Source organism: Paenibacillus favisporus (genome assembly GCF_040545415.1).
In the GTDB taxonomy this organism is placed as follows: domain Bacteria; phylum Bacillota; class Bacilli; order Paenibacillales; family Paenibacillaceae; genus Paenibacillus_AQ; species Paenibacillus_AQ favisporus.
In genome coordinates this window covers 1-54,788 of sequence record NZ_JBEPLV010000008.1, presented here as the reverse complement: position 1 = coordinate 54,788, position 54,788 = coordinate 1, and the positions used below count along the sequence as shown (strand labels likewise).

At 54.1% G+C, this 54,788-nt stretch carries 58 protein-coding genes, 16 tRNA genes, 1 rRNA gene and 1 pseudogene (1 of these 76 running past the window's edge); 25 read left to right on the top strand and 51 right to left on the bottom strand.

All coding sequences use genetic code 11. The features are described from left to right. The 8 genes from ABID47_RS28820 to ABID47_RS28785 all read right to left on the bottom strand — a co-directional run. On the bottom strand, positions 1–1,182 hold the 5' portion of the coding sequence (locus tag ABID47_RS28820; RefSeq protein ID WP_354502067.1) for a hypothetical protein. 453 nt of this gene lie to the left of the window's left edge; only the first 1,182 of its 1,635 coding nucleotides appear in the window; it begins with the start codon at positions 1,180–1,182; its stop codon lies off the left edge, out of view. Between the two features lie 15 nt (positions 1,183–1,197). Then, positions 1,198–1,332: a hypothetical protein gene (locus ABID47_RS28815; RefSeq protein WP_263880942.1), complete on the bottom strand. Its 135-nt coding sequence runs from the start codon at positions 1,330–1,332 to the stop codon at positions 1,198–1,200. A gap of 23 nt (positions 1,333–1,355) precedes the next feature. Next, positions 1,356–1,790: a phage tail assembly chaperone gene (locus tag ABID47_RS28810; protein ID WP_076175084.1), complete on the bottom strand. Its 435-nt coding sequence runs from the start codon at positions 1,788–1,790 to the stop codon at positions 1,356–1,358. A gap of 360 nt (positions 1,791–2,150) precedes the next feature. Beyond that, positions 2,151–2,558 (bottom strand): phage tail tube protein, encoded by a 408-nt coding sequence (locus ABID47_RS28805; protein ID WP_076175086.1) that lies wholly within the window; start codon positions 2,556–2,558, stop codon positions 2,151–2,153. 75 nt (positions 2,559–2,633) lie between these two features. Next, positions 2,634–4,094, bottom strand: coding sequence for a phage tail sheath family protein (locus ABID47_RS28800; RefSeq protein WP_354502062.1), 1,461 nt, complete (start codon positions 4,092–4,094; stop codon positions 2,634–2,636). Positions 4,095–4,097: 3 nt separating this feature from the next. Then, positions 4,098–4,307, bottom strand: a complete 210-nt coding sequence (locus ABID47_RS28795; RefSeq protein ID WP_354502059.1) for a hypothetical protein — start codon at positions 4,305–4,307, stop codon at positions 4,098–4,100. A gap of 11 nt (positions 4,308–4,318) precedes the next feature. After that, a complete protein-coding gene (locus tag ABID47_RS28790; RefSeq protein WP_354502056.1) occupies positions 4,319–5,158 on the bottom strand; it encodes a hypothetical protein in 840 nt (279 codons plus the stop codon). 439 nt (positions 5,159–5,597) lie between these two features. Then, positions 5,598–6,074 (bottom strand): ArpU family phage packaging/lysis transcriptional regulator, encoded by a 477-nt coding sequence (locus ABID47_RS28785; RefSeq protein WP_116231834.1) that lies wholly within the window; start codon positions 6,072–6,074, stop codon positions 5,598–5,600. 262 nt (positions 6,075–6,336) lie between these two features. Here ABID47_RS28785 and ABID47_RS28780 point away from each other — a divergent pair, with 262 nt between their 5' ends. The 3 genes from ABID47_RS28780 (at position 6,337) to ABID47_RS28770 (ending at position 9,183) form a co-directional block, all read left to right on the top strand. After that, complete coding sequence (locus ABID47_RS28780) at positions 6,337–6,795, top strand: helix-turn-helix domain-containing protein (protein ID WP_076175099.1); 459 nt, start codon at positions 6,337–6,339, stop codon at positions 6,793–6,795. Between the two features lie 39 nt (positions 6,796–6,834). Next, positions 6,835–7,248, top strand: coding sequence for an ImmA/IrrE family metallo-endopeptidase (locus ABID47_RS28775; RefSeq protein WP_089549896.1), 414 nt, complete (start codon positions 6,835–6,837; stop codon positions 7,246–7,248). A 102-nt stretch (positions 7,249–7,350) separates the two neighbouring features. Next, positions 7,351–9,183, top strand: coding sequence for a 5'-nucleotidase C-terminal domain-containing protein (locus ABID47_RS28770; RefSeq protein ID WP_354502051.1), 1,833 nt, complete (start codon positions 7,351–7,353; stop codon positions 9,181–9,183). 154 nt (positions 9,184–9,337) lie between these two features. Here ABID47_RS28770 and ABID47_RS28765 read toward each other — a convergent pair whose 3' ends face one another. Both ABID47_RS28765 and ABID47_RS28760 read right to left on the bottom strand, forming a co-directional pair. After that, positions 9,338–10,489, bottom strand: a complete 1,152-nt coding sequence (locus ABID47_RS28765; protein ID WP_089549894.1) for a transglutaminase domain-containing protein — start codon at positions 10,487–10,489, stop codon at positions 9,338–9,340. A 39-nt stretch (positions 10,490–10,528) separates the two neighbouring features. Then, positions 10,529–10,984 (bottom strand): hypothetical protein, encoded by a 456-nt coding sequence (locus tag ABID47_RS28760; RefSeq protein ID WP_076175110.1) that lies wholly within the window; start codon positions 10,982–10,984, stop codon positions 10,529–10,531. Between the two features lie 365 nt (positions 10,985–11,349). Between ABID47_RS28760 and ABID47_RS28755 the strand changes: the two genes are divergently transcribed. The 3 genes from ABID47_RS28755 to ABID47_RS28745 all read left to right on the top strand — a co-directional run bounded on the left by ABID47_RS28755 (position 11,350) and on the right by ABID47_RS28745 (position 13,319). Continuing rightward, the gene (locus ABID47_RS28755) at positions 11,350–12,507 is read left to right on the top strand and encodes an MFS transporter (protein ID WP_145026218.1); all 1,158 of its coding nucleotides are present in this window, start codon (positions 11,350–11,352) and stop codon (positions 12,505–12,507) included. Between the two features lie 107 nt (positions 12,508–12,614). After that, the gene (locus ABID47_RS28750) at positions 12,615–12,785 is read left to right on the top strand and encodes a hypothetical protein (RefSeq protein WP_163882325.1); all 171 of its coding nucleotides are present in this window, start codon (positions 12,615–12,617) and stop codon (positions 12,783–12,785) included. 174 nt (positions 12,786–12,959) lie between these two features. Then, on the top strand, positions 12,960–13,319 hold the full coding sequence (locus ABID47_RS28745; protein ID WP_076175114.1) for a toprim domain-containing protein: 360 nt from the start codon (positions 12,960–12,962) through the stop codon (positions 13,317–13,319). 179 nt (positions 13,320–13,498) lie between these two features. Here the strand turns inward: ABID47_RS28745 and ABID47_RS28740 are convergent, their stop codons facing one another. Next, complete coding sequence (locus ABID47_RS28740; protein WP_076175116.1) at positions 13,499–14,110, bottom strand: SCO family protein; 612 nt, start codon at positions 14,108–14,110, stop codon at positions 13,499–13,501. A gap of 227 nt (positions 14,111–14,337) precedes the next feature. Next, a complete protein-coding gene (gene cyoE, locus ABID47_RS28735; RefSeq protein WP_116231830.1) occupies positions 14,338–15,273 on the bottom strand; it encodes a heme o synthase in 936 nt (311 codons plus the stop codon). Positions 15,274–15,553: 280 nt separating this feature from the next. Between cyoE and ABID47_RS28730 the strand changes: the two genes are divergently transcribed. Beyond that, on the top strand, positions 15,554–16,537 hold the full coding sequence (locus ABID47_RS28730) for a metal-dependent hydrolase (RefSeq protein WP_354502044.1): 984 nt from the start codon (positions 15,554–15,556) through the stop codon (positions 16,535–16,537). Positions 16,538–16,768: 231 nt separating this feature from the next. Here ABID47_RS28730 and ABID47_RS28725 read toward each other — a convergent pair whose 3' ends face one another. Continuing rightward, positions 16,769–16,984 carry an alpha/beta-type small acid-soluble spore protein gene (locus ABID47_RS28725; RefSeq protein ID WP_076175122.1) on the bottom strand — a complete coding sequence of 72 codons (216 nt, stop codon included), beginning with the start codon at positions 16,982–16,984 and terminating at the stop codon, positions 16,769–16,771. Positions 16,985–17,103: 119 nt separating this feature from the next. Here ABID47_RS28725 and ABID47_RS28720 point away from each other — a divergent pair, with 119 nt between their 5' ends. Further along, complete coding sequence (locus tag ABID47_RS28720; RefSeq protein WP_116231828.1) at positions 17,104–17,289, top strand: hypothetical protein; 186 nt, start codon at positions 17,104–17,106, stop codon at positions 17,287–17,289. Positions 17,290–17,318: 29 nt separating this feature from the next. Here the strand turns inward: ABID47_RS28720 and trpS are convergent, their stop codons facing one another. Further along, positions 17,319–18,308: a tryptophan--tRNA ligase gene (gene trpS / locus ABID47_RS28715; RefSeq protein WP_145946614.1), complete on the bottom strand. Its 990-nt coding sequence runs from the start codon at positions 18,306–18,308 to the stop codon at positions 17,319–17,321. Positions 18,309–18,762: 454 nt separating this feature from the next. On the opposite strand from trpS, the gene ABID47_RS28710 reads away from it, so the two are divergent. After that, complete coding sequence (locus tag ABID47_RS28710) at positions 18,763–19,743, top strand: aldose 1-epimerase (RefSeq protein WP_116231826.1); 981 nt, start codon at positions 18,763–18,765, stop codon at positions 19,741–19,743. 199 nt (positions 19,744–19,942) lie between these two features. Further along, positions 19,943–20,182, top strand: a complete 240-nt coding sequence (locus ABID47_RS28705) for an alpha/beta-type small acid-soluble spore protein (protein WP_076175232.1) — start codon at positions 19,943–19,945, stop codon at positions 20,180–20,182. Positions 20,183–20,454: 272 nt separating this feature from the next. On the opposite strand, the gene ABID47_RS28700 is transcribed toward ABID47_RS28705, so the two are convergent. The 3 genes from ABID47_RS28700 to ABID47_RS28690 form a co-directional block, all read right to left on the bottom strand. After that, positions 20,455–20,862: an O-methyltransferase gene (locus ABID47_RS28700; protein WP_076175130.1), complete on the bottom strand. Its 408-nt coding sequence runs from the start codon at positions 20,860–20,862 to the stop codon at positions 20,455–20,457. 365 nt (positions 20,863–21,227) lie between these two features. After that, on the bottom strand, positions 21,228–22,166 hold the full coding sequence (locus ABID47_RS28695; protein ID WP_354502039.1) for an anti-sigma factor: 939 nt from the start codon (positions 22,164–22,166) through the stop codon (positions 21,228–21,230). Beyond that, positions 22,132–22,752, bottom strand: a complete 621-nt coding sequence (locus ABID47_RS28690) for an RNA polymerase sigma factor (RefSeq protein ID WP_076175134.1) — start codon at positions 22,750–22,752, stop codon at positions 22,132–22,134. The genes ABID47_RS28695 and ABID47_RS28690 overlap by 35 nt, the downstream gene beginning before the upstream one ends. A 258-nt stretch (positions 22,753–23,010) precedes the next feature. Here ABID47_RS28690 and ABID47_RS28685 point away from each other — a divergent pair, with 258 nt between their 5' ends. The 3 genes and pseudogenes from ABID47_RS28685 (at position 23,011) to ABID47_RS28675 (ending at position 26,238) form a co-directional block, all read left to right on the top strand. Further along, on the top strand, positions 23,011–24,174 hold the full coding sequence (locus tag ABID47_RS28685) for a COG1470 family protein (RefSeq protein WP_354502036.1): 1,164 nt from the start codon (positions 23,011–23,013) through the stop codon (positions 24,172–24,174). Between the two features lie 59 nt (positions 24,175–24,233). Then, positions 24,234–25,187, top strand: a pseudogene (locus ABID47_RS28680) (ABC transporter ATP-binding protein); the annotation flags it as partial. Next, complete coding sequence (locus ABID47_RS28675) at positions 25,153–26,238, top strand: ABC transporter permease (RefSeq protein ID WP_435530682.1); 1,086 nt, start codon at positions 25,153–25,155, stop codon at positions 26,236–26,238. The pseudogene ABID47_RS28680 and the gene ABID47_RS28675, both read left to right, overlap by 35 nt. 241 nt (positions 26,239–26,479) lie before the next feature. Here ABID47_RS28675 and ABID47_RS28670 read toward each other — a convergent pair whose 3' ends face one another. Beyond that, a complete protein-coding gene (locus ABID47_RS28670) occupies positions 26,480–28,279 on the bottom strand; it encodes a M3 family oligoendopeptidase (RefSeq protein ID WP_354502031.1) in 1,800 nt (599 codons plus the stop codon). Between the two features lie 136 nt (positions 28,280–28,415). Between ABID47_RS28670 and ABID47_RS28665 the strand changes: the two genes are divergently transcribed. After that, the gene (locus tag ABID47_RS28665; RefSeq protein ID WP_354502028.1) at positions 28,416–28,586 is read left to right on the top strand and encodes a YycC family protein; all 171 of its coding nucleotides are present in this window, start codon (positions 28,416–28,418) and stop codon (positions 28,584–28,586) included. Continuing rightward, a complete protein-coding gene (locus tag ABID47_RS28660) occupies positions 28,583–28,813 on the top strand; it encodes a hypothetical protein (protein WP_076175144.1) in 231 nt (76 codons plus the stop codon). Before ABID47_RS28665 ends, ABID47_RS28660 begins: the two co-directional genes overlap by 4 nt. An 82-nt stretch (positions 28,814–28,895) precedes the next feature. Here the strand turns inward: ABID47_RS28660 and ABID47_RS28655 are convergent, their stop codons facing one another. Further along, positions 28,896–29,597 carry a DUF2225 domain-containing protein gene (locus ABID47_RS28655; protein ID WP_212970519.1) on the bottom strand — a complete coding sequence of 234 codons (702 nt, stop codon included), beginning with the start codon at positions 29,595–29,597 and terminating at the stop codon, positions 28,896–28,898. A 567-nt stretch (positions 29,598–30,164) separates the two neighbouring features. On the opposite strand from ABID47_RS28655, the gene ylbJ reads away from it, so the two are divergent. Continuing rightward, positions 30,165–31,397: a sporulation integral membrane protein YlbJ gene (gene ylbJ / locus ABID47_RS28650; RefSeq protein WP_076175148.1), complete on the top strand. Its 1,233-nt coding sequence runs from the start codon at positions 30,165–30,167 to the stop codon at positions 31,395–31,397. Positions 31,398–31,480: 83 nt separating this feature from the next. Then, positions 31,481–32,284 (top strand): NAD kinase, encoded by an 804-nt coding sequence (locus ABID47_RS28645; protein ID WP_076175238.1) that lies wholly within the window; start codon positions 31,481–31,483, stop codon positions 32,282–32,284. 163 nt (positions 32,285–32,447) lie between these two features. Here ABID47_RS28645 and ABID47_RS28640 read toward each other — a convergent pair whose 3' ends face one another. Together ABID47_RS28640 and lipA are read right to left on the bottom strand one after the other, a co-directional pair. Continuing rightward, positions 32,448–32,759 (bottom strand): YutD family protein, encoded by a 312-nt coding sequence (locus tag ABID47_RS28640; protein ID WP_076175150.1) that lies wholly within the window; start codon positions 32,757–32,759, stop codon positions 32,448–32,450. A gap of 45 nt (positions 32,760–32,804) precedes the next feature. Continuing rightward, positions 32,805–33,686 (bottom strand): lipoyl synthase, encoded by an 882-nt coding sequence (gene lipA / locus ABID47_RS28635; protein ID WP_234489770.1) that lies wholly within the window; start codon positions 33,684–33,686, stop codon positions 32,805–32,807. A 187-nt stretch (positions 33,687–33,873) separates the two neighbouring features. Between lipA and ABID47_RS28630 the strand changes: the two genes are divergently transcribed. Continuing rightward, positions 33,874–34,965 carry a M23 family metallopeptidase gene (locus tag ABID47_RS28630; protein WP_354502021.1) on the top strand — a complete coding sequence of 364 codons (1,092 nt, stop codon included), beginning with the start codon at positions 33,874–33,876 and terminating at the stop codon, positions 34,963–34,965. A gap of 48 nt (positions 34,966–35,013) precedes the next feature. Here the strand turns inward: ABID47_RS28630 and yunB are convergent, their stop codons facing one another. Continuing rightward, positions 35,014–35,853, bottom strand: a complete 840-nt coding sequence (yunB, locus tag ABID47_RS28625; RefSeq protein WP_354502018.1) for a sporulation protein YunB — start codon at positions 35,851–35,853, stop codon at positions 35,014–35,016. A 246-nt stretch (positions 35,854–36,099) separates the two neighbouring features. On the opposite strand from yunB, the gene ABID47_RS28620 reads away from it, so the two are divergent. The 5 genes from ABID47_RS28620 (at position 36,100) to ABID47_RS28600 (ending at position 40,481) form a co-directional block, all read left to right on the top strand. Continuing rightward, on the top strand, positions 36,100–36,795 hold the full coding sequence (locus ABID47_RS28620; RefSeq protein WP_354502015.1) for a sigma-70 family RNA polymerase sigma factor: 696 nt from the start codon (positions 36,100–36,102) through the stop codon (positions 36,793–36,795). 30 nt (positions 36,796–36,825) lie between these two features. Next, positions 36,826–37,419 carry an ATP-dependent Clp endopeptidase proteolytic subunit ClpP gene (clpP, locus tag ABID47_RS28615; protein ID WP_258875268.1) on the top strand — a complete coding sequence of 198 codons (594 nt, stop codon included), beginning with the start codon at positions 36,826–36,828 and terminating at the stop codon, positions 37,417–37,419. 327 nt (positions 37,420–37,746) lie between these two features. Beyond that, entirely contained in the window at positions 37,747–38,421 is a 675-nt protein-coding gene (locus tag ABID47_RS28610) for a GntR family transcriptional regulator (RefSeq protein WP_076175161.1), read from the top strand. 121 nt (positions 38,422–38,542) lie between these two features. Next, positions 38,543–39,643: a mannonate dehydratase gene (gene uxuA / locus ABID47_RS28605; protein WP_116231810.1), complete on the top strand. Its 1,101-nt coding sequence runs from the start codon at positions 38,543–38,545 to the stop codon at positions 39,641–39,643. After that, positions 39,627–40,481, top strand: a complete 855-nt coding sequence (locus ABID47_RS28600) for an SDR family oxidoreductase (protein ID WP_089549876.1) — start codon at positions 39,627–39,629, stop codon at positions 40,479–40,481. The genes uxuA and ABID47_RS28600 overlap by 17 nt, the downstream gene beginning before the upstream one ends. A 78-nt stretch (positions 40,482–40,559) precedes the next feature. On the opposite strand, the gene ABID47_RS28595 is transcribed toward ABID47_RS28600, so the two are convergent. Both ABID47_RS28595 and ABID47_RS28590 read right to left on the bottom strand, forming a co-directional pair. After that, entirely contained in the window at positions 40,560–41,354 is a 795-nt protein-coding gene (locus ABID47_RS28595) for a TrmH family RNA methyltransferase (RefSeq protein WP_354502009.1), read from the bottom strand. A gap of 80 nt (positions 41,355–41,434) precedes the next feature. Beyond that, positions 41,435–42,097, bottom strand: coding sequence for a potassium channel family protein (locus ABID47_RS28590; RefSeq protein ID WP_212970511.1), 663 nt, complete (start codon positions 42,095–42,097; stop codon positions 41,435–41,437). A 219-nt stretch (positions 42,098–42,316) separates the two neighbouring features. On the opposite strand from ABID47_RS28590, the gene ABID47_RS28585 reads away from it, so the two are divergent. Beyond that, positions 42,317–42,550, top strand: coding sequence for a small acid-soluble spore protein SspI (locus ABID47_RS28585; RefSeq protein ID WP_076175171.1), 234 nt, complete (start codon positions 42,317–42,319; stop codon positions 42,548–42,550). 93 nt (positions 42,551–42,643) lie between these two features. On the opposite strand, the gene ABID47_RS28580 is transcribed toward ABID47_RS28585, so the two are convergent. The 3 genes from ABID47_RS28580 to ABID47_RS28570 form a co-directional block, all read right to left on the bottom strand. Continuing rightward, a complete protein-coding gene (locus ABID47_RS28580) occupies positions 42,644–44,227 on the bottom strand; it encodes a peptide chain release factor 3 (RefSeq protein WP_354502004.1) in 1,584 nt (527 codons plus the stop codon). Positions 44,228–44,374: 147 nt separating this feature from the next. Next, positions 44,375–45,925 carry a glucose-6-phosphate dehydrogenase gene (gene zwf / locus ABID47_RS28575; protein WP_354502001.1) on the bottom strand — a complete coding sequence of 517 codons (1,551 nt, stop codon included), beginning with the start codon at positions 45,923–45,925 and terminating at the stop codon, positions 44,375–44,377. 168 nt (positions 45,926–46,093) lie between these two features. Further along, on the bottom strand, positions 46,094–46,858 hold the full coding sequence (locus ABID47_RS28570; RefSeq protein ID WP_354501998.1) for a YwmB family TATA-box binding protein: 765 nt from the start codon (positions 46,856–46,858) through the stop codon (positions 46,094–46,096). Between the two features lie 175 nt (positions 46,859–47,033). Here ABID47_RS28570 and ABID47_RS28565 point away from each other — a divergent pair, with 175 nt between their 5' ends. After that, the gene (locus tag ABID47_RS28565) at positions 47,034–47,366 is read left to right on the top strand and encodes a hypothetical protein (protein WP_354501995.1); all 333 of its coding nucleotides are present in this window, start codon (positions 47,034–47,036) and stop codon (positions 47,364–47,366) included. 107 nt (positions 47,367–47,473) lie between these two features. On the opposite strand, the gene ABID47_RS28560 is transcribed toward ABID47_RS28565, so the two are convergent. The 24 genes from ABID47_RS28560 to ABID47_RS28445 all read right to left on the bottom strand — a co-directional run. Next, the gene (locus ABID47_RS28560; RefSeq protein ID WP_076175243.1) at positions 47,474–48,121 is read right to left on the bottom strand and encodes a response regulator transcription factor; all 648 of its coding nucleotides are present in this window, start codon (positions 48,119–48,121) and stop codon (positions 47,474–47,476) included. Next, the gene (locus ABID47_RS28555; protein WP_354501992.1) at positions 48,102–49,184 is read right to left on the bottom strand and encodes a sensor histidine kinase; all 1,083 of its coding nucleotides are present in this window, start codon (positions 49,182–49,184) and stop codon (positions 48,102–48,104) included. Before ABID47_RS28555 ends, ABID47_RS28560 begins: the two co-directional genes overlap by 20 nt. Positions 49,185–49,199: 15 nt before the next feature. Beyond that, positions 49,200–49,847, bottom strand: a complete 648-nt coding sequence (gene liaF, locus ABID47_RS28550) for a cell wall-active antibiotics response protein LiaF (protein ID WP_076175183.1) — start codon at positions 49,845–49,847, stop codon at positions 49,200–49,202. A 173-nt stretch (positions 49,848–50,020) separates the two neighbouring features. Then, positions 50,021–50,725 carry a PspA/IM30 family protein gene (locus ABID47_RS28545; RefSeq protein ID WP_354501988.1) on the bottom strand — a complete coding sequence of 235 codons (705 nt, stop codon included), beginning with the start codon at positions 50,723–50,725 and terminating at the stop codon, positions 50,021–50,023. Positions 50,726–50,728: 3 nt separating this feature from the next. Further along, positions 50,729–51,217, bottom strand: coding sequence for a PspC domain-containing protein (locus tag ABID47_RS28540; protein WP_145026286.1), 489 nt, complete (start codon positions 51,215–51,217; stop codon positions 50,729–50,731). A 4-nt stretch (positions 51,218–51,221) separates the two neighbouring features. Continuing rightward, positions 51,222–51,896 carry a PspA/IM30 family protein gene (locus tag ABID47_RS28535; protein WP_116231802.1) on the bottom strand — a complete coding sequence of 225 codons (675 nt, stop codon included), beginning with the start codon at positions 51,894–51,896 and terminating at the stop codon, positions 51,222–51,224. Positions 51,897–51,974: 78 nt separating this feature from the next. Next, complete coding sequence (locus tag ABID47_RS28530; RefSeq protein ID WP_076175192.1) at positions 51,975–52,280, bottom strand: LiaF transmembrane domain-containing protein; 306 nt, start codon at positions 52,278–52,280, stop codon at positions 51,975–51,977. A gap of 736 nt (positions 52,281–53,016) precedes the next feature. After that, positions 53,017–53,096, bottom strand: a tRNA-Leu gene (locus ABID47_RS28525). An 18-nt stretch (positions 53,097–53,114) separates the two neighbouring features. Next, positions 53,115–53,191, bottom strand: a tRNA-Arg gene (locus tag ABID47_RS28520). A gap of 12 nt (positions 53,192–53,203) precedes the next feature. Beyond that, a tRNA-Cys gene (locus ABID47_RS28515) sits at positions 53,204–53,277 on the bottom strand. A gap of 9 nt (positions 53,278–53,286) precedes the next feature. Beyond that, positions 53,287–53,361: transfer RNA gene (locus tag ABID47_RS28510), tRNA-Gly, on the bottom strand. Between the two features lie 6 nt (positions 53,362–53,367). Further along, positions 53,368–53,442, bottom strand: a tRNA-Gln gene (locus ABID47_RS28505). Positions 53,443–53,464: 22 nt separating this feature from the next. Beyond that, positions 53,465–53,540, bottom strand: a tRNA-His gene (locus tag ABID47_RS28500). A gap of 31 nt (positions 53,541–53,571) precedes the next feature. Then, positions 53,572–53,645 (bottom strand) — tRNA-Trp (locus ABID47_RS28495). A 10-nt stretch (positions 53,646–53,655) separates the two neighbouring features. Beyond that, positions 53,656–53,741 (bottom strand) — tRNA-Tyr (locus ABID47_RS28490). Positions 53,742–53,744: 3 nt separating this feature from the next. After that, positions 53,745–53,820: transfer RNA gene (locus tag ABID47_RS28485), tRNA-Thr, on the bottom strand. 23 nt (positions 53,821–53,843) lie between these two features. Further along, a tRNA-Phe gene (locus ABID47_RS28480) sits at positions 53,844–53,919 on the bottom strand. 58 nt (positions 53,920–53,977) lie between these two features. After that, positions 53,978–54,054 (bottom strand) — tRNA-Asp (locus tag ABID47_RS28475). 37 nt (positions 54,055–54,091) lie between these two features. Next, a tRNA-Met gene (locus ABID47_RS28470) sits at positions 54,092–54,165 on the bottom strand. Positions 54,166–54,199: 34 nt separating this feature from the next. After that, positions 54,200–54,275, bottom strand: a tRNA-Val gene (locus ABID47_RS28465). Between the two features lie 93 nt (positions 54,276–54,368). Beyond that, positions 54,369–54,443 (bottom strand) — tRNA-Glu (locus ABID47_RS28460). A 9-nt stretch (positions 54,444–54,452) separates the two neighbouring features. Then, positions 54,453–54,544: transfer RNA gene (locus ABID47_RS28455), tRNA-Ser, on the bottom strand. Positions 54,545–54,548: 4 nt separating this feature from the next. Further along, positions 54,549–54,624: transfer RNA gene (locus ABID47_RS28450), tRNA-Asn, on the bottom strand. 67 nt (positions 54,625–54,691) lie between these two features. After that, positions 54,692–54,788: ribosomal RNA gene (locus ABID47_RS28445) — 23S ribosomal RNA — on the bottom strand; the annotation flags it as partial.

The following is a 54,788-nucleotide window of genomic DNA, read 5'->3' as shown; positions in this document are numbered from 1 at the left end:
CCCCATCGACTGAGCAGGTTCCTTCGATTTCGGCGCCGCCGCAGGTGCAGGAGCGGTCATCACAGCCGGTTTGTCGGAAAAGTCTTTGGGAGCCTTGACCTTTTTGGAAAACCAGCCGGGAAACATGTTTTTAAAACCGTTCTCGATCTTCTCCTTATTGTCTGAGACCCATCCTCCGACTTTCTCGCCTATAAAGCTGCCGGCTGCCCCTCCCAAAGTCGAACCGATTAAAGTACCACCAATGGGAATAATGGACCCGATAGCACCTCCCACGGTCGCTCCGATTCCGCCGCCGACCGCAGAGCCGACCGCCTCTGCCCGTTCCTTCCCTGGCTTGGCCGTTGCAATGGAGAAAGCATCGGCAGCATAACCGAGTGGACCCAACAGCTTTTTGCCAGGACCTGAGGCGACTGCATCAATGATGGCTTTCTTTTTACCGCCGAGGAGCTTTCCGATCCCCTGGACACCGCCTATCAGGTCTTCTCCAGCAGAACCAAACGTGCCGATAAGGTCTCCAAAAGCCGTCATCTTACCAAGAAACTTGCCGCCCTTCCCCCTGAATCGGCCCGATTTGGGCTTGGGATCAGCCGCCTCCGTTTCCTTAGGAAGTGCCGGACTGTTTTGGCCAGCTGTTTCGGCAGTTTTGGCCTCATCTTTTTTGTCAGGATTCTTTAACTTTTTAAATTTCTCGGGAAGCTCGCCCACGCTCTTGGTTCCATTACCAAGAGACTTCACCGCGCCAAACCCGTCTTTGATCGTATCCCATATCGACTTTGGCTCTTCCTTCTTTTTTTCACCACTGGTACCAGTATTGATGGATTCCATGATGCCAGTTAATTTAAGAACTGCGGTCGAATTCGCTTGGATGATCTGGATCATCTGGGAAGCCCCTTCGCTCGAACCCCCACCAGCCTTCGGCCCCTGTGCCACCACATTCACATGAGCCGTCGCCCGGATAACCTGCGATTTCACTCGGTTGATTTTTTCCAGCAGGCTGTCCAGCCCTTTCGAGGCACTGTCCTTCAGCGCAATTTCGGGAACCATACGGGTTCTCCCGATCTTCAGCACCCGCCCCTGAATCCGTTCAAAATACCGCTCCATCGCCCGCAGCTCCCGGTTTGCCTTGATCACGTTTTTCGGATCAATGACGAGATTCAGACGGTAATTTAACGTTTCTGCCATGAATTCTTCACCTCCTTAACCTTGATTCATGGCTGCCATCTGTTCGATTTCTTCCTGGGAAAAAGCGAGCAGCAGCAGCCGCTCCCCGCGCGGGAGCCGCCAAAACTCTCCGGGACGAAGGTGATGCCGGGCCCACAGGTGGTACAGCATCGTCGTCATTCCCCCGGAGTCGATCAGTTTTTTAGGTCAGCGATCTCGACCCCGAAACCGGACAGCTCCAGCACCTTGTCGCCGACGGCGTCCAGCTCCCCGGCCAGCAGCATGCGGCGCACCGCCTGCTCCCCGCCCGACAGCTTCAATCGGCTCGTGATCCGGGGATCGCCCCAGCCGTTCAGCGTGAGCCCCTTCACTTCCAGCTTGCCGGTAGCTTCGGAGATAAGCAGCGCGTTGAACGTTTCGGTATCGACCTTTTCGTCCACCGCCCCCTTCACCGTCCGGCGGACCGTACACCGCTCACGGATGCTGTCCACCTTGCTCGAGGTCAGGCCGTGCAGCACGATCTGCATATCCAGGCGCTTGATGCGCACAGTCTCCTCCGGCAGCTTCTCTGCCGCCTCAAACAGGCTGTCCAAAATTTGTTCCTCGCTCCAGTTATCCTGCAAGCTCATGCGTCTTCCTCTCCTTCATTTGCTGAATGGTTTATGTCCCTAAAGGGATGATGTTGAGAGTTTTACTCCTTGAAAAAAGGACTTACTCAGCCCTTTTGCGTATCCAATTAGGCCGTACGATAGGTGCGCAGGTTCTGGTTCACGAAAAGAACACCCACAAGCGCAAAAGTGCGGCTATTTACCGGGAAATCACACCTAAGGGCACTAGTAAAAGCAAAAGTGCAGCTTCATTTCCAGCCAACCCGCCATTTCGCGAATTCCACCAGAAGTCAGTGCACTTTTGCTTCTATCTTCTTCTAAAATGGTGATCGACTGGATGAAGTACACTTTTGCAGTTTGGCAGCTATTTCTCCGAACTCCTTAGTCCGCCGTGATCGGGTCCAGCAGCTCGTACCCTTCAAAGGTAAACGTCGTTTCCTCCTGCACTTCCTCGCCGGCGGTCCAGTTAGCCAGTTGGATTTTGTCCGGCATGCAGCGGATCAGGCGGACGCGCTCGTGCCCGTAGGACTCGGGATCGTCCAGCTTGGAGATGATTTCAAACTTCGTGAAGCCGCGGTTGATCATATCCGAGGTCACTTTGTAGCCGCTCATCGTGCCGGTTCCTTTTTTGCTGCCGCTTTTGTGAACCGTCCAGTCGCTGCCTACCAGCTTGAGCTCGCGCTTTTCGATTTCAACGCTGGCTTCCAGCTTGTTAATGTGCGTCTGCCATACACCGTCGATATACGCCTGGCCGTACGTGCCGAGAATGACTTTTGAAGCATCCAACATAGGGGTTCCTCCTCAGAGTTATTCATAGTTTTTTTCATAGCTTGCATGGGTTAAAAAGAGACAAAGGCTCTTTCATCACTGCACGTAAAATGTGCCGAACAGCTGCTCCATCACGTCCGTCAGCTTCACGTTCCACTGCAGGAACACCTGATCCGGCTCCGGCTGCTTCACCGCAGAATCACCGTAGTAGGCCGGATCGAGGATGACGTCATAGCCATCCGGCTCAATGACGCTGCTCAGCGACAGCTGGCCGAGGTACTCTTTGACCGCGCCGATCAGGGCGAGGCGCCCTTCTTCCGTGTTGTTCACGCGGCCGATGTACGTCTGCTCCGCCGCCCGCTGCAGATCCGCATTGATTGCGTCCATGACGCGGATGGAGCGGATCTTCTTCCAGGCGCTGCTCTGGCCCTCGGCCGGCGTCGCCAGCGTGTTAATGCCGCGCAGTGCCTTCACCTGGCGGCCGTCAAAGAAGAGCAGGAACACGCCGCTCTTCACGGCCTGCTCCTGCTCGGAGCGCGTCCAGCGCCGGGTGACGTCCTCGAACGGCGTGACCGCGTACGTCGCGGACTGGTTCAGGCGCTGGCCCGCGATCAGGCCAGCCACATAGGCGGCCGTCTGCGCGGAGCTGTAGTCCGTCCCCGACAGACGGACACCGGTGCCCACGTTGACGATGCCCTCGTGGTTCAAGGCCAGGGAGCGGGCCGCCGCCAGATCGGCCGCATCCTTCGACACATCATCGGCGGCGCTGCCTCCGAAGACGGCCATGACGCCGCGGCCTTCGCCGCGCAGCCGCTTGATCCAGGCGGCAAAGCTCTGCAGCAGTGCCATGTCGGCGGCATAGTCGAGCGCCAGCAGGTCGAAGTCCTGACCTTCGGCGGCCTCCTGCATGGCGACGTAATCGGCGTTCGTCAGGCCGCCGATGCCGCTCGCTCCGCCGGTCAGCGCCAGTCCGCTGACGTCGGCCGGTACACCGCCGCCATCCACGGCCTCGGCAGTGACCCATTCATTGCCGCCGTTGATGCTCGCGGCCAAGGAAGCGGCCGTGCCGTCCGCGCCGATGAAGGTGCCGAGCAGCTTGGCGCCTTCATACAGGCGCAGCTCCTTTGCGGCCGGATTGCCGAGCGCAGGCTGCACCGTCACGGTGAAGCCGTTGCCGCGGCTGCCCGGGTGCTTCGCCGTCAGCTTCAAGACGGCGGTCGGCGCAGCATCGCCGCTCTGCAGCGTCACGGCCGCCGCCTTGGCCGTATCGTCCGCCAGTCGGTAGGCCAGCAGCTTCTTCGGGCCGCCGAGCAGCGCCAGATAGAGGGCCGCGTAGGCGGTCGCCCCATTTTCGCCGTCCGCGGCAAACATCGCAGCAATCGCCTGCTCGCTGCCGACCTCCACGAACTCGCGGACCGGACCCCAATTGGCTTTGACCGGCACGATCACCGTTCCGCGGCTGCCGCCTTGAATGGCCGACGTTGCCGCTGCTTTAAAGTTCATATACAATCCCGGCAGCACCGGTTGATTTGTGCTTTCCCAAGTTCCACCTGCCATAAGTTAGACCACCTTCGCTTTCATGAATTGTTGGATCTTTCCCTGTACCTCGGCGATCGAAAAATGCTGACCGTCCGTGTCATGCATAGCACCTGCCACGACCTCTGCCCGGACCCCGAACAGCTCCTTGGCCTGCGCCTTCAATTCCTTCAGCTCATACCTCGGCATGCCGCCCCCGGCATCCGGGGTTTTCGAAATTTTCTTTACGCCCATATCGGGCCACCTCATTTCATGATAGGTTGAACGGCAACGCGGCGGATCAGCGCCGCTTCCTCCGCAGGACGCATCCGCCGCTGCACCAGGGTCAGCTTAAGCTGTCCATCCAGTATGGCGTCGGCCTGCATATTCGCGGAAACCTCCGCTACCGACAGGTAGCGGCGTTCCCCGTCACCAAGCGGCAGTTGGGTCTGTGCCCCCAGCTCCTCCACCAATGCGACCGAGGCTTGATGCTCGGTCTCCGGGAACGGCGCCGCCAAATGCCCCACAAACGTTTTGCGGATCTCGTACATCGAAGCCCCCGCCATTTTCGTCTCACAGCCGGCAAGGCGCCACAATACCGCATGCTCCTCCCGGTCCGCGGGCCAGGACGTTTCGTAGACCTGCCACAGGTCAGCTAGCTTACCCCGTGTCCATCCCGCCAGGGCGCTGAGCCATGCATCCGCAGGGGCAGGCGCTTCGGCTCCCGAAGCCTCCGGCAGGTACGCACCGAACCTGAGGCACCGGATGATGCCGCCCGAGGCCTGATCAAGCGCGTCCGCTTCCGGAACGCCCAAGTAGTGCAGCAGGAACGCTTCCGGATCCGGACCTGCTATTCTTTGGCGCTGCAGCCCCCGAACCAGCTGCTGTGTCCAGGCATCCAGCCGGGATATCCCGGCACTGCCGCTGTAGAGCTTTACTCGCACCACCTGCCGGTATCCCGCCCAGGCCGACTTCCAAATCTCCTCGCCAAGGGTGAGAACAGCGCATGACCCGTCGTCCTCTTCTGCTCGCGGCTGCACATCGTAGATCCGGCCTTCCAGCTCGGGAATCAAGGCGGCGACTGCCTGTTTAACGGCTTCCCTCATATTACTACCCGCCGATCCGTTTCTTTTGCGTCACAGCCCCTTCCATTCTTGGGTGTCCGCTGAATCTGTATCAACTCGGCCCCCTCCTTTCTCTATGATCAAAACTTACCGGGCAATGAAGCGTCACACGTCCGCAAAAAAACCGGCCCTTCCGGCCGGCTTAACATCCACTGATTGTGTTCGGCATGTCCCTTTGCTTCATTCCCGATGATATAATCTTACACCCCGGATTCGAAAACGCTGACGGCAGTTCGGACGGTTATCGGCGGAAAATAGTACGAATATATGTTCGTATTTTTTCATCCTTTTTATTCCAAATAGGAATGGTTAGGATCAGCACTTCTGCGGCCGATTCATCCCCTGAAACTCCCGCTTTCCATTAGATAAAAAGAGCCGAAGACCTCTCCGGTCCCCGGCTTGTCCCGCTTATGAGCAGGCTTTACTTGGAATTGCATGCTTTGGCTTTTTGAAGCTCGGATAACGTCAACAGCCCGCGGTCTGCAAACGCCAGCGCCATTTTATAGAAGGCTCGCGTTCGTATTTTCGTGTACGTATCCTTACTGACCGGCGGGTCGAGCACGTAATTGTAGACTTTATAGTCGAAGACATCATCTTCCTTCATATACCGTTCGCGGATCAGCGTCTGTTCCCGTTCGCCCAGCCGTTCCACAATCGACTCGATCATCCGGCAGTATGCCTGGCGGGCCGCAGGCGCGTCTACATTGTAGACGGCGACCTGCGCCGTCTGGTCCGAGGTCACGTTGGTCGGTCCGTGAAACCGTTCGGTATAAGAGGCGGTAACGCTCGCTTCCCTGACTTCAAACGTAATCGTTTTATAGATCCGGTATTTTTCCAAAATCGCTTCAACGGCGGCCTGGGTCTTGCGGCGGTCCAGTTGCGGCAGCATTTGATCCATATTCAAACACGCTCCTTCATGGATGTTCACCTAAAAAAACTGTGGCTTGTTCGCATTTTTGTTCGTATAATGATGTTAACATACCACTTTTTGGGTATCCCGTAAAACCCGGAAATCCCGGCTTAACCACCATTTCGCTCCGGATTCCTTTTTCTTTCATGCCATTTGGTAATTATAACATCATTTTTCTTTACCTTTTGGCAACATTGGATTATAGTAACGGATAGAAATAGATCAACGTCATAGAGGGAGTGGCTAAACCGTGGAAAAAGAATTCGGAGCCGTGCTTAAGCGGCTGCGCGAGCAGAAGGGCATGACGATCAACCAGCTTGCCGAAGCATCGGGCATCAGCAATTCGCAAATTTCCCGCATGGAGAACGGGATTCGGGGTGTGCCTAAACCGCCGACCATCCGGAAGCTCGCGGACGCGCTGGAAGTTCCTTACGGCGAACTGATGAGCGCCGCAGGGTTTTGGGATGCAGACGGGGCTGCCAAAGGATTGCGGGAGGAAGCGCCGGCATGGGCGACCTATAAGGACAAGCGGGATTTCAAGAAAATGCTCGAGGAAGACGGAGAGTTGATGTTCGACGGAATTCCGCTGGACGCCGAGGACAAGCAGCGCATCAAGGATGTCCTCACCGGGCTGTTCTGGGAAGCGAAGCAGATGAATAAGCGGAAGAAGAAGGAGCCAGGTTCTCCGGACAGCCCCTCTTCTTCGTGATGGGTGGGACGAACAATCCACAACTTGCAGGTGAATCCTATGGATGAAATGATTCGAAAGCTAATCCGAAAATATAAGACCAGCTGCCCTTTCGAACTTTCCCGGTCCCTTGGCATTCATATCCGCTACCTCGATCTCGGCAAATCCACCAAGGGACTCTATTACCGGAAACTGAGACGGCGGTTCATTGTGATTCACAGCGAGCTGTCCCCCGAGTGGCAGCGGTTTGTCTGCGCGCATGAGCTCGGCCATGACCGGCTCCATAAGGGGATCAACCGTTTTTTTCTGGAGGAGCATTCCTACTTTGCCCCCGGCAAGCTGGAGCGGCAGGCCAACCGGTTTGCCGTCGGCCTTCTGTCCGCTGGAACGGCGATATTGCAGGGCGAAACGGCTGAAACCTACTGCAAGCGTGTCGGCATTCCGCCGGAAATGCACACTTATATTCAACCTTAGGCCAATAAATGATTCATAAGTCTTATTTCACCATTCCGATAGTTTATTAGAATAATAAGGAAGGAAAATTTATCTAATACGATTTAGGAGGTTATGAGATTCATGATCACAAGGAAATGGTTCACCTCCCTTCTGTTCAGCGCGGTGCTGTTGGCTGGTTCGGCCCAGGCGGCAGCGGCGGCAGAGGGTACGACCGGGAGCACCCCGGAGCCATCCGCCCCGCCCGGCAAGCATATTACGATTCTGCACACGAATGATATGCACGGCCGTGCGGTAGAAGCATCCCCTGAAATGGGATTTGCCAAGGTCACAGGAATCTTTAACCAATACCGCAGCAAAAATCCGGATACGCTCGTTCTTGATGCGGGTGATGCCGTACACGGTACGCCATTTGCCACGCTCGTTCAAGGCGAGAGCATCGTGAAGGTCATGAACGAAATGGGTTATGACGCCATGGTTCCGGGCAACCACGAATTCAACTACGGCTGGAAGCATCTCGTGGAACTCTCCAAGGAGTTGAAGTTCCCGATGCTGAGCGCGAACGTCATCCAGTCTGACGGCACTCCCCTCTTCAAGCCTTACATAATCAAGGAAGTCGACGGCGTCAAGTTCGGCATTATTGGCCTCAGCACGCCGGAGACCGCATATAAGACGAACCCGACTAACGTCACCGGGCTGAAGTTCGCCGATCCATCGGCCGAAGCCAAGAAATGGGTGAACGAAATCCGCGGGCAGGTCGACGTCGTTGTCGTAGTTGGCCACCTCGGTCAGGACAAGTCGAGTGTCGACACCAGCCTTAAGGTCGTTAAGGAAGTGCCCGGCATCGACATTTTCATCGACGGACACAGCCATACCGTTCTGGAAAACGGCCTGATGGCCGACAACAACACGCTGATCGCCAGCGCCGGCGAATACACGAAATATGTCGGCGTCGTCGATCTGTGGGTCGACAACCATAAAGTGGTGAAGAAAGAAGCCACGCTGATCGATGAGAAGGAAGCAGCCGATATCAAGGCCGACCCGAAGGTCGCCGATCTGGTTGCTTCCATCCAGAAGGAGCAGGAGCCGATTCTGAAGGAAAAAGTCGGCGAAACGCCTGTGAAGCTGGAGGGTTCCCGCGAGAAAGCTCGCACCGGCGAGACTAACCTCGGTGACCTGCTGGCCGATGCGATGCGCGATGTGAGCCAATCGGATGTGGCCATCACGAACGGCGGAGGCATCCGTGCGTCGATCGAAGCCGGCACAATCACCAAAGGCGACATCGTTACGGTTTTGCCATTCGGCAACCAAATCGTGCAGCTGAAGGTTAAAGGCTCTGATATTAAGGCGGCCCTCGAGAACGGCGTATCCGACTATCCGCAGTCCAAGGGAGGCTTCTCCCAGGTTTCCGGGGTGACGTTTAAGATTGATACGTCCAAGCCGAAAGGAAGCCGCGTTCACTCCGTGAAGATCGGCGATAAAGCGCTCGATCCGGACGCCACGTATTCGCTCGCGACCAATGACTTTATGGCTGTCGGCGGCGACGAATACACGATGTTCACGAAGTATCCGCAAGCCGGCATGTACGGCGCCCTGGACGAAGCCCTGATCAACTATATCCAGCAGGGCAAGCCGATTCCGGAAGGACCGGCCGGTCGGATTACCGAAGGACCTGCCCCTGCGGCAACGACAGCGCCGACACCGTCCGAACCAGCGCCAACGCCGGCCAAACCGGAAACGTCGGCGCCTTCGAAGCCGGCAGCGCCAGCCAAGCCGCAGCCTGAGGTCAAACCGGCTCCTGCTCCAGCCGCGAAGGTCTATATCGTCAAGAAAGGCGACACGCTGTACAGCATCTCGCTGAAATACGACACGACCTGGCAGACGTTGCGCGACCTGAATCATATCAAGAACGCCAACCGGATTTATCCCGGTCAGCAAATCAAGCTGCCTGCGTAACCTTGACGGCAACCTTAAGGAAGCTGCGAACTCGGGAATGAAGCCCAGCATCCGGCTTCCAAGCATCATCCATTCAAAGCACAAAATCCCCTTGCCCAGAACGGGCAAGGGGATTTTTTCAATGATCCTGTACCATTAGATATACCAGCTTGAATTACAGCATCTGCTCCTTAATATGCGTCTCCGCAAACTTCGGAGGATTGAACCAGTCGCCGCTCTGCGCCCATGTCGGATCCAGCGGCACCCACTTGTTCTTTTCAGGCAAATACACTTCATTCCAGGCATGCGGTCCATATCCGCCCTGGCCGTCATAGCCTTGGCCGGTGACCACCTTCACCTGCAGACCTTGGGACCGGGCCATCACTGCATACAGTCTGGCATAATCGATGCAGACACCCTTTTTCGTGTTGAACGTATCCTGCGGCGTCTGTTCATGCCAAATGCCCCGCTGCTCGTAATCATCGACCTTGCCGTAATCGTACTGCACCCGGGTGCCGACCCAGTCATACAATTTACGCGCCTTTTCCTCGTCGGTATCCGCGCCCTTGACGATCTCGGCAGCGGCTGCCTCGATATCCGAAGGAATCGCGTGGTCGATCACCTCGTATTTGCGCTGCATGATGCCGTTCAGCTCTTTTTCGACAGCTTTCGTGAATACCGGAAGCTTGTCTTTTACCAAGTGACCCGACAACGGCTCAATGACCCGCTGCGCCCCTTCTTTATAGATCGGCGACGCCTCCACGTATTGGGTAAACGAGGTGTGCGGATACAGCGATACGTACACGAACAGCAGCGCAACGACGACGATACACCGTCCTGCCCCGATCAAGAGGCCGATGCACGCACCGGCCAGACGGCTCAGCAGCGAAGCGGAGGACTTCCCGCCCGGGTTAAAGAGCGCGCTGCTCCCGCCGAAGATCAGCACCGTCAACCAACGGATCAGGAAACGGATGATGCTATAGCTCACGATAAAGATGACGGCGAACCGCATCAGCGGAAAATCAGCCATCGCCGTAATGAACGTATAGTAAATCTGCTCCCACATTTTCAAATCCCGGTTCGGGAGCTGGCTGGCATAATCGGCGAGCCATTCCTGAACTCTGGGTGATACCCACAAGGTAAAAGGAACCGCAAGCACCAGCCCCAGCAGAATAAAGACGCTTTCCCTCAGCAGGGACAGCAGCCTTCCCGCAGAGCGGGATGCGCCCCGGCTCCAGCCCTGAAGCAGGGATACCAGCAGGATCAGCAGCAGCAGGATGCTGATGATGTTAAATTCCTTAAGACTTTCTATCCATGATTGCAGCATAAGATGACCCCCTCCACGTTGGTGCATGGATTAAGTCCTTTATTTTCCATTTGAACCGCCCGCCTGGCTCTGGGATTCGGAGATAAACGATTTGACCGTGTCGTTGATTTTCCACTGCCCGAGGGGTACGCCGCGGAACGTGACATCCACTTTGTCGCTTCCCTTTGTTCCCTTCATTTCGAGGTTCGGCGTCGTGATCGTAAACGTTCCGTCCCCGTTGTCTGCATACTTGGCATCCTTGGCTTCCTTCATCATGACATCCATAGCTTCGTTCTTCAGCGTATCTACGGTCTCGTCCTTCACCGTCGTTACGACCTGATTGATCTGCTCCAGGGAAATGCCACTGTATACGACAAGCGCCAGCACGATGATGATGACGAGTGCCCATTTGACCATCGTCTTGACCAGATTCAGGACGATAAACAGCACGACAAGGGCAATCACAATCACCAGCCAGTTTTGCTGCAGAAAATCGGACCATACCTGCATATCCATTTCAAAAACACACTCCCATCGACCTGAAGGGCTTAAGCCACCCTATCAAGTGATTTAGAAACTTCCATTCGATTATACATGATCCGGACATCGGCTGTCAGCCAGCCCTTAGACGGGGCTTTCCGTCGTTCCCGGGGCGTAGGTGCCTCCAATATCAAGAAATCCACAACCTGCCCGGCATACAGCAGTCCAGTTTTACGTAACCTGCAAAGCTATCGATTTGCCCGTCCCAAAAAAGAGGGTCTAAGCCGCCAAGTAGAAACGTACACGTAGATTGATGAACGAATGGTTGTCTTATCCGTTGGCCAACCCCCGTTCCATATCGAACGTACAGATGATGAATCTGCGAAAAAGGAGCTGCTCACGTGAAAACTGCTATTTGGCTGTACATGTTTTTGTTTCTCGCCTTCTTCGACCTTCACGCCCAGTACCCCATACTCACGCCATTCGCGGTCTCCTTGGGAGCAGCGCCGGTCTTTATCGGGTGGATGATGGGCATTTACGCACTCACCCATTTGCCCGGCAATTTGATTGCAGGTACGGTCATCGACAAGCACGGCAGCCGGCGCTATATCATTTTCAGCCTCGTATCAGCCGGCATCGTCCTCCTGCTGCAGGCGCATGTGCAGTATCCTTGGCAGCTCCTGGTCCTGCGGTCCATCAGCGGCTTTGTGCTGGCCTTCTTGTCGCCGGCCTGCCTTGCCCTGCTTGCTTCCCTGTCCAAAAATGAGGTGACCCAGGGCAAATATATGTCCGGTCATGGCGTAGTGCATACCCTGGCCTCGGTCGTGTCGCCGGCTGCGGGAGCCTTTATCGTGGCCCATACCGGTTATTCGACAACGTTCCAGGGTCTCGGGTGGCTGCTGATTGCAACCGGCGTGATGGCGGTCTTCAGCGTCCCGAAACCGGTCAAGGCGATGACAGATGCCCGTGGCGGTAATGAAGAAGCTGCGCTGTCATCCCCTGCCCCCAGCGTATCCTGGCGCTATTTTATCCTCCCCTTTGTCGTTTCCTGTTCCCAAGGGATCCTGTTCTTCGAGCTGCCATTGCGCGATACCGGGGTGGAAGGCATTAAATCGACCGGAATCCTGTTTTCCGTCCTGAGCATCGGCGCCCTGGTTACGCTGAGCATGCTGTTTATCAACCGCTATTCACCCTACAAAAGGGTCATCGCAGGCGTTCTATTGATGGCTCTTTGCTTCTTTGGCATGGCCGCGTTTCCTCATGTGCCGCTGGTCGTTATCCTGTTTATTCTCGGTTCGGCAAAAGGCATCATCTTTCCTGGACTTGCCTCCATGTTTATCCAGCTCAGCGGCGGCAGCAAGCTTGGGAGGATCTTTTCCCTCCAGTCCATCGCCATGTCCATCGGCTCCTTCATCGGTCCGATCGCCGCAGGGCAGCTGAGAGGATCCGTGTCACCGTACTACATCGCTTTTGTCCTCCTCATGGCGGGACTTATGATGATCCCCATCAACCGCAAGGGATCTGCGCTTCATCCCCATATGAACGAGAATCCAGTGTAGACATAAGCCTAAAAATCAAGAGATAGGCCCCTGCACAATAATTCCTGCACTCACCCACATAAGATGGATTGTGTTAACCGACCAGGCAAGAAAGAGGGGTGATCTCGATGGGTTTGTATTCTCACTGCGGCTGTGGTCCTGTAGTAGCACCGGTGGCCGCACCTGCAACCAAGGTAGCTCCCGTAGCGGCAGCTCCGTGTGTGCCTTACAGTAACGTAGGCGTCGTACTGGTACTGTTTATCCTGCTTGTCATCATTTTGCGTGCATTCTGGTGCTAGAACGACGATCTTCCCATATTAAACGGTCTGTCTACCCTGCTGGACAGATCGTTTTACTTTTTTTTGCATGGCTTGCCGAAAACAAGCTACACTAGAATTACCCGGACCTAAGCTTCAACATTTCCCGGGGAATTTCGAGACAAATATCCTTCTCTTAGTCCGAGGTGAGCCATCATGCCGATCTATATTATTGTCGAGGGAAAAAACGACCGCAGTAAGGTCCGCCGCCTGCTGGATCCCGAAATTCAAATTGTGTGCACGTACGGAACGTTAAACACGACAAGGCTCGAGTCTTTGCGCAAAGAAATTAAGGACAGCGAGGTTTATCTGTTTATGGACAACGACAGCTCCGGGAAAAGGATTCGCGGCGTTCTCCGGGATGCCTTCCCGGATGCAGGCCACATCTACACAAGACGGGGATACCGGGGCGTTGAGGGCACGCCGGATGAATATATCATTTCCCAGCTGGAAAAAGCGGGGCTTGAGGAATTTATCGTTTATCCCGATTCCTACACCGTATGGTCCAAAGATTAAAGCAAAACAGCCCCACGAAGTGGAGCTTATGCTTCGATGCCGATTCCAGGTACTTTGCGGGGAGCCCGATACAAGGAAACTGCTCCGCAAACGCTAAAGTTGGTACTTTCTTATCTCTCACAAAAAAAGGCGCCTACCCATCCGGAGCATGCCGGGGATCGTGGCGCCTTCCTGTTTGATTATTCCTTGGCCAACGCCTCAACGTCCTTGGCAAGGGATTCTGCCGTAACTTCATCCGTATTGTTGGCGTTATACAGCTTGCGGACCTGATTGTCCCGGTCGACAAGGGCGATAATGTTGGCATGGGAGAAGTTGTCCTTGTTGTCTCCCATAATGGCGATTTTGAACGACTTTTCGGCCAGATCGCGGATCTGCTGATCTTCGCCTCTCAGGAAGTACCAGCCGTTGTAATCGACATTGAACTTGTCCCCGAACTCTTTGATCTTCTCCCGGGTATCAACCTTCGGATCGAAGGAGATCGAGACGAACTCAGCGTCTTTGCCGAAGGTTCCGTCCTTGACGAGCTGCTTCTGCGTCTGCGACAGCATGAAGGTCGTTACCGGGCATACATCCGGGCAGCTGGTGTAGAAGAAGTAGAACAATCTGACCTTGCCTTTGGTATCGTCCAGGCTTACCGTTTTGCCATCCACATTTTCAAACGAAAAATCTCCGACCTGGCTGATGACCGGCAGCTTCTCTTTGCCGAATCCCATGGCGTTATATACCAGGTACCCTGCTCCAATCACAATCACCACCAGCAAAATCCATGTCCATTTGTAGCGCTTCAACATCGAATTCGTTCCCCTCTCCCTAATCACGATTCCTGCTGTCCCTTATGCCGGCGGACATCTTGATGCCGCCCTGCCTCCCCAGGACTACAGGCAGTAGTTTGTTATGTAACACCGACGCGGGAACATCCGTCCTGGAGGCCGGGTGACCCGCTTGTGCCCGGGTGAACAGGCTTTCATTTCTTCCTTTTAAAAGAATCCCATGATTCCATGGGATTCTGGGTAAGAACTTAGTGAGTTGTGTTCAAAATCATTGCGATCAAGCTCAAGGTCAAGTAATTTATTGAGAAGAAGAACGTTTTCTTAGCCCATGCTTCATCGTCTTTGGCGGTAAATCCCTTCATGCCATAGTACAGCCAGATCAGGGACAGCAAGAGCGAAATGATCATGAAGTAAATGCCCACATAGCCGTATGCATACATTAATACCGGTACCGGAACCAGCAATACCAGGTAAGGAATACATTGAATCTTGGTACGCTTAACGCCTTTGACGACCGGCAGCAGCGGGAATCCCGCCACTCTGTATTCTTCGACACGCCGGATGGCTAGAGCCCAGAAGTGAGGCGGCTGCCACAAGAACAGCATCGCAAACAGCAGAACAGCGCCCATATCTACCGTACCCGTTACGGCAACATAACCGATTACCGGCGGCATAGCCCCGGAAATCGCGCCGACGGAAGTACTCCAGGTGGACGTCCGTTTCAGCCACATCGTATAAACGACTCCATAGACGAACATACCGATAACTCCGAAGATGCCGGCCATAACCCCTGAAAAAATAAAAAGGTCAGCGAGTCCCAGCACACCTAGAATAAAGGCATACCAGAGTACAACTGCTGGCTTTATGCGGCCGGCCGGAAGCGTACGTTTACGCGTCCGTTCCATCTTCATATCCAGTTCACGATCATAATAATTGTTATAGACACAGGCGGAAGCCATAACCAGCATGGTTCCTAGTAGAGTCAGAATCATCTTGCCTATATGAATATCCCATTGGGATGCGACCCAGAAACCTGCAAATGCAGCAATTAAGTTAGACCGGAGAATACCGGGTTTAGTTAATGTGATAAAATCTTTCCAAGTTGCCGATGGATTGGGTGGCGTTTGATTGATGGAAAGCGCTGCGGAATCCGAAGGAGCTTGGTAAGTCAAGTGATTATCCACGCCTTAAGATCCTCCTTAGTTCTGTCATTATGGAGGAACTTGCCCTCCGCTATAAAGTTTATCATATCAAAAGGTAAAAGTGTTTGACAATCCTCTCCAAAATCATTCACCATTTTGACAATTTAGTGACACGTATTAGCGACACGTAATAGTATGGTCAAACACTAATAAATTCATCCAATATTGGGTAGTAACTATATTGAGGCATTCTGCCGGAAAGGAAATCAGCTTCCGGGTTTGTTACAATAGAATAAAGAACAACAAGAAGGAGACATGGTAAATGGATACTGCCACACATTTTGTGATTGGACTCAGCCTGGCCGGTCTCGCCTACGTCGATCCGGCGGTTGCCGCGAGTCCCACGCTTGCCGCCGCAGTGCTGCTGGGCACTGTCATCGGTTCGCAGGCTCCGGATTTCGACGGCCTGCTGCGGTTCAAAAGCAATGCCCTTTATGTTAAGAATCACCGGGGAATTACTCATTCCCTGCCGTTTCTCGTCATCTGGACCGCTCTGATCAGCGGAATCCTGTCCCTTCTGTTCAGCGGTGTCCCATCCGGGCATATCGTGCTCTGGACCGGCATCGCCGTCTGTCTGCACGTGTTCAGCGATTTGTTCAACACGTACGGAACCCAGGCCTTCAGGCCCGTGACGGAAAAGTGGATTTCGTGGAACATCATTCATATTTTTGACCCGTTTATTTTCACGCTGCACGCCCTGGCCGTTCTGCTTTGGAGTACGGGAGCGGTACATCCTGCACCGCTGTTCACTATCGTATATATCCTGACGGTGTTTTATTATATATGGCGGACCGGCGCCCATTCGATGCGCACCCGGGAAGTGATGCGGCTGGATGAGAGCCGTAAGCCGGGAGAACGTTACTTCGTCATTCCGACCATTTCCTATAATAAGTGGCATGTCGTCAAATCCCATCCGGACGGCAGCTATCAGATCGGCGTACTGAACGGGCATACCCTCGAATGGAGAAAGCATGCCGTCACCGAATCCCATCCGGCGGTCGAGCATTCGCGGAAGCATCCCGATGTGGAAGCCTTCCTGTACTTCTCCTCCTTCGCGGTGGCCGAAGTCGAGCCGCTGCCCTGGGGCTATGTGGTCCGCTGGGCGGATGTGCGCTACCGCCACCGGAGACAGTATCCGTTCGTCGCTGTGCTCGTAATGGATAAAAATTATCAGCCGATCAATACTTACGTTGGCTGGCTGAGCTCCAAAAAAATGAACAAGCGGCTCTCCATCAATTCAGGCTGAGTGCCGCGGAGATGCATAATAAAAAGGGATCTGCGAAAAAATTCCGCAGATCCCTTTTTTACGGTAACGCCTTTTATCCTTCCGTCGTAAAGTTTTTCAGCAGCCCCGCTTGTTCGGAAATAGCCTGCCTCTTGACGGATGCTGCCGGATAAGAGAGAATCACGGTAGTTGCAAGACAAAGACCGAAGCACCTGTCGGCGCTCCGGACCCGAAATACTTTCCTGTATGGAACTATCTGCCTTGGCCGGAAAGTTGCTGCTCAGCCAATTGAACCAGACGTTTCGTAATGTATCCCCCGAGAGAACCGGTTTCACGGGAAGTGTAGTTGCCCATGTATCCGTCTTGCGGCATTTGAACGCCGAGCTCCTGAGCCGCTTCCATTTTCAATTGCTGCAGTGCAGCGTTTGCTTGAGGTACCACCAGATTGTTGGAACGAGATCTAGCCATAATAAGAGTCTCCCTTCAATTCTGCGTCTTATTGAAATGCAAGCTTGCAAGCTTAGTATGGCTCGCAGCGACACAGTTATACAAGAAAGTTTCTATATATGAAATGGAGGTTTTTGCCAATGAGTAAAGGCTTGTCTTTATGGTTTGCTGCCTCGTCCATCCTGCTTCTGATGGCATGCGCCGTCTCCATCAGCTATAACGGCTGGGTAGCCGTGCTGCTCGGCATTCTCGCAATTCTCAATATCGGGTGGGGCTTTGTGGTCAAAGCCCGCAAGAACCGGCTTCAGCAGCCCGGCAACCAGTAATGCGCTAGGCATTGCTGCCGCCAGGGAAGTTATTTCTTGGCCGGGAGAAATCCCATTCTTTCTTTGACTTCGGCCACGGTGCGGGATGCCTTCTCCATGGCTTTGTCTGCGCCCTGCGCCAATATATCATGAATTTGACCGGACTTGCGGATTTCGTCATATTTTTGCTGAAGCGGCTCGAGCGTCGCTACGATGACTTCTCCCAGGTCCTTTTTAAATCCGCCGTACATTTGACCTTCGTATTTATCTTGAATTTCCTGCAGCGACATGCCGGAGCATTGCGAGTAAATACTCATCAAATTGCTGATTTCCGGTTTTTCATCCGGTGCATAGCGGATTTCTTTCCCCGAATCGGTCGTGGCCCGGCTGATCTTTTTGCGGATGACATCCGGCGGATCCAAGAGGGCGATATAGCTTCCCGGGTTCGGATTGCTTTTGCTCATTTTTTTCGAAGCGTCGTCCAGCGACATAATCCGCGCGCCCACTTTGGGGATGTACGGTTCCGGAATGGTAAAATAGTCGCCAAAGCGGTGATTAAAGCGTCCCGCCAGGTCGCGGGCAAGCTCCAAGTGCTGCTTCTGGTCTTCGCCTACGGGAACCAGATCCGCATTGTACACCAGAATGTCTGCCGCCATCAGTGCGGGATAGACAAACAATCCGGCGCCTACGGAGTCCTTGCCGGCCGATTTGTCTTTAAACTGGGTCATACGTTCAAGCTCGCCCATCGAGGTGAGCGTCGTCAGCAGCCATCCGAGCTCGGCATGCGGCGGAACATGCGATTGCATATACACGTTCGCCTTATTTGGATCAATGCCCGCTGCGATGAACAAGGCGGCTACCGCCTCGGACTGCTCCCGAAGCGCCTCGGGTTCCTGCGGTACCGTAATCGCGTGAAGATCGACGACCATAAAATTGCACTGATAGTCGTTCTGCAGTTTTACAAAATTTTTCATGGCTCCGATATAGTTGCCGAGCGTCAGTTTGCCGCTGGGTTGAATGCCGGAAAGTACGGTTTTCATCAACAATCCCTCCAACTTTAAAAATGGTAAAAAACAAAAAAGGCCCCACGCCCGCAAGGGACGTGAGACCGTGGTGCCACCCTTATTTGCTGCAGGCCGCCCATGTGGAAGCGACAACTGTCAGCCTTTCTGCTTCCGTAACGTGGAATCGCCGGCCGGTCTACGCAGGAAGTCATGGTTGCTTCCGTTCAACGCGGCACTCAAGGGTCCATTCGGCAAAATCGGCTCCACCGGTTCGCATCAACCACCGGCTTTCTGAAGGTTACGCCGTCTTTGCTTACTTGTCCCTGTCATCGTGTTTACATAATCATTGAAAGCCTTTTGCAATGCCTATGATAAAGCTCAGATCGTCGAATTGTCAAACCCCTTTTTTTACGAAACGCCATCAAATCTGTTATGATATGGGTTAGATATTTGAAGGCTAAATGAATTTAGAGGAAAAAGGAGCAACGATATGAAACAAGTGACCAAAGGGCAATGGAACGGATACGATACCTATATCCTGCATAGCCGTGAGCTTGAAGTCACACTGCTGCCATCGCTTGGAAACAATGTCATTTCCATTTTGGACCATACCCTAAATCGGCAGGTCGTTCGGAGACCTGATGACAACGATCTGGAATTCTACCTGCAAAAACCTTACCATTTTGGCATGCCGATGCTGATTCCCCCGGGACGGATCCGCGGCGGCCATTTTGAATACGAAGGCAGATCGTATCAGTTCGACCGGAACACTGCCGGAGACAACCATATTCACGGGCTCCACCGGACGCAGTCCTGGAGAGTCAGCGATATCGAAGAAGACGAAGAAGGCTGTGCAGTGACCTCGGAGTTCCTGACCTCAGACGATCCACACTGGATGGAGCAGTTTCCCGCACCGCTGAAGCTGGAAATGACGCTTCGCCTTCAAGGGTCCAAACTGACCCAACACTTAAAGGTTACCCACCTGGGGGACCATCCGATACCTTTCGGCATCGGTTTTCATACATGGTTTTTGCTTGACGGGCAGCCGGGAGAGTGGACGCTTACCCTGCCTGTAAGCGCGGAATATGCGCTGGATAAGGATTTAATTACGACCGGCGAGCTCCTCCCGCTCGGACCGCTCGATCAGCTCAATCAAGGACTCAATCTGGCCGGGACCAACTTCGACACGCCGCTCCGGATCGGGGAAGGACAGCCTGCGGAAGCCCTGCTGATGCGCAGTGACGGGTACGGACTGAAGTATTCTGCGGATCCGAAGTACTATAAGCATTGGGTCCTTTATACGAAAGGCGAAGCGGACGAATTTTTATGCATCGAGCCATATACCTGGCTGCCGGATGCGCCCAATCTTGCCGCGGGACCGGACCTGACGGGACTGATCCGGATCGAGCCGAAGGCATCGGTCGAGATGGACCTGACGCTGGACATGATCTATCCTTCTGAAGACCATTAAGCCGACTCCTTAGAATCAGGCATAGGAAAACGCGGATTTTCAAATTTACAAATAACAGGGCTGCATGCTGCTTGAAGCGTGCGGCCCTTTTTGCGTTATCCTCTATTTACCAATTTATATCTCCATTCTTACTGCATGTTTTCAAATCTTTCGCACCATAATAACTCCATAAAGTTCAAAGGAGGTGACAAACATGGGTATGGGTCAAGGTCAAAACCAAGGACGCGGAAGCCGCTCGAACAACCTGGTGGTTCCACAAGCTAACGCTGCTCTTCAACAACTGAAACTTGAAGCTGCACAAGAGCTTGGCGTTCAAATGCCACAAGACGGATACATGGGCAACTACACTTCCCGTGAGACTGGTTCTTTGGGAGGTTACATCACAAAACGTCTGGTACAACTGGCAGAGCAGCAATTATCGGGTCGTTCCGGCCAATAATCTGCATTTGTATACGTTGATATCATGATGAGCCGGGCCCGGCGCGAGCCGTCCCCGCCTACAAAAGGCAGCCTCTGGATTATTCCAAGGGCTGCCTTTTTCTAATTATAGAATTTATAAAATTTTCAGCGTAGCTAACCATTCGATCATCGCAAGAAAAACTACCGCTAAGCCTGGGTCTGTCGTCTGTGCTAATCAAACTATTCGGATATTCATGGATAACGTCATACTACAAAAAGCAAGAAGGGATGATAAAATAAGTCCACGACGAGCTACGACAATTCTGTTACTGTTTCAGGATATGTATGTCTCGGATACCGGATCATCAGGTTAGCCATGTTATAGTTGGATTCCAAGATGGCATCCACCGCAATGAGCCCCTGCCGGATCGTAAATTCGTAGCTGATTTCACCGTGAGTCCAGTGGCGCTTGTATTTTAAACTTTCTAAAGCCATGAGACGAAAAGACGAGTACTGTACTGGAGTCAGTCCGGAATCCTGGGAATGAATTTCCCCGTTCCGTCCTTCCAGCGGATGATGCCGGATACCAAATTTACCAATGACATTATTTCGTATTTGCACAAACACCGTGCCGGATGATAGTCCTGACAGCTCTTCTTCCAGTTCCTTAAACACTAAATCCAATTGCCTTGCCAAAGATAACTGCTCGGTTTTGATCATCTTTTTCCCCCTCTCCAAAATTCGCCAAAACTCATAGGGCTTATGACTCATTATAAGACAGCATGTAGTATCATACAACAACATCAAACATAATTGGGTAATAATTCCTATTATTTTCGTTAAAGCAATTTTATTTTCGGCAATAAATCGCTATTTTTCTGGTTATTTTGACAAAATGTGATTTCCTCAAGGATATTCCAAGAACAGCACGAAAAACCACGAATCAACTCCAATGAACGCTACCCTAAATCTGTTTCGATGGTCCCCTCTCCCTAAAAACAGTCGGCTTATAGTGACTATTCCGGGCTAACGCGAAACCTGAAAAGAAAAAAGCCCGAGGGCATTTGAGATCCCCCAGGCTGACGCTACTCCCTGTTATCATCGACAGACACCCTTAGTGCTTCGGGTCCGGTCGGGACCCGGCTTCCGCCCTTAGGTTCCAGACTAATCACAATTTGGTCCGGGTCCATGGTCCCGTATCCGTAATAATAACCTTTACCCTCGGCCTTACCCGTCATCAGCATGCCCATGCTGACCGACCGCTGCTCATGCTGCAGCCATACCTGGTAGGCCTTTTCCTCCGGTGGCTGAAGACCTTCGATCACGATCAGCATCTCACCCGAATCCCGGTCGATCCACACGCCTCCCGATCCGTGGAGCGGCGGAAGCGGCGGAATCCGGTACTGATCGTAATTGGCCGACTGCATAACAGCGATTTTGGATGTAAACGCTTGATCGATAGAATCGGCGGACGGCATCTCCCGATGCTTGAAGGAGAACAGTCCGGCAACGACGCAGCCTGCAACAACCGCTGCCGCTGCGGCAGGTACAAGGTAACGCCGCCGGCGGACAAATCCTTTTTCCAGGGAACGGAGCCGGGCCAGAAGCCGCATTTTGCGGCCAAGACTGGCGGACGGGCCAGGAGCTGCGGAAGAGGCCGCGAACGGGCCAGCTAAGTCGCTGGAGGCCTGCCAATCCGTCTCTGATGCGGTTTTCTCTTCGGCACCCACGGCCCGTATCGGCGACCCGGGCTGCGGTGTGCTCAACGCTGCAGCGGTTGGCTGGCTCTCCAAAGCCGAGGCTGGCTCGCTCATTACCGAGCCGACCAGCTCAACAGATTGCATCACCGTCTCCCACTCGGCAAGGCGCTCCCTGCAGTGGGGACAAGCGGCGGTATGCTCCTCGACGAGGAGACGCTCCGGCTCTTCCAGCTGTTTCATCGCGTAATCGACCAGCTTTTCCTCGGGCAGCTCAGCACAGCCTTCAGGATTATTGCTCCCATTTTCCCGAATGGACAACCGCATGCGGTTCACCTCCCTCGCCGGCCTGGGTAACCTGGCCCTGTTCCAATCTGCTGCGCAAATTCCGGATGCCGTAGCGGATCAGCGACTTCACGGTTCCGACCGGCTTCTGCATCTTCTCAGCCAGCTCGCGGTGCGTCAGCTCCATCATATAGCTCCCGTAGAGCGCCATTCGCTGCATGGGCGGGATGCTGCGCAGCGCCGCCCTCACCTGCTCCTGATCCAGATGCCGGAACGCCTCGAGCTCCGCCGATTCCAGCGTCCGCTGCCAGCGCATAACGGCCGACTCTTCCTGCGTCCGCTGCAGGGCGGCCATCCGCTGCTTTTGCCGGAGGCGGTCCATGGCCCTGCTTCGGACACGAACCGCCAGCCACGCTTCCACGCTGCCCCTTTCGGGATCGTAGTGCCCCGCTTTTTCCATCACTTCGATAAAAATTTCCTGACAGACATCTTCCGCTTCCACCCGGTCCTTCATCCAGTATTCCGCAAGCCGGTAAACCATCGGAGCAAACGCATCATAGAACCGGTCGAAAGCCGGAGCCGAGCCCTCTGCAATTTCCTTCAACCACGCTTCAGGACGGTCCTGCATGATGGAGTATCCCCCCTTATTCTCTTCATTCCCTTGATCCGGCCTGCCCCCTGCACCCAAGGTCCCGAAGAGAGCGCTGGCCGCCATTTTTACAGCAACATTCTAGCAAAAGAATTTCGCGTTCGGACTCCCCTCTTCCGTGATTTTATCCCTTTTTAAGCAAATTTTTATCTTCTTTTAATCTTCCGGTAAATCCGGTGGCGGCCCTTCATTCGTATTCCAGATGATCACCAACACACTTGAGGAGGGTTCTGTTTCATGACACGTTTCTTGAGGATCATCACACATGCCGGCCTGGCGCTGATGCTCTGCATCGGCTTCCTGATCGCCAGCACGGGAAGTCCGGTCCATGCAGCCGGAGGTCTGACGCTGTACACTACCTACACTTCCATTTCCGTGCCTCCCGGAGAATCGCTGAATTACAGCGTGGAGCTGAAAAACAACTCCGGCAGCGTTATTACAGCCCCGATATCCGTTACCGATCTGCCCGAAGGCTGGACGGCTAAAATTTCCGGCGGCGGCTGGGACCTGAACGAAATTTCGGTCATGCCGGATTCATCGCAAACAATCTCCCTGGACGTGACGGTTCCAATGCAAATCGACAAGGGAACCTATCGCTTTACGCTGTCGGCGGGCAGCCTCGCGTCTCTGCCCCTTTCGGTCAACATCACGGAAAAGGGCACGTATCAAACCGAACTGACGACCGATCAGGCCAACCTGGAGGGACACTCCGACGCGACCTTTACCTATTCGGTGAGCCTGTCCAACCGCACCGCCGAAAAGCAGACGTATGCGTTAACCGCCCAGGCTGAGAAGGGATGGGACGTAACATTTACGGCCGACAGCAAACAGGTCTCTTCCGTCGAAGTGGACCCGGGGGCTGACAAATCCATTACCGTTGATGTAAAGCCGGCTGAAAACGTGACGCAGGGTACCTTTAAAATACCGATCCGCGCTTCCAACCAGACAACGAATTCCGAGTTGGAGCTCGAAGCCGTCATTACCGGCAAGTACAGCATGGAACTGACGACGCCAAGCGGATTGTTAAGCACCGACATTAAGGCAGGCGGAGATAAAACCGTTGAGCTGCTGGTCAAAAATACCGGTACCGCCGACCTGACCAACATCAACTTCACCTCCACGGCGCCAACCAACTGGGAAGTCAGCTTTAATCCCAAAACGGTCGATAAGCTCGCCGCCGGCAAGTCCACCACGGTGGAAGCCAAATTGACCGCAAGCGACAAAGCCATCGCCGGGGACTATGTGACCGATATTACCGCCCAGGCCGCGGAATCTTCATCCAACGCCTCTTTCCGGGTCGCTGTCAAAGGCTCCGTCCTGTGGGGCTGGATCGGCGTGCTAATCATCCTGGTCATTTTGGGCGGCATCTATGTACTCATTCGTAAATACGGGAGGAGATAACGTTGGCGGAGACAGTCATCGACATTCAGCAGTTGACCAAAAGCTACGGCACCCATAAAGCCGTGGACCATCTGTCCCTTCAAATCCGCCGCGGGGAAATCTTCGGCCTGCTCGGCCCAAACGGCGCAGGCAAATCGACCACCATTCTGATGCTTCTCGGCCTGAGCGAACCGGACGGCGGAAGCATCAATGTGCTGGGGCTGGATCCGACGCGGCGGCCGATTGAAGTCAAACGCCGCGTCGGTTACCTGCCGGACGACGTCGGTTTTTACGAAGACTGGACCGGCCTCGAGAACTTAAAGCTGACCGCCCGCCTTAACGGCATTTCCGACAAAGAGGCGGAGGATCGTTCGCTCTATCTGCTGAAGGAGGTAGGGCTGCAGGATGCCGCCCATAAGAAGGCCGGGAATTACTCCCGCGGTATGCGGCAGCGGCTCGGACTCGCGGACGTTCTGATCAAGCGGCCGGAAATCATCATCCTCGATGAGCCGACGCTCGGCATCGACCCTAAAGGGATTGATGAGCTCCTCGGCCTGATCCACGGCCTCAGCCGGGACCAGGGCTTGACGGTGCTCCTCTCCTCGCACCAGCTTCACCAGGTACAGCAAATCTGTGACCGCGTCGGTCTGTTCGTCAGCGGCAGGCTGCTGGCCGAAGGAAACCTGGAGACGCTGTCCCGCGTCCTGCTGACCGACACGCCGCTCTTGATCACCGCCGAGGTGGACCGGGCGGATGATGCGCTGCTGGCTGACCTTCAGAGCGTGGAAGGGGTCAGCTCCGTCCGGATCGCGAGCGGGGATCAGGACTCGATGAGGCCGGCGGAGGACCGGACGCGCCTGGAGATCGGCGTCAATGCCGACTGCAGTCCGGAGATCGCCCGGACGGTCGTCGCGTCGGGAGCGGCCCTTTACGGGCTGCAGCGCAAGGAATACGGCCTGGATGAAATCTACCGGCGATATTTTGCGGGAGGTGAGGAACTTGGAAGCAAGCGTTCTAAAAGAGCAGCTAAATAAAGCCTGGGACACGGTCAGCTCCCCATTTAAGGACGGCATCGGCCGGCTGCGGGGCACTGTTCCCTCCGACCGGGAGCGGTTCAGCCGGGCGAATGCGAACCCGGCGGCATTCCGCGTCCTGGTGCGCAAGGAAATTTCCGATCATGTCCGGAGCTGGCGCTTCCTGCTGCTCCTGGCGATCATCTTCCTGACCTGCGTCGCCTCGCTGTATACGGCGCTGAACAGCCTGCAGGACGCTATCAAATCCACGGACGGCTACAGCGATTTCGTCATCCTGAAGCTGTTCACCACCTCCGACGGCACCCTGCCGTCGTTTATCGGATTCATCGGCTTCCTGGGCCCGCTGCTTGGCATCGGCCTCGGCTTCGACGCCGTCAACAGCGAGCGGAACAAAGGCACCCTGAGCCGCATCATGGCGCAGCCGATTCACCGTGACGATTTGCTGAACGCCAAATTTATCGCGTCGCTCACCATCATCGGCTTCATGTTTCTCTCCCTCGGGCTGCTCGTGCTGGCCCTCGGTTTTCTGATCGTAGGACTGCCGCCGTCATTCGAGGAGCTGCTGAGAATCCTCAGCTTCCTTGTCGTCACGATCGTCTATATCGGATTCTGGCTGAACTTATCCATCCTGTTCTCGGTTAAATTCCGCCAGCCTGCCACATCGGCGCTGTCAGGCATCGCCGTCTGGCTGTTCTTCAGCTTCTTTTACGATATGATCCTGAATTTGATCTCCTCGGGCCTTGCGCCTAACAGCGACACGGCTTCGGTCGACGACATGGTCCACCATGTCAGCTTTATGCTCGGACTGAGCCGGATTTCACCGTATACGCTGTTCAATGAGGCGACCTCGACGCTGCTGATGCCGACGGTGCGTACACTGGGTCCGCTCACGACGGAGCAGGCCTACGGCGCGATTGACAGCCCGCTCCCCTTCGGGCAGAGCCTGCTGCTGATCTGGCCGCAGGTCACCGGGCTGATCGCCCTGACGCTGGCCTGCTTTGCGATCTCCTACGTCATGTTCCTGCGTCAGGAAATCCGCGGACGTTCCTAACCTATGCCCCGCTTGATGCACTTTACGGAGGATGGACATCTGACAAAGCGATTCCATGTTGCTTTTCCAGCCGCATAAGAGTGCATTTAGCGGCGCCTTCTTACGATGCGATATAACAAGTCCGTGTCTCCCAAACTAATGTATCATCAAAAAAGCAGTCCCTTTGAGGCGTAACGAACCCCAAGGGACTGCTTTTTTGTGTGGCGTGATCGATTACACTTATCCGAACCCTCCGGCTGGATTACACCAGATGGTCGGTCATGGCCAGGAACTGCTTGACATCCTCTGCCGTCAGATCCGCCGCACTCTGCCAGAAATCGCGGCCCGTCAAATCGGCGTTCAGGTGCTTCTTCGCCAGCTCCTCCACCGTCATGACGCCGGTATCGCGCAGCAGGGCGTCGTATTTATCGGCAAAGCCCGCGCCTTCTTGCAGCGCGCGTGCATAGATGCCGGTGCTGAACATGTAGCCGAAAGTATACGGGAAGTTATAGAACGGCACACCCGTAATATAAAAATGCAGCTTCGACGCCCAGAAATGCGGATGGTAAGACGACAGGGCGTCGCAGTACGCTTCCTTCTGCGCTTCTTCCATCAGCGTATTCAGCTCCTGAACGCTGAGCAGACCGCTCTTCCGTTTCTCATAGAACCGGGTCTCGAAGAGGAAGCGCGCATGGATGTTCATGTAGAATGCGACGCTCCGCTGGATTTTGTCTTCAAGCAGCGCCAGCTGCTCCTGCTCATCGGCAGCCGATTTCACCATCGCGTCCGATACGATCATCTCCGCGAAGGTAGAAGCCGTCTCGGCAACGTTCATTGCATACCGCTGGTTCAAAATCGGCAGCTCGTTCATCAGGTGCTGGTGATAGCCGTGTCCTAGCTCATGCGCCAGCGTCGAGACGTTCGAAGCGGTTCCGCTGAACGTCATGAAGATCCGCGTCTCCTTGCTGAGCTTCAGCGAGGTGCAGAACCCGCCAGGACGCTTGCCAGGACGGTCTTCCGCCTCGATCCAGGACTTGTCGAAGGCCATCTCGGCAAAATCAGCCATGCGCGGGCTGAACTTGCGGAATTGCTCCACGATCGTTTCCGCCGCTTCCTGGTAAGAAATCGTGCCCGAAGACTTGCTGATCGGCGCTTCTACATCCACCCAGCTCAGACGGTCCTGGCCGAGCAGCTTGGCCTTGCGCTCCATATACTGCAGCAGCATCTGCTTGTTGTCCTGGATGACATTCCACATGGCGTCCAGCGTCTCACGCGACATGCGGTTGATTTCAAGCGGCTCCTTCAGCACTTCCTCCCAGCCGCGGCGTCCGTACAGCTTCAGGCGGAATCCGCCGAGGTGATTCAGCGTATCCCCGCAGAAGTCGGCTTTGTCCGACCATGCCTGTTCCCACTTCACGAACATCGACTCGCGGGTCTCCTTGTCCGGACTGTCCAGCTTATTGGCCGCCTGCCCGGCCGACAGCGACACGGTCTCGCCGTTTTCCTCAAACGGAATTTGGATATGGCTGACGATCGTATCATACATGCTGCTCCAGCCATGATAACCGTCGATGGCCAAATCGAGCGCGAGGCTCTCCATGTCCGGGCTCATCATTTCGCGGGCTTGATCGCGGCTCTCACTAAGGACGAAGGCCAGCTGCCGCACCTGATCCCGGCCGATCCACTGCGCGAACGTCTCGTCATCGGTCGAGCGGAGAATGTGGTCAAAGTCGGTCATAATTCCACTAATGAGCGCCCGAAGGGTCGCCAGGCGGCCGCCCAGTTGAACGGCCTTCTTATCCTGCTGGTTCTGTGCCTGCAGGCAGCTGACAAACGCGCTGGCTTCGGAGAGGCGGGCAATAGTGCCCTGCAGCGCTTCAATAAACCCGTCAAACGACTCGGTCTCTTTTGGGCTCGCCGGCGCCTTGGCTGCCTTGATTTCGCCCTGAAGGCTCTTCAGATCCTGTTCCAGGGAGTGAAGGAAGGTATCGAACTCGGCGGAAGCGGAGCCGCCCGGAAATACGGATTCAAGATTCCAAGTTAATTTCAGGTCTTTGTTCATGTTCGAATCACCTTTCTCATCATCATTTTTATTTTATTTGATTGGCCTCATGGTAAGGTGTATAACTATAAAGACGAAACCCTTATGTTTCTGCCCGGCAAAACGGGCTTATTCATACAGAGGAGGGATACTCACCATGAGACCATTGCAAATTTCACCGGAGACCGCCGTGAAACTATCCGAGAAGCTGGGGGTTCCCCTGGAACACCTGATGCACATGCCGCAGCATATCCTGCTGCAGAAGCTGGCGGAGCTCGCCAAGGAAGAGGCCGGCAAGCAGGACTGCGATGAAGGAACCAAATCATGATTCCGTTCTCCAGAACCTGGCCTTATGACAAAGTGATGGGCGATATCTATGTACATGAATGTCCGTTCTGCGGAACGAACAATGTGAGGCTGCCCCTTAAGCCGGCTGAGCTTCGCAGTATTCATGAAGGAAAGAAAAAGCTGCTCGTCTTTCCTTGCTGCAACAACAGACTCCATATCATTGACACGGACAACGATTATTTGCTGTTCGACCAGGATATTCGCTGATCGAACCAGCTGATCTGCTCCGGAAAGAAAACACGCAAAGGCATGCCGTGATGAACACGGTCTCCTTGGCGTGTTTTTACGTTCAGGCGGGATTCATCTCGCCCGGCAGCTCCATTCGCTTGTCCAGCATCTCTTGCCGCAGCACGCCCCACTGCTCGCGTGAAGCGTGGATCATGGCTGAATCCACGATATGTTTATCATTGATGACTCTGGAGAACCACTTGACCGCCTGATGGTAATCGCCTGTCCGGCGGTGCAGTTCCCCAATCAAATATAGCAAGCGCGCGTTGTTCGCTCCTACGCCTTCCAGCTCATACACCCGGATATAAGAATCCAGGCAGTATTTCAGAAAGCGCTGCTCCTGCTCCTCGTCACCCTTATACCGGTAGAGCCAGGCAATATGGTGCAGAAGGCTTGCGATAATCCGATCCTTCTCTCCAATCGTCTGCGCGCACAGCAAGGCGAGCTTGTAGGTCTCAAGTGCAATTTCCCAATCCCGGTGTCCGCTGTAGTCCCGCTCGATCCAGCGCTTGCCGATTTTCTCGGCGAACTGCTTTTTCTGCACATCGCTCAGCCGTTCCGTTGAATGCTCCGTAGACGCAAAACCGCACTTCGGGCATACCCTGACCACATAATAGTCGGGATTCTCGTTGTTATAATAAGCACAAAAATCCGCATCCGTACGCACGGCCTTCTTAAAGCTCGGACGCACCCGTGACGTGGAAAATTGATGCTCGCAATTACAGCATACTACATTAATGGAGTAAAGAGGTTCCAATGCCACATCCATACATTCCTTTCATGCCCAGTGTCCTTCATCGCTGCTTGTCTCTTTCCGGGCCTTCCAACGCTGCTTACTCGAATGAATCATCAACATGCAAAGTACATATTATTTCCATTATATCAAAAACCAAAAACAAAATAACCCCACAAAGTGGGACCTGAGCTTTAAATCAGGGTCTCAGAGATCCTCTGCATGAGTCTCGCGGAAGGACAAGTCCCTATGCACAAAAAAAGGCGCTAAACGTAAGTTTAGCACCTTAGGACATCTTCAGTAACTGCTCCAATCCTCTTCGCCGGGATGGACCAGTGATTCGCGAATGACATACACGAAGGCGCAGACAAGGAGACCGGCGACAATACTCATGTTCTCATCACTCCATCCATATATTTTAAATTTGAAATGAAGTTAGTTGTTGTACTGTATATTTTACCATATCTCCACCAAAAATACAGCATTTATTGTAAACGCTTTCCCAACTTCTTTGTACTGTTTGTCCGATGACATTCATAAAATCTAGGAATATAGGTGTGATTCCCATGTCCCATATTCGGAAGGGAGGCTGCGAATTTGTCCGTAAAAAGGCTGGGTTTACCGCTCATGATTGCGTCTATGGCCGGATTGTTAGTGCTGATGCTGTGTTACCCCGGCCCTTATTTGGAATCCGCCCTGCGGGGCTTGGCCATTTGGTGGGACGTCCTGTTTCCGTCGTTATTTCCCTTCTTCATCATTTCCGAAATGATGCTGGGCTTCGGCATCGTTCACTTGTTCGGCACGCTGCTCGATCCGCTGATGAAGCCGCTGTTCCGCATTCCCGGAAGCGGAGGATTCGTAGCCGCGATGGGGTATGTGTCAGGCTATCCCATCGGGGCCAAGCTGACGGCCAAGCTATGGGAACAGAAAATGCTCAACCGGGAGGAAGGCGAGCGGCTGGTGGCTTTCACAACCTCGTCGGACCCGATTTTTCTGATCGGTGCCGTATCGGTCGGTTTTTTTCATTATCCCAAAATCGCGACCATTCTGGCACTTTCCCATTACGGCGGCGGTTTTCTGATCGGCCTCCTCATGCGTTTCCATGGCAAACGGGGCTCGGTGACCGAAATTCCGGCTTCCGGAGCCCCGGTTCGCGGTAGCCGGCTGCGGCGGGCGTTCAACGCCATGCATGAAGCCAGAATGAACGACGGCCGAAGCGTGGGCGAGCTGCTACAGCAGGCAGTCGAATCTTCGCTGAAGCTTATTATTGTCGTGGGCGGACTGGTTGTATTCTTCTCGGTATTTTTAGAGATACTTACCGAAGCGGGGGTAATGGCGTTCTTCTATCGTTTGCTGGAAAATGGCCTGACGGCGCTCCAATTCCCTCCATCCCTCTCGGAAGCGCTCGTTGGAGGCTTATTTGAGGTTACCCTGGGCGCCCGTTCGGCGGGTGAAGCCGCCTCCTCCGTTCCGCTGCCCTTTAAGGCAGCTGCAGCGGCCTTTATCCTGTCCTGGGGAGGGCTCTCCGTGCATGCCCAGATCGCGAGCATTCTGCACGCCACCAATCTGCGCTATTTGCCGTTCATGATGGCGCGCTTGATCCATGGTTTTGTGGCTGCTTTCCTCGTTTTGTTTTTATGGGAACCGGTGATGGGACGTTATACCGATGCGCCTGCTTTCGCAAGCCAAAACTTCGGCTTTCTGGCCTCGGCCCAAGGCATCCGGGACTGCCTCGTCCTGTTGTGCATCCTGCTGGCCGGGATGACAGTGCTCTCCCTTCTGATCAGCTGGATTCAATCCTTGTGGCGCGGCGTTCGCCGGACCTCCTGATCACGGAACATGAAATGGACGTTGTGTTATCCTCCGATATTGTTTATGATTCTTATAAACCCATTACAAAGGAGCTTACACCCTTGAGATACTATGTTCTGGATCGCGGGGATCAGTTATCCGTGGATTTAAGCGAGCAGTTCCATAAGCTTGCGGCGCAACGGGGATTTCAGCTGGATGCCGAATCACCGGAGATTGTCATTTCCATCGGCGGGGACGGCACCATGCTTCATGCCTTTCATACGTTTATTGACCATATTCCTGACATTGCCTTCGTAGGGGTTCACACCGGACATCTGGGATTCTATGCGGACTGGAAAGCGGACGAGCTGCCGCAGCTGATCGAACTGATGAGCTCTGCGGCCAATTCGGGCTCCATTCGTCCGCGAATCGTCAAATATCCGCTGCTTGAACTTGAAATTCATAGAAAATCGGGCAACGCTTCCTATATCGCCTTGAACGAGTTCACCCTGAAAGGCGTCGACGGAACAGTAGTGGCCCAGGTGGACATCAACGACCAAACCTTTGAAATGTTCCGCGGCGACGGGATCTGCGTCTCCACGCCATCCGGAAGCACGGCATATAATAAAAGTCTTGGAGGCGCCATGGTGCACCCGACGATCGAGGCGCTGCAGATCGCGGAGATCGCTTCGATCAACAACCGCGTCTTCCGGACGATGGGATCGCCCCTTCTGCTGCCCAAGCACCATCACTGCGACATTTTCTCCCGCAAAGAGCAGCGGCTCTTACTCTATATCGATCATGTCAACCTGCAGGTGGACGACCTCATCTCGGTTCGCTGCCAGGTCGCCAAGGAGAAGGTCAGCTTTGCAAGATACCGCCCGTTCCCGTTCTGGAACCGGGTGCGGGAAGCTTTTCTGGGATAGATCAGCATCAAGAACGGATGTTGGATAAAAATGGCATAAGAAAAACGTCTATCGACGTACCTTCAAAGAAGACAGACCGCTTCTAGAGGAGGTTTTTCTTGCGAGATCAGGAAGCAGAAGCTCCGAAACTTATACTTTCTGATCTCATAACAAAAAGCGGCTCCTATACGGAACCGCTTTTTGTTTTCTCTTTAGGCTGCGACTCCCGGCTCTTCTGCAGTACAAAGTACGCGCAGCCGAAGTTGCAGTATTCGTTAATGTAATCCATCATGCCGGAAATGGCTGTGTCTTTGGTTGCTTTGGGATGCTTATCCCGGTAAAACCCTTTAAGCCTGAGCTGACTGTAGCCCCAATCGCCGACAATATAGTCGTAGCGGTCCAGCACTTCACTGTATCGTTCACGAAAGGCTTCAAGGTTCCAACCGTCTTTATGATCTTTAAGCACCTCATAATTTTTTCCGCCGATCAGAATCAATGAACTACCCCTGCCTTTCTGCCTGAGGTTATCGTATAATGGCGCCTATTTATGCTGTGCAGCGGATTGTACCTGCTCATGGGCATGGTAGGAGCTGCGCACAAGCGGTCCGGATTCCACGTGGCTGAATCCCCGCTTCATGCCTTCTTCCTTCAGAGCGGCAAACTCATCCGGATGATAATATTTAACCACATTTAAATGCTGCGGAGAAGGCTGCAAATATTGCCCGATCGTCATAATGTTGCAATCCACGGCGCGAAGGTCGTCCATCGCCTGCAAAATTTCATCCCATTCTTCGCCGACTCCCAGCATGATGCTGGACTTCGTCGGAATGTTCGGCTGCATTTCCTTCGCTCTGCGCAGCAGCTCCAGGGAGCGGTCATACTTCGCTTTGGCACGCACACGATTCGACATGCGTTCCACCGTTTCAATGTTATGGTTCAAAATATCCGGCTTCGCGTCCATTACGGTCTTCAGGGCGTCCCAATTGCCCATAAAGTCCGGAATCAGCACCTCCACGCTGCACAGCGGCAGACGCTTGCGGACAGCCTTGATCGACTCTGCGAAAATAGACGCACCGCCGTCGGACAGATCGTCCCGGGCCACACTGGTGATGACGCAGTGGCGCAGGCCCATGTTCTCCGCCGCTTCAGCGACACGTTCCGGTTCCTGGAGGTCAAGTTCCGTCGGTTTTCCTGTATTTACTGCACAAAAACGGCAGGCCCGCGTACAAATATCGCCGAGAATCATAAACGTGGCGGTACGATTGGCCCAGCACTCATATATGTTAGGGCAACGTGCTTCTTCACATACCGTGTGAAGGGTCTTAGAGCGCATCATGCTCTTGATTTCCTGGTAATTGTCACCGGTTGTCAGTTTGATGCGAATCCAATCCGGCTTTGGCTCCTTGATGGTATTCGTAGGCAATGTTCTGACCTTCTTTCGCTATCATGGTTAGCTGCTGCATGTTCCATATTATATCATGAAATCAGCCAAAATACTTCCATTTCCAAGCACGGATAAATTCGAGGTTCTTGATTCACTCTAAGGCTATGTCGGTCCAGTCCGAATATTGAGCGAGGACTGCATCAAACTGGCAGGAGGTAGAGAACCGATGAAATACATTGTTCCGCACACACGGTGGCTCAAACGTTCGCTGACAGGTGTACTCGCATCGGCGCTGCTGCTGGGCTGCTTTCACCTTCCGGGCAAGGTGGACGCGGAGCCGGCGGCTCCGGAGCCTAACCAAGCCGCCAAATCGCTGGACCAGCTGAGCCGGACAGAAATCCTGGAGTCCAGAAAGGCACTCTATGCGAAGATCAGCAAGGCCACCAACATCCCTTGGTATAGAATTGCCGCGATCGACCAGTACGAACGGACCTTGACCAAAGCCCATCCCAAGGATCGCAAGCACCCGGAGCGCCTCACCGGCATCCTCATTACGGAACCGGCCTGGTCGGGAGTGTTCAATCCGGAATTGAACGATCATAATCCGCGGTCCATTTCCATCTTCGACGGGTACGGCCGCGACGGCTCCGGCGACGGGCGGGCAGATCCCAACAACGACCTTGACGTGCTGTACAGCATGGCGGATTATTTGCAGCGGTACGGCAAATCACAGGAAGATTTCAACATCGCGATGTGGGAATATTACCATAACAGCCGCTCGGTTCAACGGATCGAACAATTCTCCAAGCTGTATGAAAAATTCGGCACGCTGGATTTATCCGGGCATGCCTTTCCTCTCCCCATCAGCAGCAGCTACTCGTACCGGAGCACCTGGGGAAGCGGGCGGAGCTGGGGAGGTTACCGGATCCATGAAGGCACGGACATCTTTGCGAACTACGGGGTTCCCGTACGAAGCACCTGCTATGGCGTAGTTGAGCTCAAAGGGTGGAACCCGTTCGGCGGTTGGCGCATCGGCATCCGGGATTTGGACAACCATTACCATTACTACGCTCATCTGCAAGGGTTTGAAAAGTCCATCAAACAGGGGGATATCGTCACACCAGGACAAACGATCGGCTGGGTCGGCAGCTCCGGCTACGGGAAACCTGGCACGCAAGGTAAATTCCCTCCACATCTGCACTACGGCATCTACCGTGACAGCGGCCTGGTCGAATGGTCGTTCGACCCTTATCCATCCCTCCGGCGCTGGGAAATGGAAGAGCGCAAAGCGCTGAAACAGAAAAAGGGATCCTCCTGAACCGCGTGTTCGGGAGGTCCCTTTTTAATATCGCTATACCAGGGCCGTTTAGTGCTTCCCTGCCTCCCCCGTTACCCCGCTCGTCGAATCCGTTGTTCCGGGGTTTTCCCCTCCCGGATGGATGCTGGGCGGGTTTCCGGCCGCCGGGCTTCCGCCTTGCTGGCTTTGTACTCCAGCTCCGGGCAGCGCGATGCTTGGCGCCGCGGCCCCGTTCTCCCCGACCGGCGTGCCCTTGCTGTCGTAATAATACATCGGCACGTTGCCGACGACCATCAGGTAGGAGACCGGAATTTCCGTATCGACGATTTCCGGTTCCATGTCGAACGGCACGACGACTCCCACTTCGACCGTTACATGAATGTAAATCTCCACGAGCACCATATTGATCCCCGCATCTTTTTCTCTCGTTTTCAGATCTACCTTGACCGCACCTTGAGGCTCGACCCGAATCGGAATATTGGGGCCAAAGGATGCAATGATCGGGCTGCCGAGCGCCTGGCCCAGCGGAATGCTCTCGGCCAGCTTATGTTTGTCCTCCAGCGTGGACTGAACCACCTTAAAGGTGCTTGAGGTAATTTTCATATGCTCTGCGTAATTCAGCATAAAGCCGGACACTTTGCCGGACGTATCCATTTTCCAATCGATTAGGTCATCCGCGTTCTCGCCTTCCGCCACCTGCGCAGCCACCGCTTCGTTAATGGCGTCGGTCGCAATCTGCTTCATGCGGATTTTGGCCAGGTACATGATGGGCGGCTTCAGATGATTTTCGACATAGGCGAAGCCCTGGAGCATAAGAATTAGAAAAACCAATGCACCGATCAGCCATACCCTCCGCCGGCTCCGGGGCCTGCTCGCCCCTCTGCTGCGCCATCTGGCCCTTCTTTTCATGCCGGAACCCCTCCTTCGAAGCCGTAGGTTACCTTATCAGCATATGCCCGGGCTTGGCAAAAAAGAAGAGCAAGCCCACTCCTGTCAGGGAGCAGCCGCTTTCGTATTTTGTTATACTGGTATCAATATTGGAGAAAGATCGTAATCCCCTTTTAACATAATATTTTAAAAAAATGAGCATCCCGTATCCTTTTCCCCCTGTTCAAACGTTATCTCTATAGAGGCCTCTACAGGAGTGTGATTAACATGTTAATCCGTCAATTCCATGACACCGGATATCATCGCGAGGATATTTCGGAGCTGTACCCAAGTTTGAAAAAATTCTGCCTGAGCGTCACCCGCAACCGCTGGGATGCCGAAGATTTGGCACATGACACCATCGATAAAACGCTGCGCTTCTGCCTGAAAGACCCGTCTTCTCCGCGGCAGCCCAGCCTGCCGCTGATGATGACCATTGCCCGCAACCATTGGATCGATCTCGTCCGTAAAAGGTCGCGTGAGTCGGCCGAACCGATGGTTGAGCCGCAATCAACCGATCACCCGATCGATACGCTTCTGTCCGGGCTCGACACCTTGATGGAGAAGCTGACGCCAAAGCAGCTGCTGGTGTTCGTGCTGAAGGACGTGTTTGAGAGCCGGGTGTCGGATATCGCCAGCATGCTGGAACTGAACGAAACGACAGTCAAATCACTGCTGCACAGGGCGCGCCGCAACCTCAGCGGAGACACCGGCGAAGCCATTTCACCGGACCCGCACTGGAAGGACGTCGAGCAGGAAGAGTTTCGCCATATCCTGCTGACCGCCATCCGGCAGGAGAAGCCTGAGCTGCTCCAGCGGCTAATGGAAGCCCTGCAGCCGGCAACGGACCGGGCCCCCGTGGTCGGTTTCGGCCGGACACGGATGTCCTCCGGATCGGGTATGTCCCTGCGCTGTGCGGCGTAGATCCTTGTGCCTTCCCATATAAAGGAGGCCATGAACATGAACACGATTCCTTACGTTGTGGAACAAAGCCGGCTTGGCGAGCGTTCCTATGATATTTATTCGCGCCTTTTGAAGGACCGGATTATTTTTCTCGGTTCCGAAGTGAACGACGTGGTGGCCAACAGCATCATCGCACAGCTGCTGTTCCTGGCCGCCGACGATCCGGAGAAAGATATTTCCCTGTATATCAACAGCCCAGGGGGCTCTACCTCGGCAGGCTATGCCATTTTGGACACGATGGACTACATCAAGCCGAAGGTCACCACGATCTGCATGGGCATTGCCGCATCCATGGGCGCCGTGCTCTTCCTTGCCGGGGAAAAGGGCATGCGTTATGCCCTCCCCAACAGCGAGTTCATGCTGCATCAGCCGCTAGGCGGAGCCCAAGGCCCCGCTGCCGATATCGATATCACGGCGCGCCGGATTTTGAAGCTGCGAAGCAAGATCAACGATTTTATCGCGGAGAAAACCGGGCAGCCGCTGGAACGCATTGAGAAGGATACCAATCGCGACTTCTTCCTCACCGCCCAGGAAGCACTGGAATACGGCATCGTGGACCGGATCATTACGCAGCCGGTAAAATAACCGAACGCTGTAAGCCCGGCAAACTGCAGCTAACCGACCTACCACCATGTGCACAGAAGATTCATGCCCGCACGATCGTTGCAGCGCTCTGCCAGATTAAAAAGCCGACGGACTATGTCCGCCGGCTTTTTTCTGTCCTAAACCCGGCTCTCCACCCTGTACGCCCTTTTCCATGTCAGGTTTTCAGAGCTTCTAGAACCTGCTTAGTCCTATTGGCCTGCATTTTATTGGCTTTTCATTCTAATATCCAGGTCGGTCAGCTGCAAATTTTCATTTCGTCTGCCATACTTGTATGGTAGTATGGAAGTGTCAGGAGGTATCCATGAAATGGATGAAACAATGCTCCAATCCGGTTCAGCCGGTAATCTCGTGTACCAACAGCTCAAGCAGCAAATTGTCAGTCTGGAGCTTCCCCCGGGTACGGCCCTGTCCGAGAAAGAAACGTCCCTGACCTTCCACGTCAGCCGGACGCCGGTTCGGGAGAGCTTCGTACGCCTGGCCCAGGAAGGCCTGCTGCTGGTGCTGCCTCAAAGGGGAACCCGTGTCTCGCTGATCGATCCGGACATGGTGGAGGAAGCCCGGTTCATGCGCGAGCAGCTGGAGAAGGCCGTCATCCGTCTCGCCTGCGAGTCCTTTCCCGCAGACAAGCTGCAGGAGATGGAGAACAATCTCGTGATGCAGCAGGAGAGCATGAAGCAGCTTGACGGCAAGCGAATGTTTGAGCTCGACGAGGCTTTTCACCGAATCCTGTTCGAGGGCGTCCGGAAAATGGGCACATGGAACGTCATTCAGCAGATGAACGCGCATCTGAACCGCACCCGCGTGTTATGGCTGTCGCTGGATCCGCACTGGGGGAACCTGTTTGAGCAGCACCGGGAAATGATCCAAGCCATCCGCAGCCGGAATGCGGACCTCGCCGAACGGATCATGAAGGAGCATCTAACCCTCAGCATTTCGAACCTCCCGGTCCTGAAACAGCGCTACCCGGAATATTTCAAGTAAGTCATGCTGGCCTGTGTAGCAAGGCCGCCGGAGCATGCCATAGCGGTACCGGCAATGGTGCCGATGGAATGGCAGCAGCTTCTTTCTGCAAAACAACATAATGACAAGGCGGTGTATGGGATTGCGTATGGTATTCCGTTGGTTCGGCGAAGGCAATGACACGGTTTCGCTGGATCATATCAAACAAATTCCCGGTGTCGAAGGGATCGTGTGGGCGCTTCATGACGTCCCGGCCGGAGACGAATGGCCGATGGAGAAGATTATCGCTGTTCGGGATCAAGCTGCAGCACATAACCTTCATATTGACGTGGTGGAAAGCGTTAACGTCCACGAGGATATTAAGCTGGGCCTACCGACCCGGGACAAGTATATCGACAATTACGTCAAAACGATCGAAAAGCTGGCGCAGGTCGGCGTGAAAGTGATTTGTTACAACTTTATGCCGGTGTTCGACTGGGCCCGGACGGAACTCTACAAGCGGCTGGAGGACGGCTCCACGGCACTCTTTTTTGAAAAATCCAAAATCCACGGCATTGACCCGTTTGACCTTGTGCAGACGATCAACCAGAACAGCTCCCTGACGATGCCCGGCTGGGAACCCGAACGTCTTGCGCATCTGACCTCCCTGTTTGAGGCCTATCGGAATGTGACGTCAGAGGACCTATGGGACCATCTCGCCTATTTCCTGGAGGCAGTCATTCCAACCGCGGAGCGCTGCGGCATTACGATGGCCATCCACCCGGACGATCCGCCATGGCCGATTTTCGGGCTGCCGCGTATTATTACCGGCCAGGACAGCCTGCGGCGTCTGCTCTCCCTTGTGGACAGCCCGTCCAATGGCATTACACTGTGCAGCGGCTCCCTTGGGGCCAATCCGGACAACGACATCATCGCCATGATCCATGAGTTTGCCGACCGGATTCCTTTTGCCCATATCCGCAATGTGCGCGTGTATGAGAACGGCGACTTTATCGAGACTTCGCACCGGACGCAGGACGGCACCGTCGATATCGCGGGCATCGTCAAGGCATATCATGACACCGGCTTTACCGGTTATGCCCGCCCGGACCACGGCAGACATTTATGGGGCGAGCAGTGCCGGCCGGGATACGGCCTGTATGACCGCGCCATGGGGATTATGTATCTCTGGGGGCTGTGGGACGCCTACCAGAAGCTTCAACCTACCGCAGAAAAGAGGGATACGCATGAAAGCATTGCCTAACCACCCTGCCCTGCACGGAAAAACAGCCGTTGTTACCGGCGGGTCCGGGGTTCTCTGCAGCGCGATGGCGCTGGAGCTCGGACGCCAAGGGGTGAAGGTCGCGATTTTGAACCGGACGGCGGAAAAGGGCGAAGCCGTTGCCCGGCAAATCCGCGAGGCGGGCGGTCAGGCGCTTGCCGTGGCCTGCGACGTGATGGAGCCTGGCAGCGTACAGGCGGCGGAGCGCCAGGTCCGCGAGGCCTTCGGCCCGTGCGACATCCTGATTAACGGAGCGGGCGGAAATCATCCCAGTGCTAACACAACGGAAGAGATCTATAAGCCGGAGCACCTTGGACAGCCAGGGATCACGACGTTTTTTGATCTCAGCATCCAGGGATTCCAGAACGTGCTTGGCCTCAATATGATCGGCACCCTCATTCCGACCCAGGTCTTTGCCGGGCAGATGATCGGCCGTCCCGGCGCGGTTGTGCTGAACATATCCTCCATGAGCGCACCGAGTCCTATGACCAAGGTGCCCGCGTACAGCGCAGCCAAAGCCGCGATTAACAACTTTACTCAGTGGCTGGCGGTTCACCTTGCCGAATCGGGCATCCGGGTCAACGCCATTGCCCCCGGCTTTTTCCTGACGGAACAGAACCGGAAACTGCTGACGAACGAGGACGGGTCCCTGACCGAACGTTCCCATAAAATCATCAGCCACACGCCGATGCGCCGGTTCGGCGTTCCGGAAGACCTGCTGGGTACCCTGCTCTGGCTGGTGGACGACACCACCTCGGGCTTTGTCACCGGCACGGTGGTGCCCGTTGACGGCGGATTTATGGCCTATTCGGGCGTGTAACGCAACGCAAAAAAGGCAGCTCCGCATCGCACACCGATCGGAATTGCCTTTTATTTTTATATTCACGAGCAGGCAGGTTCAAGCAAAATGCCGCTGCCGCATCGCCTCGAACAGCATCAGCGTCGAAGCCATCGCCACGTTCAGCGACTCGGCCTGCCCCCGCATCGGAATGATGAGCGCGTCATCCACCAGCTGCTGCGCCTGTTCCGATACCCCTTTGGCTTCGTTGCCGACGAGCAGCCAGCAGGAGCCCTGCCGGAAATCGTAGCTGTAGCACGTGTCCTGCGCCTGCAGGCTGGTGCTGATCACCCGCGCGCCGCTCCGCTTTGCCTCCGGCAGGATCTCCATCAAATCACCCTCCACCACGGGTAAATGGAACAGCGACCCCATGGTCGAGCGGATCGTCTTCGGGTTGTACAGGTCAGCCGACCCGCGCCCCAGAATGACCCCGTCCGCCCCCGCCGCATCGGCACTGCGGATGATCGTCCCGACATTGCCGGGGTCCTGCACGCCGTCCAGGACGATGACCAGGCTGCCCTCCCGGCTCATCAGGGCGTCGAGCCCTGCCGCGGACCTGGGCTTCCGGACAACGGCAAAAACCGGCTGCGGCGTTTTGGTATCCGTACATTTCGCGATTACCGCAGGCGATACGCCGATCCACTCCGCAGATTTACCGGCCAGGTGGGCAAGCTCGGACGGAATCCCCTGCTCCAAGTCAAACGCGACGCACTCCAGGTCTGCCCCGGCCGTCAGCGCCTCCTGCACGAGATGAATGCCCTCGATGATATATTTATGCTGCTTGTCCCGGTGCTTCTTCTCGAGCAGCTGCGCCCATTCCTTGACCCGGGGATTTTGCGGTGAAATGATGTCCATCCTTAACCGTCCTTCTCTTGATTCATATCTGTCAAACTGCTCCTCTGCCCCAGCACGAGGTTTTCGCGCTGAGGATCGGATCATTTCGGATAAGCCAGCTCCAGCTTGGTCAAATCGCTTTTCTCGCCAACGATAACGAGTACGTCGTCTTCGCTCAGCGGGGCGTCGGCATACGGCGAAATATCCATCTTCGTGCCGTGCTTGATCGCCATGACGTTGCAGCCGAAGCGGGCGCGAATGTCGAGTTCCCTTAAGTTTTTGCCGATCATGTCCTGCGAAGCCTTTAATTCCAAAATGCTGTAGTCCTCGGATATCTCGATGTAATCCAAAATATTCGGCGAAGTGAGATGGTGGGCGACCCGCATACCCATATCCCGCTCCGGAAAAATCACTTTATCGGCGCCGATCTTTTGCAAAACCTTGCCGTGCAGTTCATTCTGCGCCTTGACGATAATCGTTCCGACCCCGAGATCCTTCAGGATGAGCGTCGTCAAAATACTGGATTGGATGTCTTCGCCGATGGCGACAACCACCACGTCAAAATTGCGGATGCCCAGGGCACGAAGCGCCTCTTCATCCGTTGAATCCGCTGATACGGCATGCGTAACCATATTTGATACCGCCTGGGTGCGCTGTTCATCCGAATCGATGGCAAGCACGTCAAACCCCATCTCGCTCAGTGTGTTTGCAACACTGGAGCCAAAGCGCCCCATACCGATGACGGCGTACTGCTTTTTCGCCATATGTTAACCTCCACGACTATAAGAAGTCTATCCTGCTTATTATATCACAGCGGGTGAAAAACTTGAATTTTGCCACCCGCCTCGGGGCACATTACTAAAGAATATCATTACAATTCAGACTGAGCCCTCGGTAGCGGGACGTCGTCCGCACGATATATATGGAAGCGGGCGGCTCTGATGTGAAGGGTTCAAACTTTTTAGCCTGGAGGGAAAACGATCATGTCAATTCTTCTCGACCTGCGCCAAGCTATTGTCCATAAGGTCCATGATTCCAATGAAGCCGAGCTTCGTGAAATGATTGAAGGATCCGTCGACGGTCCGGAGCAGGCGCTCCCCGGCTTGGGAGCGATCTTTGAGATGATGTGGAAAAATATCGACACGAAGCAGCAGAACGAGCTCGTTCATGTGGCTCATGAGCACCTCAAGACGATTAAGCCGGGTCCATTGACTTAACAAAGACGCCGGTGCTTTTACCGCAATGACAAATACCCCTCCGCTGGGAAACAGCTGAGGGGTATTTCCTATATTACAGAAGCTTCAGCAGACTTAAGGAGCCGTCTCCAAAAACTTCGCGGTCGGATTTTTTTCCATCGCGGTCCGCATCGCATATTCGTTTTCGAACAGCACGACATAGTTGCCCTTCTTATCCTTCACCAGCGTCGAGTTGATGCGGAATTTGCTCGGATCGATCTGGTCGTCCACGATCCAGCGGGCGAACTGGTACGGCATCCGCTGCAGCTGCACATCCACGCCGTACTCGCCTTTCATCCGGTATTCGAATACTTCGAACTGCAGCTGGCCGACAACGCCGAGAATCGTATCGTCGAAGCTGACCGTATGGAACACCTGAATGGTCCCTTCCTCCGTCAGCTGGTCGATGCCCTTCTGGTACTGCTTGTGCTTCAGGGCGTTCTTGACCGTCACCTTCGAGAAAATTTCCGGCGAGAACGTCGGCAGCTCGTCAAAGACGATTTCGCTGCCTTGGCTCAGCGAGTCGCCGATCCGGAAAATGCCCGGGTCAAACAGCCCGACGATATCGCCAGGATACGCCTCATCGACGATGTCGCGGTCCTGTGCCAGGAACTGCTGCGGCTGCGACAGCTTGATGTCTTTGCCGACCCGCACATGCTTGACGGTCATGCCGCGCTGGAACTTGCCGGACACGATCCGCATGAAGGCGATGCGGTCCCGGTGCGCCGGGTTCATGTTCGCCTGGATTTTGAAAATGTATCCCGAGAACTTCTCGTTCGTCGGCTCGATCAACCCAGCCGTGCTGCGGCGCGGCTCCGGCGGTGGGGCCAGCTGCAGGAAGTTCTCCAGGAACGTCTGCACCCCGAAGTTGTTGATCGCACTACCGAAGAACAGCGGCGTCAGTTCGCCCTTTTGTACCTTTTCCAGGTCAAATTGGTCCCCCGCCACGTCCAGCAGCTCCAGGTCCTGGCACAGCTGATCGTGCAGGTAATCCCCCGCCATCTCACGGATAACCGGGTCGTTATAGTCCTCCACCTTCTGTACCTGAATGGTCGAGTGGTCGTTCCCCTGGAACAGCTCGACCTGATTCTTCATGCGGTCGTAGACACCGCACAGCTCGCGTCCGGTCCCGATCGGCCAGTTCATCGGCACAGAGCGGATGCCAAGCACCTGCTCCAGCTCCTCCATCAGGTCGAACGGACTCCGGCCTTCCCGGTCGAGCTTGTTAATAAACGTAAAAATCGGAATGCCCCGCTTCGCGCAAACCTGGAACAGCTTGATCGTCTGGGCCTCGACCCCTTTGGCCACGTCGATCAGCATGACGGCGCTGTCGGCAGCGGTCAGCGTACGGTACGTATCTTCACTGAAGTCCTGGTGACCCGGGGTGTCCAGAATGTTGACCCGATGTCCGTTATAATCGAACTGCATCACCGACGAAGTAACCGAGATCCCCCGCTGCTTCTCGATTTCCATCCAGTCACTGGTCGCGTGCTTGCTTGCTTTGCGCGCTTTGACCGTACCGGCCAGCCGGATCGCGCCGCCGAACAGGAGCAGCTTTTCCGTTAATGTCGTTTTACCTGCGTCCGGGTGGGAGATAATCGCGAACGTCCGGCGCTTCTCCACTTCCTGCTGCAGCATATCATCTATCGCTTTGCTCATTTCACTATTCCCTTCATCACTAAAGTCATGTCTATTATTGTATCACATTCTCTACGCAAATCACCCCCATGCAGAGGCTGCATGAGGATGATTTCATTTCAGGCTATGTCTTTAGTGAAACATAAGGCAAGCACCGGTACAACGGTTTTATTTGCCAATCTGCCACACGACGTTGTCCTCTTCCTGGCCGTTCACCGGCCACCAGTGGAAGCCGTCCGCTTTCAGCAGTTCGTCCGTTTCCTTCGGTCCCCAGGACCCGGCAGGATAATAAGAGATATCGCCCTGATTTTGCGCCCAGGCTTCGGCGATTTTATCGACGAAGGACCAGGCCGACGCCACTTCATCCCAGCGGGTGAAATACGTCGATTCGCCACGGGCTGCATCATGCAGCAGGCGCTCATACGCCTCAGGCGAGTTGATGCCGACCATGCAGCTCTGGCAGAAGTCCATCGCGAGCGGCTCGATTTCATTTTCAGAGCCCGGCTTCTTCGCGTTGATCTTTACGTAGATGCCTTCCATCGGGTTCACCCGGATGACCAGCAGGTTCGGTTCGAGCTTGTATTTTTTACCCAAATACACGTTGTTCGGCATGCTCTTGAATTCCACGACGATTTCCGTCGTTTTGACCGGAAGGCGTTTGCCTGTCCGGATGTAGAACGGTACGCCCGCCCAGCGGAAATTATCCACGAACAGCCGCGCCGCAAAATACGTTTCCGTATTGGAATTCGGGTCGACCTTGTCCTCCTCACGGTAGGCCGGCAGGTCCTTACCACGGGCAGAGCCCTTGATGTACTGGCCGCGGATGACGTTCTTCTTCACTTCTTCCGCTGTCTCGTAAGGCCGGAGCGAACGGAGCACCTTCACCTTCTCGTCGCGGATGTCCTCCGGCAGCAGGCGGCTAGGCGGCTCCATCGCGATCATCGTCAGCATCTGCAGCATATGGTTTTGTCCCATATCCCGGAGTGCACCGGCATGGTCGTAGTACCCTCCGCGCTCTTCAACGCCGACGGTTTCGCTCAGCGTAATTTGCACGTTGGCAATATGCTTGTTGTTCCACAGCGGCTCGAAGAACGCGTTGGCGAACCGGATGACTTCGATATTCTGCACCATTTCCTTGCCCAGGTAGTGGTCGATCCGGTAAATCTCTTCTTCTTTAAAAACCTGGCGAATCTGTTCATTCAGCTCTTCAGCCGATTTCAGATCGTAGCCGAACGGCTTCTCGATGACGAGGCGATTCCAGCCTTCGGCATCCAGCATGCCGCCCTTTTGCAGGTTAAACGATACGCTGCCGAACAGCTCCGGCGCCAGGGCCAGATAGAACAGGCGGTTGCCCGGAATGCCGAACTGCTTCTCCAGCTTCACCGTCTGTTCGTTTAGTTCACGGAATCCGTCGACGTTGTTGATATCGAGGGACTTATATTCAAAATGCTGCGCAAACGTCTTCCAGTTGTCGTTGTTCTCCGCCTTGTAACGGCAAAATTCCTGAATCGACTGGAAGATGTCCTCACGGAACTCCTCCTGGGTACGCGGACGCCGCGCGACGCCGATGACCGCAAAATCCTCGGCTAATTTACCTTCACGGTACAAACTATAAATGGCAGGAAACAGTTTGCGTTTGGCCAAATCCCCGGTTGCCCCGAAAATAAAAAATACAGCACCAGGTGTTTTGAGTGCTTCAAGATTTTGATTTTCAGTCATGGCTCCTCATTCTTTCTATGTCGTATTTTGGTCTCTTCAAAATCCCGATTTTACACCATAATTTGGTGGCATAAAATGATTGATGTCATTTTAGCACATTCATCAGTATGATGCTATCCGTTTAACTTGGTGGTAAATCAAAAATTTCTTTCTGCGTTCCAGGCAGGTCTAATACTCAATCGTAATGACCGGAAGCCCGATCGTCACCCGGCTGCTGCCGGTCGATTGATCCTCATGAACCGCCACCTGCATGTTCAGAACCTTCCCTCCGCTTTGGATGCCGGACCGCAATGAAGGCACCTCGTAAGCGTTGCTGACCGTAGTCGCATCCTCGTAGGTTTCCGCCTTAGTCGCCGCCATATTTCTGAAAATGCCATCCTCTACCGCTTTCATGGTCGAATCGGCAGTATGCTCCCCTTTAACCGTTCCCTGCAAAGAAGCATTCCATTCAGCATCGATGCCGTTTTCGTGCAATGCTTGTCCGTATTCCGACTGGAGTTCGGTCAAGGCGCTCAGCTGCTCATCACCAGCCGCCTCCAGTTGAATAATAATATAACTGCGATCCTCTGAAATCTCCTGCCAGTTAAACCGCACGTTAACGCCATTTTTCGTATCCACGACCCGGTATGTCAAGTGACCGCCTTCCGTCAGCTGCTGTACTCCCGGCAGATTCAGCGATTGGGACAGCCCCTCGGCCGCCTCGTACGCATCCTGATTTCCGTTGGCTTCCCAGTCTCCCTGCCACTTCACAACCAGACGCTGCGGCACGTCTACCACTTCATTTCCCAGCTTCAAGAGGGTGCGCAATTCTTCCGGATCCTGATGGGACGGCGCCGACATCTGATTCGCACTGTACCACAAATACCCCATCCATACCAAAGCCGCTACGCATACCGCCAAACCTAAACCTGCCCATCTCCGGACTGCCATCATCCCTCATACATCCCTTCACCAGGAAATCTATCAATCTACTAAAAGGATGTCCGTTTCCGGGGCGATTATACCTAAAGCCGCACGATAGGCGAAATTGGGTGAATGACCATAGCCGCGTCCATAGGCGGTGAATACACTGGTTAATAAAAATGATAAGGGAGGTTCGCACACTTCCATGATCCCTATTTACCCATTAACAGAAGAAAATATTCGGCGGCACTGCGGCAAAATGGTCGCCGCCTGTATGTATGACGGCAGAGTATATACCGGAAAGCTGACCGAGTGCAAAGACGGCCATATTATTCTGAACGGGCCGGAAGGCACCCAGCTGCACGGCGCCAAAGTAAAGAGCGGCCATAAAAAACGCGCTAAGGGGCCTGTAGCCAAAGCTCCACAAAAAGCCACCGTCCGCGCCTTCTATCCTTATTATCCGTATGGCTATGGATTCGGCTTTGGGGCTGGCCTGGCGCTGAGTCTGGCTACCCTAGGGCTGCTGTTTTTGATTTAGCGGTCTTCAAAACTTACACATCATTATCTAAAAAAGCCCCTGGAAGCTATCCGCTCCTCAGGGGCTTTTCATCTGCTATGGATTAATTTGCTCTGGATTCAATCCAACTATTCCGCCAGACCGTTCTTGTAAGCGTAGATCGCCGCCTGCGTGCGGTCGTCTACGCCCAGCTTCGCCAGGATGTTCGTCACATGGAACTTGACCGTTTTGATTCCAATGATGAGGTCATCGGCGATTTCCTGGTTGGACTTGCCCTGCGCCAATAGGCGGAGCACATCCATTTCGCGGTCGGTCAGCTCCTTGTGCGCCGGGGCCTCCACCTCCGGATGGCGGAACCGGTTCATCATCTTGGAGGCGACCTGCGATTCCAAGACCGATTGGCCGCGCGCCGCGGCGCGGATGGCGTCGGCGATTTCACTTGCGCGCGACGTCTTCAGCAGGTAGCTGAATGCGCCGGCCTCAATAACCGGGTACATTTTCTCGTCGTCCAAATAGCTTGTCAGCACGATCACCTTGCAGTCCGGGTACAGCTTCAGCAGCTGCCGCGTCGCCTCAATCCCGTCCATGCCCTCCATCACCAGGTCCATCAGGACGACGTCGGGTTTGTATTCCCGGGCAAGGCGGATGCCTTCCTCCCCGCTGCCTGCCTCGCCGACGACTTCGATGCCGTCCTCAGTCCCCAGCACGGCTGCCAGACCGATCCGCACCATCTCGTGGTCATCGACGAGCAGCACTTTAATCATGGGTGTTTCCATTTCCAACATCCTCACTCCCTGCTTTGTCTTCAGATACAATCGGCACGGTAATTTCGATTCGCGTACCCTTGCCGGGCGCCGTAATGATCTGGATCGATCCGCCGATTTCGTTGACGCGTTCCTGCATATTGGAAAGGCCGTAAGAGGCCTGTTTTGTCTCGTTTAGTTCGAAGCCCTGGCCGTCGTCACGCAGCATGACCCAGACCATGTCTTTCTTTTGGTGAATCCGGATTTCCATCTTATCCGCTTTGGCATGCCGGAGCGTGTTAGACATCGCTTCCTGGATGATTCGGAACAGATGGTTTTCGATTCCTTTTACCAGGTGGATGCCTTTGTCCATTTCAAACACGATTTCCATCGGAACCTTTACTTTGAGCTCTTTGATCAGCTCGCCGAGGCCTTGCTCCAGCGGCTTGCCTTCCAGATAGACCGGCCGGAGATGCAGCAGCAGTGCTCTCATTTCCGATTGGGCCACGGCGGCCATTTCTTCGATGAGCGCCACCTGGCGCTGGGCCTTGTCAAAATCCTTCTCAAGCGTCCTCCCCACAGCCGTCGCCGTCATCGATATCGCAAACAGCTGCTGGGATACCGCATCATGCAGCTCCCGCGCCAGACGCTGGCGCTCCTCTACAATAGCCGATATCCGCGCCTGCTCGGCCAGCTGGGCATTGTTCGTGGACAAGCGCTGAAGGGAGTTCACCTGCTCCTCCCACTTTTTGCTGATGCGCCCAAGCTGCTCGCCAAGGCGCCCGACCTCATCGCTGCCAAGCTCCGGTACGGAGCGGGCGACGTTCCCTTTTTCCCAGGAGAGCAGCGTTTCCCGCAGCCGTTCCAGCTTCATTTTTACCCGGTAGCTCTGATAGAACCCGAAGATAGCTCCCAGACCGATCGGAACCAGGATCAGCGTAGCACCGGCCTGCAGCGTTTTTTGCCAAGAATCAAACGGGGCCAAATAACCATATGTATAAAGCACGTAAAAAATGATCAGGAGCATAACAAAAGAAAGAAGGGCCCCCTCGCCCATGCTCCGGGAGACCATATTAGCCGGTTTTCGGGTTTTCATCAGGGAACCCTCCTCCTATGACAGATCAATATCAACATCTCCTACCAGGTAGGAAATATGGAATTTAACTTTGTATTCGCTGGTCTCATAATTAGGGGATTTCCAGTTCAAACGGTTCATCAAGCCGTTATCCCGGTGCCCTCTGAAATCGATCGCGCCGAACAGGACGAACACTTCAAGCTCCACCCCGTAATACTCCGGAATTTTGATGTCCGTATCCCCCATGATGCCTTGAAACATCATCACCGTACGGTGTTCCTCGGGGATCGCAAGCGACAAATCCAGATCGGCTTCGTTGATAACATGCCAGACGCTCTGGCTTCTCATAGCCCAAGGGACCTGATCCCAATTGTAATGCCCCGAAAAGCCCTGCTTCTGCAGGTACCCGTCCCGGTTCTGCACCTTCCTTGCCTTTACAAAAAACCATCCCAGGGAGATCAGCGCAATCCCCAGCACGATCAGCAAATGATCAATCAGCAGCAGGATGGCTCCGACCGCCACAAGACGGTAGCCTCTCTTCACTTTTCCGCCGCGAATCGTATAAATTCCCATAAGAATGAATAAGAGGGCGACGATGGTAAAAAAGCCGACCCACCTGCCGAAGAGCATGAGGAGGCCGATCCCGATGAGAATCAGCGCAATGAAGCGATTTCTTTTTTCCATGCCGCACCTCCTTATGATGTCTTGGTTTATCGGAAAAGTAAGACCGGAAAAGCCATAGGGTTGTGACGGGCACACTCCTTATGGCTTCACCGGGATCCAGGAAGATGTGAATGAGGTCTCGCGCCCTTATTCCATTCTTCCTAGCATATCATATTGTCCGCAGAATTGAATACTTATTCTTTATTCGATTTGGAAGGAGCGGCAGCCGATGGGTTCAGCTTGCTTTTCAGCGCGCTGAGCTGTTCTTCCACCTTCAGCTGCTTCTCCGCATCGACCGGGCTGGTGAAAGCGGATGTTTCCGGACGGTAAGGGGCACGCATCACATCGGCTTCAGCTTCCATTTGCATGATCTTTTCTTCCATGCGGTGGAATCCAAGGGACGCGCTGCCGCTTTCGATCGTATGCAGGCTGCTGATTTGAGACATTTGCTTTTTGGCTTTCGCCATTTGCGCACGGGCTACGAGCTCATTGCGCTTGTTGCGCATTTTGTAGAACTCGTCTTTCATGTCATGGAGCTGCTGTACCAGTTCTTTGGCTTGCGCCTCGGATTGAGCGTGCAGTTCTTGGTACTCAGACAGTTTTTGGTCAAAATAAATCTTTTCCTCGAGCAGCTTGCGCGCTACTTCTTCCTGGCCGTTACGAAGTGCCAGTTCAGCTTGAGCCTCACGTTGGCCGGCCATCTTCACCGCTTCTTCCACGCGCTGCTTCATGCGGCGTTCATTGGCCATTTGCTTCGCTACTGTAACTTCTGCGTCATGGATTTCTGCCTCCATATCGCGCAGATACTGGTTCAGCATAATTACCGGATCTTCAACTTTATCCAATACCTCGTTCACCGATGCTTTCGTCATATCCTTAATTCTTTTAAATACTCCCATGTTTTACACTTCTCCCTTCTCGTACTTAGATAATTTTTTTTTCAATTCCTCAAGCTCTTTCTTCATAGCTTTCTTCTCGATATCTTCCATCATGGCGTCCAGGTCGGATGCGGACGAGCTGTATCCGCCCGGTCTGCCTCCGCCGTAAGGCGAACCGTTGTATTTGGCTCTAGGGTCAAAAGATTGGGCACCATAAGCGCCATTGCCTTGCTGACCGTTGCCGTAGTAGCTGCCGGACCCCATACTATTGCCGTAGTATCCGCCCCCAGCTACCCCCGGTCCCGGTCCATATGGATTAAAAGGTGTCGTTGGTTCTTTAGGGATGACCAAAGCCGCGATAAAGTAGATGAACAGCGTGGTCCCGCCGGTAAATGGGATACTGATCAAGAACAGGATCCGCAGCAGCGTGGAATCGATGCCCAATGTATCGGACAGCCCCCCGCACAAACCGGTGACCATTTTATCGCGGGTCGATCGGTATAGCTTGCTCATGACGTTACTCCTTTCCGCTGTTGTTCAGCTTTTCCTTCAGGCGGGCCAGCTCCCTTTCCAGCACGCTGGATACCGTTCCGCTGGCTTGTTCGAACAGTTCCTGACCGCCGCGGCGCAGGTCGCGCAGACTGCGTGCTTCAAATTCCCAATCGGAAATGCGGTCTTCCAGACGGTTGAACATCTTGGGAACATCCTGTCCGCCAAAACCTTCCATTCGCTGATTCATCCGCTGCTGAAGTCTGAGGGTTTCCATCCGTGCCGCGTAGTATTGACGTTTGCTGTACACGGTTTGGTACTCCAATTTCAGGTCGTTCAGCTGATTTTCCAGCTCGGTGAGCGACTGGCGGGTTGTATCCAGCAGTCCTCCGTATTGCTCGAGCTTTTCTTCATAGATGATTTTTTCCTGCAGTGCGAGCTTGGCTAGATGATCCTCGCCGGCCTTCAGAGCCAGCAGCGCCTGCTCCTCACGCTTTTCCTTCATACTGGATGCCTGATCCACTTGCTGCTTCAGCTGTCTCACATGAGCGGAGTACTGCTGAACGAGCTTCTCGGCTTCCATAATATCGTCACGCGTTGATGCCAAAAACTGATCGATCAACCGTACCGGGTCCTGACTTTGTTCCAAACGTTCATTTAATGTCGCTACGGTGATATCCCGTACCCTGCGAAATACGCTCATCTGTTTTTGCTCCCTCCTTATAAGCTGTGATCGCCTATTCGTTTGATTGTATTTATTGAAGGTAATTCTTTGTTACCGTTACATCCACTTCGACGACTTCTTACCTTTCAGCAGCATAATCCCGAACACTACCAGGGCAATTCCCAGCAGCGGTCCGATGATCCAGGACAGCTTCGCCAGAAGTCCCATGACACCGAATGCGAGGATAATCGTACCGATTACCACCTTACCTCTGCGAATTCCATAATAGCCGAGCACGATCATCAGGATCGGGAAGATCAATCCGATCAGCCTGCCGAATAATGGAGCGAATACTCCCAGGAGCATCAGTGCTCCGATTGCGATCAATACGATCGCCCAACCAGAAGTTTTATTTGTTCTCATGCATTGTCACCGCCTTTCGTTTGTATCAACCTTATGACTCTATTTTAGGTTCTATCCGGGTTTTCCAAAACGGACCCCAGACGGTTTTTAATCCTAGACCTAAGTCGGGGGAAGCCTCGGACCTTAGACGAAGCAAGCTTTTTCTGCATGGAACGCGGCAGCCACATCCTCCACTGGCAGCCCCAATATCCCGCCAATAAAACATGAACGACACGCTTTGGGAACTTTAATGAGCAGTCTTTTTATACATTGCTTGGGATAGGAATCGTTGGAGGCTCTGAGCAAGGGATTTAGCACTTAGCTAAAGAAACATTGAGCCTGTTTAGCCTAGGTAAAGCCGGCTGGAATGGTTTATCAACTTTAAACAAGGATGAGGAACACGTTCAAAGGGAGTAATGGTAGAACGAACCGATTGATCAGAGGATCTTTTTCAAGGCTGTTGTACACCCTCTTACTCCCATCTTACGAGGGCATGTCATATAACGAGAACATCTATGCGGATAGGACCTACATAAAACAACAGGATACGAATTAAACGCCATACAAGCCATACAAATAAACGCAATACGAATTAAAATGGCCGCCTTTCTGCGGGATATCATCAGGTGGCTGATTGGAAGGAGGAGTGCAATATAATGGGAGGAGAGACTAACGAACGACGAACGATGGCTCGGTTTACAATGTTAGTCTATACAAGAAAAAGCCTTGGAAAGATATCCAAGGCTTTTCTCTATGATGCCGGTGAAGGGACTCGAACCCCCACGGTTTCCCTCACGATTTTGAGTCGCGCGCGTCTGCCAATTCCGCCACACCGGCATATTCAGTTAAAAAAAATGGCGCGCCCTAAGAGATTCGAACTCCTGACCTTTTGATTCGTAGTCAAACGCTCTATCCAGCTGAGCTAAGGGCGCATATGAAATTAATGGAGGCGCCACCCAGATTCGAACTGGGGATAAAGCTTTTGCAGAGCTGTGCCTTACCACTTGGCTATGGCGCCGAAATCAAATGGAGCGGACGACGGGAATCGAACCCGCGACCCTCGCCTTGGCAAGGCGATGCTCTACCGCTGAGCCACGTCCGCTTAAACTGGCTGGGGATATAGGATTCGAACCTATGCATGACGGAGTCAAAGTCCGTTGCCTTACCGCTTGGCTAATCCCCAACAAGATTGTCATTATAAGTTATGGGGCGATCGATGGGACTTGAACCCACGAATGCCGGAGCCACAATCCGGTGCGTTAACCCCTTCGCCACGACCGCCATAATAAAAGATATGAAGCTGTATTTCGAATGGCAGGGGCAGCAGGAATTGAACCCACACTAACGGTTTTGGAGACCGCTGTTCTACCTTTAAACTATGCCCCTATAATAAAACTGGTGGAGGCTGATGGATTCGAACCACCGAACTCGTACGAGAACAGATTTACAGTCTGCTGCGTTTGGCCACTTCGCTAAGCCTCCATATGGTGCCGGCGAGAGGACTTGAACCCCCAACCTACTGATTACAAGTCAGTTGCTCTACCAATTGAGCTACACCGGCTTTTATGCTTGTTATTAAATTCATGGTGGCTCGGGACGGAATCGAACCGCCGACACGAGGATTTTCAGTCCTCTGCTCTACCGACTGAGCTACCGAGCCTAATTTTGTTTCTAATTAAGAGCATTATTGCAACAAACTAAACTCTCAAGAAAATAAATGGCGGAACCGACGGGATTCGAACCCGCGATCTCCTGCGTGACAGGCAGGCATGTTAGGCCTCTACACCACGGTTCCACGGCCAATTATGTATCTCCATACATAAGGAGATAAATTGCGGGGGCAGGATTTGAACCTGCGACCTTCGGGTTATGAGCCCGACGAGCTACCGGACTGCTCCACCCCGCGTCATTAAAAATATTTATTTTCTTTAAAGTATACATGGTGGAGGCTGAGGGGATCGAACCCCCGACCCTCTGCTTGTAAGGCAGATGCTCTCCCAGCTGAGCTAAGCCTCCATAAGAAACACTTTTAATATCTTAGCAGATAAACCACTAAAAAGGCAAGTATTATTTCGTTGGGATTCCCATCCCTGATGCTAATAATTAAAGTGGTGACCCGTATGGGATTCGAACCCATGTTACCTCCGTGAAAGGGAGGTGTCTTAACCCCTTGACCAACGGGCCAAACTATAATGGCGGAGAGAGAGGGATTCGAACCCTCGAGACGCTTTTGGCGCCTACACGATTTCCAATCGTGCTCCTTCGGCCAACTCGGACACCTCTCCATAATGGCTCCCCGAACAGGACTCGAACCTGTGACAACTCGATTAACAGTCGAGTGCTCTACCAACTGAGCTATCAGGGAACAATATTTAATTCAAGTGTTTGATCACTTGAAAACTAGATACGAAACGAATCTGTGTTTTATATTTTTGGATAAGCCCTCGACCGATTAGTATTGGTCAGCTCCATGCATTGCTGCACTTCCACCTCCAACCTATCTACCTCGTCGTCTACAAGGGGTCTTAC

What these genes read in the sequence shown, in the direction of transcription:
- ABID47_RS28815 (WP_263880942.1), bottom strand. Translation starts at nt 1,332, where the DNA reads ATGCTGTACCACCTGTGGGCCCGGCATCACCTTCGTCCCGGAGAGTTT.
- ABID47_RS28810 (WP_076175084.1), bottom strand. Translation starts at nt 1,790, where the DNA reads ATGAGCTTGCAGGATAACTGGAGCGAGGAACAAATTTTGGACAGCCTG.
- ABID47_RS28805 (WP_076175086.1), bottom strand. Translation starts at nt 2,558, where the DNA reads ATGTTGGATGCTTCAAAAGTCATTCTCGGCACGTACGGCCAGGCGTAT.
- ABID47_RS28800 (WP_354502062.1), bottom strand. Translation starts at nt 4,094, where the DNA reads ATGGCAGGTGGAACTTGGGAAAGCACAAATCAACCGGTGCTGCCGGGA.
- ABID47_RS28795 (WP_354502059.1), bottom strand. Translation starts at nt 4,307, where the DNA reads ATGGGCGTAAAGAAAATTTCGAAAACCCCGGATGCCGGGGGCGGCATG.
- ABID47_RS28790 (WP_354502056.1), bottom strand. Translation starts at nt 5,158, where the DNA reads ATGAGGGAAGCCGTTAAACAGGCAGTCGCCGCCTTGATTCCCGAGCTG.
- ABID47_RS28785 (WP_116231834.1), bottom strand. Translation starts at nt 6,074, where the DNA reads ATGGATCAAATGCTGCCGCAACTGGACCGCCGCAAGACCCAGGCCGCC.
- ABID47_RS28775 (WP_089549896.1), top strand. Translation starts at nt 6,835, where the DNA reads ATGGATGAAATGATTCGAAAGCTAATCCGAAAATATAAGACCAGCTGC.
- ABID47_RS28770 (WP_354502051.1), top strand. Translation starts at nt 7,351, where the DNA reads ATGATCACAAGGAAATGGTTCACCTCCCTTCTGTTCAGCGCGGTGCTG.
- ABID47_RS28765 (WP_089549894.1), bottom strand. Translation starts at nt 10,489, where the DNA reads ATGCTGCAATCATGGATAGAAAGTCTTAAGGAATTTAACATCATCAGC.
- ABID47_RS28760 (WP_076175110.1), bottom strand. Translation starts at nt 10,984, where the DNA reads ATGGATATGCAGGTATGGTCCGATTTTCTGCAGCAAAACTGGCTGGTG.
- ABID47_RS28750 (WP_163882325.1), top strand. Translation starts at nt 12,615, where the DNA reads ATGGGTTTGTATTCTCACTGCGGCTGTGGTCCTGTAGTAGCACCGGTG.
- ABID47_RS28745 (WP_076175114.1), top strand. Translation starts at nt 12,960, where the DNA reads ATGCCGATCTATATTATTGTCGAGGGAAAAAACGACCGCAGTAAGGTC.
- ABID47_RS28740 (WP_076175116.1), bottom strand. Translation starts at nt 14,110, where the DNA reads ATGTTGAAGCGCTACAAATGGACATGGATTTTGCTGGTGGTGATTGTG.
- ABID47_RS28730 (WP_354502044.1), top strand. Translation starts at nt 15,554, where the DNA reads ATGGATACTGCCACACATTTTGTGATTGGACTCAGCCTGGCCGGTCTC.
- ABID47_RS28725 (WP_076175122.1), bottom strand. Translation starts at nt 16,984, where the DNA reads ATGGCTAGATCTCGTTCCAACAATCTGGTGGTACCTCAAGCAAACGCT.
- ABID47_RS28720 (WP_116231828.1), top strand. Translation starts at nt 17,104, where the DNA reads ATGAGTAAAGGCTTGTCTTTATGGTTTGCTGCCTCGTCCATCCTGCTT.
- trpS (WP_145946614.1), bottom strand. Translation starts at nt 18,308, where the DNA reads ATGAAAACCGTACTTTCCGGCATTCAACCCAGCGGCAAACTGACGCTC.
- ABID47_RS28710 (WP_116231826.1), top strand. Translation starts at nt 18,763, where the DNA reads ATGAAACAAGTGACCAAAGGGCAATGGAACGGATACGATACCTATATC.
- ABID47_RS28705 (WP_076175232.1), top strand. Translation starts at nt 19,943, where the DNA reads ATGGGTCAAGGTCAAAACCAAGGACGCGGAAGCCGCTCGAACAACCTG.
- ABID47_RS28700 (WP_076175130.1), bottom strand. Translation starts at nt 20,862, where the DNA reads ATGATCAAAACCGAGCAGTTATCTTTGGCAAGGCAATTGGATTTAGTG.
- ABID47_RS28695 (WP_354502039.1), bottom strand. Translation starts at nt 22,166, where the DNA reads ATGCGGTTGTCCATTCGGGAAAATGGGAGCAATAATCCTGAAGGCTGT.
- ABID47_RS28690 (WP_076175134.1), bottom strand. Translation starts at nt 22,752, where the DNA reads ATGCAGGACCGTCCTGAAGCGTGGTTGAAGGAAATTGCAGAGGGCTCG.
- ABID47_RS28685 (WP_354502036.1), top strand. Translation starts at nt 23,011, where the DNA reads ATGACACGTTTCTTGAGGATCATCACACATGCCGGCCTGGCGCTGATG.
- ABID47_RS28670 (WP_354502031.1), bottom strand. Translation starts at nt 28,279, where the DNA reads ATGAACAAAGACCTGAAATTAACTTGGAATCTTGAATCCGTATTTCCG.
- ABID47_RS28665 (WP_354502028.1), top strand. Translation starts at nt 28,416, where the DNA reads ATGAGACCATTGCAAATTTCACCGGAGACCGCCGTGAAACTATCCGAG.
- ABID47_RS28660 (WP_076175144.1), top strand. Translation starts at nt 28,583, where the DNA reads ATGATTCCGTTCTCCAGAACCTGGCCTTATGACAAAGTGATGGGCGAT.
- ABID47_RS28630 (WP_354502021.1), top strand. Translation starts at nt 33,874, where the DNA reads ATGAAATACATTGTTCCGCACACACGGTGGCTCAAACGTTCGCTGACA.
- yunB (WP_354502018.1), bottom strand. Translation starts at nt 35,853, where the DNA reads ATGAAAAGAAGGGCCAGATGGCGCAGCAGAGGGGCGAGCAGGCCCCGG.
- ABID47_RS28620 (WP_354502015.1), top strand. Translation starts at nt 36,100, where the DNA reads ATGTTAATCCGTCAATTCCATGACACCGGATATCATCGCGAGGATATT.
- clpP (WP_258875268.1), top strand. Translation starts at nt 36,826, where the DNA reads ATGAACATGAACACGATTCCTTACGTTGTGGAACAAAGCCGGCTTGGC.
- ABID47_RS28610 (WP_076175161.1), top strand. Translation starts at nt 37,747, where the DNA reads ATGGATGAAACAATGCTCCAATCCGGTTCAGCCGGTAATCTCGTGTAC.
- ABID47_RS28600 (WP_089549876.1), top strand. Translation starts at nt 39,627, where the DNA reads ATGAAAGCATTGCCTAACCACCCTGCCCTGCACGGAAAAACAGCCGTT.
- ABID47_RS28595 (WP_354502009.1), bottom strand. Translation starts at nt 41,354, where the DNA reads ATGGACATCATTTCACCGCAAAATCCCCGGGTCAAGGAATGGGCGCAG.
- ABID47_RS28590 (WP_212970511.1), bottom strand. Translation starts at nt 42,097, where the DNA reads ATGGCGAAAAAGCAGTACGCCGTCATCGGTATGGGGCGCTTTGGCTCC.
- ABID47_RS28585 (WP_076175171.1), top strand. Translation starts at nt 42,317, where the DNA reads ATGTCAATTCTTCTCGACCTGCGCCAAGCTATTGTCCATAAGGTCCAT.
- ABID47_RS28580 (WP_354502004.1), bottom strand. Translation starts at nt 44,227, where the DNA reads ATGAGCAAAGCGATAGATGATATGCTGCAGCAGGAAGTGGAGAAGCGC.
- zwf (WP_354502001.1), bottom strand. Translation starts at nt 45,925, where the DNA reads ATGACTGAAAATCAAAATCTTGAAGCACTCAAAACACCTGGTGCTGTA.
- ABID47_RS28570 (WP_354501998.1), bottom strand. Translation starts at nt 46,858, where the DNA reads ATGATGGCAGTCCGGAGATGGGCAGGTTTAGGTTTGGCGGTATGCGTA.
- ABID47_RS28565 (WP_354501995.1), top strand. Translation starts at nt 47,034, where the DNA reads ATGATCCCTATTTACCCATTAACAGAAGAAAATATTCGGCGGCACTGC.
- ABID47_RS28560 (WP_076175243.1), bottom strand. Translation starts at nt 48,121, where the DNA reads ATGGAAACACCCATGATTAAAGTGCTGCTCGTCGATGACCACGAGATG.
- ABID47_RS28555 (WP_354501992.1), bottom strand. Translation starts at nt 49,184, where the DNA reads ATGAAAACCCGAAAACCGGCTAATATGGTCTCCCGGAGCATGGGCGAG.
- liaF (WP_076175183.1), bottom strand. Translation starts at nt 49,847, where the DNA reads ATGGAAAAAAGAAATCGCTTCATTGCGCTGATTCTCATCGGGATCGGC.
- ABID47_RS28545 (WP_354501988.1), bottom strand. Translation starts at nt 50,725, where the DNA reads ATGGGAGTATTTAAAAGAATTAAGGATATGACGAAAGCATCGGTGAAC.
- ABID47_RS28540 (WP_145026286.1), bottom strand. Translation starts at nt 51,217, where the DNA reads ATGAGCAAGCTATACCGATCGACCCGCGATAAAATGGTCACCGGTTTG.
- ABID47_RS28535 (WP_116231802.1), bottom strand. Translation starts at nt 51,896, where the DNA reads ATGAGCGTATTTCGCAGGGTACGGGATATCACCGTAGCGACATTAAAT.
- ABID47_RS28530 (WP_076175192.1), bottom strand. Translation starts at nt 52,280, where the DNA reads ATGAGAACAAATAAAACTTCTGGTTGGGCGATCGTATTGATCGCAATC.